The organism is Cedecea davisae (assembly GCF_044095835.1).
In the GTDB taxonomy this organism is placed as follows: Bacteria; Pseudomonadota; Gammaproteobacteria; order Enterobacterales; family Enterobacteriaceae; genus Cedecea; species Cedecea davisae.
On the sequence record NZ_CP172054.1, the window covers coordinates 4,571,296 to 4,628,966 of the forward strand.

The 57,671-nt window shown below is 55.1% G+C and carries 49 protein-coding genes, 7 tRNA genes, 3 rRNA genes and 3 other RNA genes (2 of these 62 only partly in view); 14 read left to right on the forward strand and 48 right to left on the reverse strand.

All coding sequences use genetic code 11. The annotated features are described in order from the left end of the window. The 10 genes from murB to pepQ all read right to left on the reverse strand — a co-directional run. Window positions 1-601, reverse strand: the 5' portion of a protein-coding gene (gene murB / locus ACG1VR_RS21845; RefSeq protein WP_395489784.1) for a UDP-N-acetylmuramate dehydrogenase. It extends 428 nt beyond the left edge of the window; only the first 601 of its 1,029 coding nucleotides appear in the window; it begins with the start codon at window positions 599-601; the stop codon falls past the left edge of the window. A gap of 369 nt (window positions 602-970) precedes the next feature. Further along, a 5S ribosomal RNA gene (gene rrf, locus ACG1VR_RS21850) occupies window positions 971-1,086 on the reverse strand. A gap of 95 nt (window positions 1,087-1,181) precedes the next feature. Beyond that, window positions 1,182-4,089 (reverse strand): 23S ribosomal RNA (locus ACG1VR_RS21855). Window positions 4,090-4,284: 195 nt separating this feature from the next. Further along, window positions 4,285-4,360: transfer RNA gene (locus ACG1VR_RS21860), tRNA-Ala, on the reverse strand. A 113-nt stretch (window positions 4,361-4,473) separates the two neighbouring features. Next, a tRNA-Ile gene (locus ACG1VR_RS21865) sits at window positions 4,474-4,550 on the reverse strand. A gap of 69 nt (window positions 4,551-4,619) precedes the next feature. Further along, window positions 4,620-6,161 (reverse strand): 16S ribosomal RNA (locus tag ACG1VR_RS21870). Together the 16S, 23S and 5S rRNA genes with 2 tRNA genes alongside form the textbook arrangement of a ribosomal RNA operon. A gap of 364 nt (window positions 6,162-6,525) precedes the next feature. Next, on the reverse strand, window positions 6,526-7,059 hold the full coding sequence (hemG, locus tag ACG1VR_RS21875) for a menaquinone-dependent protoporphyrinogen IX dehydrogenase (protein ID WP_395489785.1): 534 nt from the start codon (window positions 7,057-7,059) through the stop codon (window positions 6,526-6,528). A gap of 11 nt (window positions 7,060-7,070) precedes the next feature. Further along, entirely contained in the window at window positions 7,071-8,522 is a 1,452-nt protein-coding gene (gene trkH, locus ACG1VR_RS21880; RefSeq protein ID WP_016539030.1) for a Trk system potassium transporter TrkH, read from the reverse strand. Between the two features lie 41 nt (window positions 8,523-8,563). Then, window positions 8,564-9,178, reverse strand: a complete 615-nt coding sequence (locus ACG1VR_RS21885) for an IMPACT family protein (protein ID WP_395489786.1) — start codon at window positions 9,176-9,178, stop codon at window positions 8,564-8,566. After that, window positions 9,178-10,509, reverse strand: coding sequence for a Xaa-Pro dipeptidase (pepQ, locus tag ACG1VR_RS21890; protein WP_016539028.1), 1,332 nt, complete (start codon window positions 10,507-10,509; stop codon window positions 9,178-9,180). Before pepQ ends, ACG1VR_RS21885 begins: the two co-directional genes overlap by 1 nt. Window positions 10,510-10,700: 191 nt before the next feature. Here pepQ and fadB point away from each other — a divergent pair, with 191 nt between their 5' ends. Both fadB and fadA read left to right on the forward strand, forming a co-directional pair. After that, on the forward strand, window positions 10,701-12,890 hold the full coding sequence (gene fadB, locus ACG1VR_RS21895) for a fatty acid oxidation complex subunit alpha FadB (protein WP_395489787.1): 2,190 nt from the start codon (window positions 10,701-10,703) through the stop codon (window positions 12,888-12,890). A 9-nt stretch (window positions 12,891-12,899) separates the two neighbouring features. Next, a complete protein-coding gene (gene fadA, locus ACG1VR_RS21900; RefSeq protein ID WP_395489788.1) occupies window positions 12,900-14,063 on the forward strand; it encodes an acetyl-CoA C-acyltransferase FadA in 1,164 nt (387 codons plus the stop codon). Window positions 14,064-14,182: 119 nt separating this feature from the next. On the opposite strand, the gene fre is transcribed toward fadA, so the two are convergent. Next, the gene (gene fre, locus ACG1VR_RS21905) at window positions 14,183-14,884 is read right to left on the reverse strand and encodes an NAD(P)H-flavin reductase (RefSeq protein ID WP_172568607.1); all 702 of its coding nucleotides are present in this window, start codon (window positions 14,882-14,884) and stop codon (window positions 14,183-14,185) included. Window positions 14,885-14,931: 47 nt separating this feature from the next. Beyond that, window positions 14,932-16,425 carry a 4-hydroxy-3-polyprenylbenzoate decarboxylase gene (gene ubiD, locus ACG1VR_RS21910; protein WP_395491134.1) on the reverse strand — a complete coding sequence of 498 codons (1,494 nt, stop codon included), beginning with the start codon at window positions 16,423-16,425 and terminating at the stop codon, window positions 14,932-14,934. Between the two features lie 178 nt (window positions 16,426-16,603). On the opposite strand from ubiD, the gene rfaH reads away from it, so the two are divergent. Next, on the forward strand, window positions 16,604-17,092 hold the full coding sequence (rfaH, locus tag ACG1VR_RS21915; protein ID WP_395489789.1) for a transcription/translation regulatory transformer protein RfaH: 489 nt from the start codon (window positions 16,604-16,606) through the stop codon (window positions 17,090-17,092). 36 nt (window positions 17,093-17,128) lie between these two features. Here rfaH and hemB read toward each other — a convergent pair whose 3' ends face one another. From hemB to udp, 10 genes are all read right to left on the reverse strand, one after another. Next, window positions 17,129-18,151 (reverse strand): porphobilinogen synthase, encoded by a 1,023-nt coding sequence (gene hemB, locus ACG1VR_RS21920; RefSeq protein ID WP_039899057.1) that lies wholly within the window; start codon window positions 18,149-18,151, stop codon window positions 17,129-17,131. Beyond that, window positions 18,148-18,948 carry a 3'-5' ssDNA/RNA exonuclease TatD gene (tatD, locus tag ACG1VR_RS21925; protein WP_016539020.1) on the reverse strand — a complete coding sequence of 267 codons (801 nt, stop codon included), beginning with the start codon at window positions 18,946-18,948 and terminating at the stop codon, window positions 18,148-18,150. Before tatD ends, hemB begins: the two co-directional genes overlap by 4 nt. Before the next feature lie 45 nt (window positions 18,949-18,993). Further along, window positions 18,994-19,773, reverse strand: coding sequence for a Sec-independent protein translocase subunit TatC (gene tatC / locus ACG1VR_RS21930; protein WP_016539019.1), 780 nt, complete (start codon window positions 19,771-19,773; stop codon window positions 18,994-18,996). Window positions 19,774-19,775: 2 nt separating this feature from the next. Continuing rightward, the gene (gene tatB, locus ACG1VR_RS21935) at window positions 19,776-20,324 is read right to left on the reverse strand and encodes a Sec-independent protein translocase protein TatB (RefSeq protein WP_172568610.1); all 549 of its coding nucleotides are present in this window, start codon (window positions 20,322-20,324) and stop codon (window positions 19,776-19,778) included. 3 nt (window positions 20,325-20,327) lie between these two features. After that, the gene (gene tatA / locus ACG1VR_RS21940; protein WP_016539017.1) at window positions 20,328-20,582 is read right to left on the reverse strand and encodes a twin-arginine translocase TatA/TatE family subunit; all 255 of its coding nucleotides are present in this window, start codon (window positions 20,580-20,582) and stop codon (window positions 20,328-20,330) included. 77 nt (window positions 20,583-20,659) lie between these two features. Continuing rightward, a complete protein-coding gene (gene ubiB, locus ACG1VR_RS21945; protein ID WP_172568611.1) occupies window positions 20,660-22,300 on the reverse strand; it encodes a ubiquinone biosynthesis regulatory protein kinase UbiB in 1,641 nt (546 codons plus the stop codon). Further along, window positions 22,297-22,902 (reverse strand): SCP2 domain-containing protein, encoded by a 606-nt coding sequence (locus ACG1VR_RS21950; protein WP_395489790.1) that lies wholly within the window; start codon window positions 22,900-22,902, stop codon window positions 22,297-22,299. Before ACG1VR_RS21950 ends, ubiB begins: the two co-directional genes overlap by 4 nt. A gap of 14 nt (window positions 22,903-22,916) precedes the next feature. Next, on the reverse strand, window positions 22,917-23,687 hold the full coding sequence (ubiE, locus tag ACG1VR_RS21955) for a bifunctional demethylmenaquinone methyltransferase/2-methoxy-6-polyprenyl-1,4-benzoquinol methylase UbiE (protein WP_016539014.1): 771 nt from the start codon (window positions 23,685-23,687) through the stop codon (window positions 22,917-22,919). Window positions 23,688-23,778: 91 nt separating this feature from the next. After that, window positions 23,779-25,212: a DNA recombination protein RmuC gene (gene rmuC, locus ACG1VR_RS21960; protein WP_395489791.1), complete on the reverse strand. Its 1,434-nt coding sequence runs from the start codon at window positions 25,210-25,212 to the stop codon at window positions 23,779-23,781. 148 nt (window positions 25,213-25,360) lie between these two features. After that, complete coding sequence (gene udp / locus ACG1VR_RS21965) at window positions 25,361-26,122, reverse strand: uridine phosphorylase (protein WP_016539012.1); 762 nt, start codon at window positions 26,120-26,122, stop codon at window positions 25,361-25,363. Window positions 26,123-26,376: 254 nt separating this feature from the next. Here udp and ACG1VR_RS21970 point away from each other — a divergent pair, with 254 nt between their 5' ends. Further along, a complete protein-coding gene (locus tag ACG1VR_RS21970) occupies window positions 26,377-27,204 on the forward strand; it encodes a dienelactone hydrolase family protein (protein ID WP_395489792.1) in 828 nt (275 codons plus the stop codon). A 38-nt stretch (window positions 27,205-27,242) separates the two neighbouring features. Here the strand turns inward: ACG1VR_RS21970 and metE are convergent, their stop codons facing one another. Then, window positions 27,243-29,504, reverse strand: coding sequence for a 5-methyltetrahydropteroyltriglutamate--homocysteine S-methyltransferase (metE, locus tag ACG1VR_RS21975; RefSeq protein ID WP_395489793.1), 2,262 nt, complete (start codon window positions 29,502-29,504; stop codon window positions 27,243-27,245). A 117-nt stretch (window positions 29,505-29,621) separates the two neighbouring features. Here metE and metR point away from each other — a divergent pair, with 117 nt between their 5' ends. Next, window positions 29,622-30,575, forward strand: coding sequence for an HTH-type transcriptional regulator MetR (metR, locus tag ACG1VR_RS21980; RefSeq protein ID WP_395489794.1), 954 nt, complete (start codon window positions 29,622-29,624; stop codon window positions 30,573-30,575). Here metR and ACG1VR_RS21985 read toward each other — a convergent pair. The 3 genes from ACG1VR_RS21985 to pldB form a co-directional block, all read right to left on the reverse strand. Beyond that, complete coding sequence (locus ACG1VR_RS21985; RefSeq protein WP_172568617.1) at window positions 30,463-31,362, reverse strand: carboxylate/amino acid/amine transporter; 900 nt, start codon at window positions 31,360-31,362, stop codon at window positions 30,463-30,465. The two genes, metR and ACG1VR_RS21985, sit on opposite strands and share 113 nt — an antisense overlap. A 112-nt stretch (window positions 31,363-31,474) precedes the next feature. Next, window positions 31,475-32,281, reverse strand: coding sequence for a sugar/pyridoxal phosphate phosphatase YigL (yigL, locus tag ACG1VR_RS21990; protein ID WP_016539006.1), 807 nt, complete (start codon window positions 32,279-32,281; stop codon window positions 31,475-31,477). A gap of 33 nt (window positions 32,282-32,314) precedes the next feature. Continuing rightward, the gene (gene pldB, locus ACG1VR_RS21995) at window positions 32,315-33,307 is read right to left on the reverse strand and encodes a lysophospholipase L2 (protein WP_016539005.1); all 993 of its coding nucleotides are present in this window, start codon (window positions 33,305-33,307) and stop codon (window positions 32,315-32,317) included. Between the two features lie 100 nt (window positions 33,308-33,407). Here pldB and rhtB point away from each other — a divergent pair, with 100 nt between their 5' ends. Beyond that, window positions 33,408-34,028 (forward strand): homoserine/homoserine lactone efflux protein, encoded by a 621-nt coding sequence (gene rhtB, locus ACG1VR_RS22000; protein ID WP_395489795.1) that lies wholly within the window; start codon window positions 33,408-33,410, stop codon window positions 34,026-34,028. On the opposite strand, the gene rhtC is transcribed toward rhtB, so the two are convergent. The 3 genes from rhtC to pldA all read right to left on the reverse strand — a co-directional run bounded on the left by rhtC (window position 34,029) and on the right by pldA (window position 37,473). Continuing rightward, a complete protein-coding gene (gene rhtC / locus ACG1VR_RS22005) occupies window positions 34,029-34,649 on the reverse strand; it encodes a threonine export protein RhtC (RefSeq protein ID WP_016539003.1) in 621 nt (206 codons plus the stop codon). A 64-nt stretch (window positions 34,650-34,713) separates the two neighbouring features. Continuing rightward, window positions 34,714-36,543, reverse strand: coding sequence for an ATP-dependent DNA helicase RecQ (gene recQ / locus ACG1VR_RS22010; RefSeq protein ID WP_395489796.1), 1,830 nt, complete (start codon window positions 36,541-36,543; stop codon window positions 34,714-34,716). Window positions 36,544-36,606: 63 nt separating this feature from the next. After that, a complete protein-coding gene (gene pldA / locus ACG1VR_RS22015; RefSeq protein WP_016539001.1) occupies window positions 36,607-37,473 on the reverse strand; it encodes a phospholipase A in 867 nt (288 codons plus the stop codon). A 167-nt stretch (window positions 37,474-37,640) separates the two neighbouring features. Between pldA and yigI the strand changes: the two genes are divergently transcribed. Further along, window positions 37,641-38,111, forward strand: coding sequence for an acyl-CoA thioesterase YigI (gene yigI, locus ACG1VR_RS22020; protein WP_016539000.1), 471 nt, complete (start codon window positions 37,641-37,643; stop codon window positions 38,109-38,111). Between the two features lie 52 nt (window positions 38,112-38,163). Continuing rightward, window positions 38,164-39,060, forward strand: coding sequence for an EamA family transporter RarD (gene rarD, locus ACG1VR_RS22025; protein WP_395489797.1), 897 nt, complete (start codon window positions 38,164-38,166; stop codon window positions 39,058-39,060). Between the two features lie 38 nt (window positions 39,061-39,098). On the opposite strand, the gene corA is transcribed toward rarD, so the two are convergent. The 8 genes from corA to ACG1VR_RS22065 all read right to left on the reverse strand — a co-directional run bounded on the left by corA (window position 39,099) and on the right by ACG1VR_RS22065 (window position 46,053). Continuing rightward, window positions 39,099-40,049, reverse strand: coding sequence for a magnesium/cobalt transporter CorA (gene corA / locus ACG1VR_RS22030; RefSeq protein ID WP_016538998.1), 951 nt, complete (start codon window positions 40,047-40,049; stop codon window positions 39,099-39,101). Between the two features lie 166 nt (window positions 40,050-40,215). Continuing rightward, window positions 40,216-40,272 (reverse strand): YsgD/CorL family protein, encoded by a 57-nt coding sequence (ysgD, locus tag ACG1VR_RS22035; RefSeq protein WP_353591484.1) that lies wholly within the window; start codon window positions 40,270-40,272, stop codon window positions 40,216-40,218. A 149-nt stretch (window positions 40,273-40,421) separates the two neighbouring features. After that, a complete protein-coding gene (gene uvrD / locus ACG1VR_RS22040) occupies window positions 40,422-42,584 on the reverse strand; it encodes a DNA helicase II (protein ID WP_016538997.1) in 2,163 nt (720 codons plus the stop codon). An 80-nt stretch (window positions 42,585-42,664) separates the two neighbouring features. Then, on the reverse strand, window positions 42,665-43,381 hold the full coding sequence (yigB, locus tag ACG1VR_RS22045; RefSeq protein WP_395489798.1) for a 5-amino-6-(5-phospho-D-ribitylamino)uracil phosphatase YigB: 717 nt from the start codon (window positions 43,379-43,381) through the stop codon (window positions 42,665-42,667). Then, on the reverse strand, window positions 43,381-44,286 hold the full coding sequence (gene xerC / locus ACG1VR_RS22050) for a tyrosine recombinase XerC (RefSeq protein WP_172568620.1): 906 nt from the start codon (window positions 44,284-44,286) through the stop codon (window positions 43,381-43,383). Before xerC ends, yigB begins: the two co-directional genes overlap by 1 nt. Continuing rightward, window positions 44,283-44,987, reverse strand: a complete 705-nt coding sequence (locus tag ACG1VR_RS22055; protein WP_016538994.1) for a DUF484 domain-containing protein — start codon at window positions 44,985-44,987, stop codon at window positions 44,283-44,285. Before ACG1VR_RS22055 ends, xerC begins: the two co-directional genes overlap by 4 nt. Further along, complete coding sequence (dapF, locus tag ACG1VR_RS22060) at window positions 44,984-45,808, reverse strand: diaminopimelate epimerase (protein ID WP_039899050.1); 825 nt, start codon at window positions 45,806-45,808, stop codon at window positions 44,984-44,986. Before dapF ends, ACG1VR_RS22055 begins: the two co-directional genes overlap by 4 nt. Before the next feature lie 38 nt (window positions 45,809-45,846). Then, window positions 45,847-46,053 carry a lipoprotein gene (locus ACG1VR_RS22065; protein WP_016538992.1) on the reverse strand — a complete coding sequence of 69 codons (207 nt, stop codon included), beginning with the start codon at window positions 46,051-46,053 and terminating at the stop codon, window positions 45,847-45,849. Window positions 46,054-46,267: 214 nt separating this feature from the next. On the opposite strand from ACG1VR_RS22065, the gene ACG1VR_RS22070 reads away from it, so the two are divergent. Next, entirely contained in the window at window positions 46,268-46,627 is a 360-nt protein-coding gene (locus ACG1VR_RS22070) for a DUF2620 family protein (RefSeq protein WP_016538990.1), read from the forward strand. 63 nt (window positions 46,628-46,690) lie between these two features. Then, window positions 46,691-47,011 carry an iron donor protein CyaY gene (gene cyaY / locus ACG1VR_RS22075; protein ID WP_016538989.1) on the forward strand — a complete coding sequence of 107 codons (321 nt, stop codon included), beginning with the start codon at window positions 46,691-46,693 and terminating at the stop codon, window positions 47,009-47,011. Here the strand turns inward: cyaY and cyaA are convergent, their stop codons facing one another. Then, window positions 47,012-49,561, reverse strand: coding sequence for a class I adenylate cyclase (gene cyaA / locus ACG1VR_RS22080; protein ID WP_395489799.1), 2,550 nt, complete (start codon window positions 49,559-49,561; stop codon window positions 47,012-47,014). It abuts the gene before it with no gap. Window positions 49,562-49,849: 288 nt separating this feature from the next. On the opposite strand from cyaA, the gene hemC reads away from it, so the two are divergent. Genes hemC through hemY form a run of 4 tightly spaced genes read left to right on the forward strand, consistent with a single transcriptional unit; the run spans window position 49,850 to window position 53,927 of the window. Continuing rightward, window positions 49,850-50,791, forward strand: a complete 942-nt coding sequence (gene hemC, locus ACG1VR_RS22085; RefSeq protein WP_016538987.1) for a hydroxymethylbilane synthase — start codon at window positions 49,850-49,852, stop codon at window positions 50,789-50,791. Continuing rightward, window positions 50,788-51,534, forward strand: coding sequence for a uroporphyrinogen-III synthase (hemD, locus tag ACG1VR_RS22090; RefSeq protein ID WP_016538986.1), 747 nt, complete (start codon window positions 50,788-50,790; stop codon window positions 51,532-51,534). Before hemC ends, hemD begins: the two co-directional genes overlap by 4 nt. Window positions 51,535-51,552: 18 nt before the next feature. After that, on the forward strand, window positions 51,553-52,728 hold the full coding sequence (gene hemX / locus ACG1VR_RS22095) for a uroporphyrinogen-III C-methyltransferase (protein WP_016538985.1): 1,176 nt from the start codon (window positions 51,553-51,555) through the stop codon (window positions 52,726-52,728). A 2-nt stretch (window positions 52,729-52,730) separates the two neighbouring features. After that, entirely contained in the window at window positions 52,731-53,927 is a 1,197-nt protein-coding gene (gene hemY / locus ACG1VR_RS22100; protein ID WP_395489800.1) for a protoheme IX biogenesis protein HemY, read from the forward strand. Window positions 53,928-54,495: 568 nt separating this feature from the next. Here the strand turns inward: hemY and ACG1VR_RS22105 are convergent. The 10 genes from ACG1VR_RS22105 to wecG form a co-directional block, all read right to left on the reverse strand. Continuing rightward, window positions 54,496-54,609, reverse strand: a non-coding RNA gene (locus tag ACG1VR_RS22105) — RtT sRNA. A 33-nt stretch (window positions 54,610-54,642) separates the two neighbouring features. Further along, a non-coding RNA gene (locus ACG1VR_RS22110) (RtT sRNA) lies at window positions 54,643-54,756 on the reverse strand. Between the two features lie 32 nt (window positions 54,757-54,788). Then, window positions 54,789-54,902, reverse strand: a non-coding RNA gene (locus ACG1VR_RS22115) — RtT sRNA. A gap of 32 nt (window positions 54,903-54,934) precedes the next feature. Then, window positions 54,935-55,011, reverse strand: a tRNA-Pro gene (locus tag ACG1VR_RS22120). A 103-nt stretch (window positions 55,012-55,114) separates the two neighbouring features. Next, a tRNA-Pro gene (locus ACG1VR_RS22125) sits at window positions 55,115-55,191 on the reverse strand. A gap of 34 nt (window positions 55,192-55,225) precedes the next feature. Then, a tRNA-Leu gene (locus ACG1VR_RS22130) sits at window positions 55,226-55,312 on the reverse strand. A gap of 15 nt (window positions 55,313-55,327) precedes the next feature. After that, window positions 55,328-55,403 (reverse strand) — tRNA-His (locus ACG1VR_RS22135). Window positions 55,404-55,459: 56 nt separating this feature from the next. Next, window positions 55,460-55,536 (reverse strand) — tRNA-Arg (locus ACG1VR_RS22140). Between the two features lie 114 nt (window positions 55,537-55,650). After that, on the reverse strand, window positions 55,651-57,036 hold the full coding sequence (locus tag ACG1VR_RS22145) for an amino acid permease (RefSeq protein ID WP_395489801.1): 1,386 nt from the start codon (window positions 57,034-57,036) through the stop codon (window positions 55,651-55,653). Between the two features lie 251 nt (window positions 57,037-57,287). Continuing rightward, window positions 57,288-57,671: the 3' portion of a lipopolysaccharide N-acetylmannosaminouronosyltransferase gene (gene wecG, locus ACG1VR_RS22150; protein ID WP_395489802.1), read on the reverse strand. It continues 357 nt past the right edge of the window; the window shows 384 of its 741 coding nt (coding positions 358-741); its start codon lies off the right edge, out of view; its stop codon occupies window positions 57,288-57,290.

Sequence of the window (57,671 nt, forward strand, 5' to 3'; positions counted from 1 at the left end):
CGCTGGCAGGATCAAGCCTGGTCAGATCGCCGTAGCTAAGTATTGGCTGCCATACTTTAGGAAGACGGAAACCAACGGCCACAATGGCAAAACGGTCCTGATATTCATGTTTGAAGATACTGTCACGGTAAGCAAACCGACACTCTTCATTACTCAAACGCAGAGCCTGACCGGTACTCAACTCAATACAGTCCACATAATTGCAGACCTTTTTGATCTCCACGCCATAAGCGCCAATGTTTTGAATTGGCGAAGATCCTGCGCAGCCGGGTATAAGAGCAAGGTTTTCCAGGCCCGGCATCTCCTGCTGTAACGTATATTCAACCAGCTGATGCCAGTTTTCGCCTGCGCCGACATGAAGTAACCATGCATCGTCAGATTCAGTAACCTGAATACCTTTAATACGATTCACAATTACCGTTCCCTCAAAATCCTTCAGGAAAAGAACATTGCTTCCTTCACCCAGAATAAGTACCGGCTGCCCAGCACGAGCGGCTTTCGCCCATGATTCAGTAAGTTGTTGTGCAGATTCAGCAACGACTATATGCGCTGCATTTGCCTGAATACCGAAGGTATTGAAGGTTTTAAGAGAGGAGTTCATGTCAGCCATTTTCCGGAATATAAACCGAAGTAGTTTACCCGATCCTGCCGGGATTGGCTTGCCTGTCTCCGTATAACGCGCATAGCAAAAGGGCCCAGTCTTTTGACTGAGCCCTTTCACCTGATTTGAATATTTCTTAGAAAGCAAAAAACCCCGGCTTTTCGGTCGGGGTTATTGCTAATTTGATGCCTGGCAGTTCCCACACTACTCGTATCATCCTGATACTCGCCCCTCCGGGGCCGCCGCTCGCGGCGTTCAAACGTGTTCCCGACACGTTTGTCGCATGGCCATGCTCGTGTAGAAAATTTCCATGGTTCTGATAAAAACAAAAAGGCCACCCGTAAGGGTGGCCTTGATGTTTTATTTGATGCCTGGCAGTTCCCTACTCTCGCATGGGGAGACCCCACACTACCATCGGCGCTACGGCGTTTCACTTCTGAGTTCGGCATGGGGTCAGGTGGGACCACCGCGCTACGGCCGCCAGGCAAATTCTGTTTACTGACCGTCACTTCGTGACCATCAGTCTAATCCTGAACTTCGCTGAAAATCGATTTGTCTCGCAAAACACCTTTGGTGTTGTAAGGTTAAGCCTCACGGGTCATTAGTACTGGTTAGCTCAACGTATCGCTACGCTTACACACCCAGCCTATCAACGTCGTAGTCTTCAACGTCCCTTCAGGGGAATCAAGTTCCCAGGGAGAATTCATCTCGGGGCAAGTTTCGCGCTTAGATGCTTTCAGCGCTTATCTCTTCCGCATTTAGCTACCGGGCAATGCCATTGGCATGACAACCCGAACACCAGTGATGCGTCCACTCCGGTCCTCTCGTACTAGGAGCAGCCCCCCTCAATTCTCCAGCGCCCACGGCAGATAGGGACCGAACTGTCTCACGACGTTCTAAACCCAGCTCGCGTACCACTTTAAATGGCGAACAGCCATACCCTTGGGACCTACTTCAGCCCCAGGATGTGATGAGCCGACATCGAGGTGCCAAACACCGCCGTCGATATGAACTCTTGGGCGGTATCAGCCTGTTATCCCCGGAGTACCTTTTATCCGTTGAGCGATGGCCCTTCCATTCAGAACCACCGGATCACTAAGACCTGCTTTCGCACCTGCTCGAGCCGTCACTCTCGCAGTCAAGCTAGCTTATGCCTTTGCACTAACCTCACGATGTCCGACCGTGATTAGCTAACCTTCGTGCTCCTCCGTTACGCTTTAGGAGGAGACCGCCCCAGTCAAACTACCCACCAGACACTGTCCGCAACCCGGATCACGGGTCTACGTTAGAACATCAAACATTAAAGGGTGGTATTTCAAGGTTGGCTCCACGCAGACTGGCGTCCACGCTTCAAAGCCTCCCACCTATCCTACACATCAAGGCTCAATGTTCAGTGTCAAGCTATAGTAAAGGTTCACGGGGTCTTTCCGTCTTGCCGCGGGTACACTGCATCTTCACAGCGATTTCAATTTCACTGAGTCTCGGGTGGAGACAGCCTGGCCATCATTACGCCATTCGTGCAGGTCGGAACTTACCCGACAAGGAATTTCGCTACCTTAGGACCGTTATAGTTACGGCCGCCGTTTACCGGGGCTTCGATCAAGAGCTTCTCCTTGCGGATAACCCCATCAATTAACCTTCCGGCACCGGGCAGGCGTCACACCGTATACGTCCACTTTCGTGTTTGCACAGTGCTGTGTTTTTAATAAACAGTTGCAGCCAGCTGGTATCTTCGACTGCCTTCAGCTCCACCCGCAAGGGGTTTCACCTACCGACAGCGTGCCTTCTCCCGAAGTTACGGCACCATTTTGCCTAGTTCCTTCACCCGAGTTCTCTCAAGCGCCTTGGTATTCTCTACCTGACCACCTGTGTCGGTTTGGGGTACGATTTAATGTTACCTGATGCTTAGAGGCTTTTCCTGGAAGCAGGGCATTTGTTACTTCAGCACCGTAGTGCCTCGTCATCACACCTCAGCGTTAACAAGAGTCCGGATTTACCTAAACTCTCCGCCTACATGCTTAAACCGGGACAACCGTCGCCCGGCTAACATAGCCTTCTCCGTCCCCCCTTCGCAGTAACACCAAGTACAGGAATATTAACCTGTTTCCCATCGACTACGCCTTTCGGCCTCGCCTTAGGGGTCGACTCACCCTGCCCCGATTAACGTTGGACAGGAACCCTTGGTCTTCCGGCGAGCGGGCTTTTCACCCGCTTTATCGTTACTTATGTCAGCATTCGCACTTCTGATACCTCCAGCAGACCTCACAGTCCACCTTCGACGGCTTACAGAACGCTCCCCTACCCAACAACACCTAAGTGTCGCTGCCGCAGCTTCGGTGCATGGTTTAGCCCCGTTACATCTTCCGCGCAGGCCGACTCGACCAGTGAGCTATTACGCTTTCTTTAAATGATGGCTGCTTCTAAGCCAACATCCTGGCTGTCTGTGCCTTCCCACATCGTTTCCCACTTAACCATGACTTTGGGACCTTAGCTGGCGGTCTGGGTTGTTTCCCTCTTCACGACGGACGTTAGCACCCGCCGTGTGTCTCCCGTGATAACATTCTTCGGTATTCGTAGTTTGCATCGGGTTGGTAAGCCGGGATGGCCCCCTAGCCGAAACAGTGCTCTACCCCCGAAGATGAGTTCACGAGGCGCTACCTAAATAGCTTTCGGGGAGAACCAGCTATCTCCCGGTTTGATTGGCCTTTCACCCCCAGCCACAAGTCATCCGCTAATTTTTCAACATTAGTCGGTTCGGTCCTCCAGTTAGTGTTACCCAACCTTCAACCTGCCCATGGCTAGATCACCGGGTTTCGGGTCTATACCCTGCAACTTAACGCCCAGTTAAGACTCGGTTTCCCTGCGGCTCCCCTATACGGTTAACCTTGCTACAGAATATAAGTCGCTGACCCATTATACAAAAGGTACGCAGTCACCCCATAAATGAGGCTCCCACTGCTTGTACGTACACGGTTTCAGGTTCTGTTTCACTCCCCTCGCCGGGGTTCTTTTCGCCTTTCCCTCACGGTACTGGTTCACTATCGGTCAGTCAGGAGTATTTAGCCTTGGAGGATGGTCCCCCCATATTCAGACAGGATACCACGTGTCCCGCCCTACTCTTCGAACTCACAGTATGTGCATTTTAGTGTACGGGAGTATCACCCTGTACCCTGCGACTTTCCAGACGCTTCCACTAACACACAAACTGATTCAGGTTCTGGGCTGCTCCCCGTTCGCTCGCCGCTACTGGGGGAATCTCGGTTGATTTCTTTTCCTCGGGGTACTTAGATGTTTCAGTTCCCCCGGTTCGCTTCGTTAAGCTATGTATTCACTTAACGATAGTGTGACGAATCACACTGGGTTTCCCCATTCGGAAATCGCCGGCTATAACGGTTCATATCACCTTACCGACGCTTATCGCAGATTAGCACGTCCTTCATCGCCTCTGACTGCCAGGGCATCCACCGTGTACGCTTAGTCGCTTAACCTCACAACCCGAAGATGTTTCGCTTCAGATTATGAAAATTTGAGAGACTCGAACACACCTCTATTCTGTTCTTATTACGGAGAACAGAAACAGTGTGTCGTTTCAATTTTCAGCTTGTTCCGGATTGTTAAAGAGCAAATACTTCGCAGTACACCGTTGCCGGTACACTCTGAAGTAGGTTTGGTGCATGAAATGATGGTGGAGCTAAGCGGGATCGAACCGCTGACCTCCTGCGTGCAAGGCAGGCGCTCTCCCAGCTGAGCTATAGCCCCATCGATTTCGTAAAACCTTTGATTACCGTTAATTTTCATCTGGTCAAGGCGCAACTTCGCGACGCATAGTGAACTATGCGAGCCGGAGGTGCAACGCAGAACAGGGGAAAATTTGGTAGGCCTGAGTGGACTTGAACCACCGACCTCACCCTTATCAGGGGTGCGCTCTAACCACCTGAGCTACAAGCCTATAAGGTTTTACTGCTCGTTTTCTATCAGACAATCTGTGTGAGCACTACGCGGGTTTGTATCTTTTAGGTAAGGAGGTGATCCAACCGCAGGTTCCCCTACGGTTACCTTGTTACGACTTCACCCCAGTCATGAATCACAAAGTGGTAAGCGCCCTCCCGAAGGTTAAGCTACCTACTTCTTTTGCAACCCACTCCCATGGTGTGACGGGCGGTGTGTACAAGGCCCGGGAACGTATTCACCGTAGCATTCTGATCTACGATTACTAGCGATTCCGACTTCATGGAGTCGAGTTGCAGACTCCAATCCGGACTACGACGCACTTTATGAGGTCCGCTTGCTCTCGCGAGGTCGCTTCTCTTTGTATGCGCCATTGTAGCACGTGTGTAGCCCTACTCGTAAGGGCCATGATGACTTGACGTCATCCCCACCTTCCTCCAGTTTATCACTGGCAGTCTCCTTTGAGTTCCCGGCCGAACCGCTGGCAACAAAGGATAAGGGTTGCGCTCGTTGCGGGACTTAACCCAACATTTCACAACACGAGCTGACGACAGCCATGCAGCACCTGTCTCAGAGTTCCCGAAGGCACCAATCCATCTCTGGAAAGTTCTCTGGATGTCAAGAGTAGGTAAGGTTCTTCGCGTTGCATCGAATTAAACCACATGCTCCACCGCTTGTGCGGGCCCCCGTCAATTCATTTGAGTTTTAACCTTGCGGCCGTACTCCCCAGGCGGTCGACTTAACGCGTTAGCTCCGGAAGCCACGCCTCAAGGGCACAACCTCCAAGTCGACATCGTTTACGGCGTGGACTACCAGGGTATCTAATCCTGTTTGCTCCCCACGCTTTCGCACCTGAGCGTCAGTCTTTGTCCAGGGGGCCGCCTTCGCCACCGGTATTCCTCCAGATCTCTACGCATTTCACCGCTACACCTGGAATTCTACCCCCCTCTACAAGACTCAAGCTTGCCAGTTTCGAATGCAGTTCCCAGGTTGAGCCCGGGGATTTCACATCCGACTTAACAAACCGCCTGCGTGCGCTTTACGCCCAGTAATTCCGATTAACGCTTGCACCCTCCGTATTACCGCGGCTGCTGGCACGGAGTTAGCCGGTGCTTCTTCTGCGAGTAACGTCAATCACTAAGGTTATTAACCTTAATGCCTTCCTCCTCGCTGAAAGTGCTTTACAACCCGAAGGCCTTCTTCACACACGCGGCATGGCTGCATCAGGCTTGCGCCCATTGTGCAATATTCCCCACTGCTGCCTCCCGTAGGAGTCTGGACCGTGTCTCAGTTCCAGTGTGGCTGGTCATCCTCTCAGACCAGCTAGGGATCGTCGCCTAGGTGAGCCATTACCCCACCTACTAGCTAATCCCATCTGGGTTCATCCGATGGCAAGAGGCCCGAAGGTCCCCCTCTTTGGTCTTGCGACGTTATGCGGTATTAGCTACCGTTTCCAGTAGTTATCCCCCTCCATCAGGCAGATCCCCAGACATTACTCACCCGTCCGCCGCTCGTCAGCGGAGTAGCAAGCTACTCCCTGTTACCGCTCGACTTGCATGTGTTAGGCCTGCCGCCAGCGTTCAATCTGAGCCATGATCAAACTCTTCAATTTAAAAGTGTTTGATGCTCAAAGAATTAAAACTGTTTATAAAATCAGTAGTCACTCTTCAAGACTTGATATTTTTTTGCATCCGAAGATGCTGAGATATCAATCCTGCGAGTGCCCACACAGATTGTCTGATAAATTGTTAAAGAGCAGTGCTACTTTCTCAGTAGCGCGGGGTGTGCATATTACGCTTTCCCGCTGCGTAGTCAAGCATTTATTTCTCGCTTCACTCCGCCTGACACGCCGCTTTGCAAGCCGTTGTTCCGTGTCAGTGGAGGCGCATTATAGGGAGTTCTTCGGCGGTGACAAGGGTTTATTTAAAAAAACTTTCTGACCGCATTCTTTTTCGCCAACTCGCTTATTTACAACGCTATTTGGTGTTTAACTGTTCAATTTCATGGGCAAAACGGGCGACTTGCTGCCAATCCGTATAAACCACTTCTTTACTGGTATCCGTTTCACCGTCGGTCATTTTCATAATTAAGCGAATCATGAAGCGGTCCAGCCAGCCGTAACGTGGATAACGCAGCGCACCGGCAAACACAGCACAATGATCGGGACGCCAGACCGAGTTGAGCAAGAACTTACGCGTATAAGAGTTGGTTTGCGGGGAACGCTTCTCCGGCTTACGCGCAACCAGGTTTACAGAGAAGAACGCGCTGGCACGTTGATTAAGCTGCTGCTGGTATTTCTTAACGAAAGAATCAACCGAGGCGTGGAAATGCCCGTAGCGAATGGAAGCCCCAATCACCACTCGATCGTAATTAGCCCAGGCGATATCGTCGCAGCGATGTAGATTCACCACATCACTGTCTACCCCCAGCTCTTTCAGCTCGGATGCTATATAAGAAGCAATCTCACGAGTTTGACCATCTCGGGTCGAAAACAGAATTAAGGTTTTCACACAGGCTCCGGTTACTCTCGCCAGAATGTAGGCGTGAACAGAACTAACAAGGTAAAGACTTCAAGACGACCAAACAGCATATTCACGATCAGTATCCATTTGGCAACGGGATTCATGCTGGCGAAGTTATCGGCCACCACCCCAAGGCCAGGCCCCAGGTTGTTGAGGGTTGCCGCGACAGAAGCAAACGCGGAGAAGTCATCGACCCCGGTGGCAATAATCGCCAGCATGCTGACGATGAAGACCAGCGCATAAGCGGAGAAGAAGCCCCACACCGCTTCAAGAATACGCTCCGGCAACGCACGGTTACCCAGCTTAATACTGTAAACCGCATTCGGGTGCACCAGCCTTTTCAACTCGCGGTTACCCTGTTTGAACAGCAGAAGAATACGGATAACTTTCAGGCCGCCGCCGGTAGAGCCTGCGCAGCCGCCGATAAACGCGGAACAAAGCAGCAACACCGGCAAGAATAGAGGCCAGCGGGCAATACTGTCTGTGGTAAAGCCCGCCGTTGTCGCCATTGAGACAACCTGGAAGAAGGCCTGATTTAGCGTTTGCAGCGCTGACTGGTAAGTATTGTGGAACCACAGCACCAGAGTACAAACTAATACCAGCGTTAACTGCACGCCGATGAACATGCGGAATTCGGGATCACGCCAGTACACTTTCAGGCTGCGTCCGCTGAGTAAAGAGAAGTGCAGGCCGTAGTTACAGCCGGATATCAGCAGGAAGATAGCGATGATGGTATTAATCGTCGGGCTATTAAAGTAGCCGACGCTGGCATCATGAGTAGAGAAGCCGCCGATAGCGATAGTGGAAAAGCTGTGGCCGATGGCATCAAATGCGGGCATTCCCGCGAACCAAAGCGCCAGCGCACAGGCAACCGTCAGCAGAACATAAATCAGCCACAGCGTTTTCGCCGTCTCGGCAATACGCGGGCGCATCTTATTATCTTTCAGCGGCCCCGGCATTTCCGCCCGGTAAAGCTGCATCCCCCCGACGCCAAGGATAGGCAGGATTGCCACAGCCAGGACGATGATCCCCATCCCGCCGAACCACTGCAACATCTGACGGTAAAAAAGAATCGCGTGAGGTAAGGAGTCCAGGCCCACCAGCGTCGTCGCACCGGTCGTCGTCAACCCGGAAAAGGACTCGAAGAATGCATCGGTCACCGTCAGGTTTGGCCGCTCGGAAAAGATAAACGGCAGCGACCCCACGCTTCCCAGCACGGTCCAGAACAGGACGACTATAAGGAAGCCCTCCCGCGGTTTGAGCTCCCCCTTCTCCCGCCGGTTAGGCCACCACAGCAGGGAGCCGATAACGAGGGCGACAAAAAACGTCTGAGTAAAGGCGCGGCCGGCACCATCGCGATAGATCAGAGCCACTAAGCCGGGAAGTATCATGGTTCCGGAAAAGAGGATAACCAACAGGCCAACGATTCGGGTTATGGCGCGAAAATGCATTTCAGCCGTTTCCTTAAATATCTATAAATAACGAGGGGGGATTATTGTTCAAACGGCAATAAATGCAATGCACCACGGCTAAAATCAGTCAGCCGTGCGCCGAAGGTCGCCACCTGGTTTTGCGGCAGAGCAACGCGCAACGCAATGGAAGCCTGGAAGTCACTTTCGACAATGATTCCTTCGAACTGCTTGAGCAAAGCTTCAACGCCCGCCAGATGCGAATAGTCGCACTGCAAAGTATATTCGGTCAGCGGTACTTTGAGCACCACCGGCAGCTGATTTAGCGCCAACTGCACGCCGCCTCCATAGGCCCTGACCAGGCCGCCAGTGCCTAGCTTGACCCCGCCATAATAGCGCACGACTACCGCTGTTATTTCACCAATACCTTTGCCCATCAGCTGCGCCAGGATAGGTTTCCCCGCCGTTCCGGCAGGCTCGCCGTCATCGGAAAACCCCAGCTGTTGCGAATCATCCGGCGCCCCTGCCACCCAGGCCCAACAGTGATGCCGGGCATCCGGGTGTTCGGCGCGTACTTTCTCTACGAATGCTTTAGCCGCTATAACCCCGTCGGTATGCGCGACACGGGTAATAAAACGGCTTTTTTTGATTTCCTCGCTGACCGTTACTGGCTCAGCGGGGATTGGCCAGCTTTCCATTACGCGAGCTTCAGATTACGCGTCATGTTTTCGGTGCTGTTTTCATAGATAACAACGTTATCTTCGATGCGGATGCCGCCAAACGGCTTCAGCGCTTCGATGCGCTTCCAGTCGAAGTGCTTGCTGTACTTCCCTTCGCGCCATGGAGCCAGCAGGGACTCAATGAAATAGAGACCAGGCTCAATGGTCAACACCATGCGCGGTTCCAGCACGCGGGTACAACGCAGGTAAGGGTGTTGGGTTGGCGCAGCAAGATGTGTCCCGGTGTCGTCCTGCATAAACCCGGCGACATCATGCACCTGCAGACCCAGCGGATGGCCAATACCGTGCGGCATAAACGGACTGGTAATACCGGCTTCCAGCATGGCTTCTTCGCTAATATCGTTCACCAGCTTATGGCGACGCAGGATCTTAGCAAGGCGTTGATGGAACTGGATGTGGTAGTCGGTATAGCGCACGCCGGACTTCATGGTGTCAATAAGCGCCAGTTGCTCGGTATTAACGTCTTTGATCAGCTGTGCAAAGTCGCTGTCGGCGTGAGTGGTCCAGGTGCGCGTCAGATCGGCGGCATACCCGTTGTACTCTGCTCCAGCATCCAGCAGGAAGCTGCGTGACTCAGCGGGAGCACGGTGATCCAGTTTTGTGTAGTGCAGTACCGCCGCGTGCTCATTTAGCGCAACGATGTTGCCGTAAGGCACATCGATATCGCGGTGGCCGGTCGCCGTCAGGTAAGCACTATTGATATCAAACTCGCTCATCCCGGACAGGAATGCCTCATGGGCTGCCCGGTGGCCGACAACCGCCGTTTTCTGAGCTTCCCGCATACACGCCAGTTCGTAGTCAGTTTTATAGGCGCGGTAATAATGCAGGTAGTCGATCGCCCCTTTCGGGTTGATGTTGGCAGCGGCAATATCGAGCTGCAAAGCGCGCTCAGGCACCGGGCCAATATAACCGATGTTGCCACGAGCGGCCGGCAGCTGGCTGCCAATACCGTCGGCTTTCGGCAACGCAATGACGTCGATATCGTCGGTCCAGAAGGATTCCGGCAGCGGCTCTACGTTATGCCAGTAGTCCACCGGCAGATAGAACCACAGCTTCGGCTTATTCACGCCATCCACCAGCAGCCAGCAGTTAGGAACCTGCGTTACCGGAACCCAGGCTTTAAACTGCGGGTTAACTTTAAACGGATAAGCATGGTCATCGAGGAAGACGTTGAACAGCTCCCCGGAATGAATAAGTAATGCATCAAGGTTAAAACGCGCCAGAACGTTACGGGTACGCTCCTGCAGAGTTGCCACATGATCTTTATACAGCGCGGCCAGTGATTCCATAATTTACCCTTCTGTTTTTTTTACCTGTTCGCCACGCATCTTAGCACACCGGTAAAACAGCCGAGTTATTTCCGCCACCTGTGATCCTGTTTGCAAATATTTAAACAGAAATTTGCATTTCATTAACATCAATTCCACACTCCGCTTCATCTGGTACGACCAGATCCCATTGCTGGATTCAGGAGACTGACATGCTCTACCAAGGTGAAACCCTACATCTCGACTGGCTGGAAGACGGCATCGCCGAACTGGTGTTCGATGCTCCCGGCTCCGTCAACAAGCTGGACACGGCAACCGTCGCCAGCCTCGGCGAAGCGCTGGCCGTGCTTGAAAAGCAGCCAAACCTCAAAGGTCTGCTGCTAAGCTCAAGCAAATCCGCCTTTATCGTCGGCGCTGATATTACCGAATTTTTATCGCTGTTCCTGGTTCCTGCCGAACAGCTGACCCACTGGCTGCAATTCGCTAATAGCGTGTTTAACCGACTGGAAGATTTGCCGGTTCCGACCATCGCCGCCGTCAATGGCTACGCGCTGGGCGGCGGATGCGAATGTGTGCTGGCGACCGACTTCCGCCTGGCGACGCCGGATACCCGTATCGGCCTGCCGGAAACTAAACTCGGGATCATGCCGGGCTTTGGCGGCTCCGTTCGCCTGCCGCGCCTTCTGGGTGCAGACAGCGCGCTCGAGATAATCACCGTCGGTAAAGATGTCGGTGCAGTAGAAGCGCAAAAAATCGGCCTGGTCGACGGTATCGTTAAAAACGAAAAACTGCGTGATGGCGCGCTCGCCATTCTGCGCCAGGCTATTAAAGGCGAGCTGGACTGGAAGGCTCGCCGTGCGCCAAAACTTGAGCCGCTGCACTTAAGCAAAATCGAAGCCGGTATGAGCTTCACCATCGCCAAAGGCATGGTTGCACGGATTGCCGGGAAGCATTATCCGGCCCCGATGACCGCGGTAAAAACTATCGAAGCAGCCGCTGGTTTGGGCCGCGACGAAGCGCTAAAACTTGAAACCCAAAGCTTCGTCCCGCTGGCTCGTTCTAACGAAGCCCGCGCGCTGGTCGGTATTTTCCTTAATGACCAGTTCGTCAAAGGCCAGGCGAAAAAGCTGACCAAAGATATCGAAACACCTAAGCACGCTGCGGTACTCGGCGCCGGAATTATGGGCGGCGGCATTGCTTATCAGTCTGCCTGGAAAGGCGTGCCGGTGTTAATGAAAGATATTAATGAGAAATCTCTGGCTCTGGGCATCAACGAAGCGGGCAAGCTGCTGAACAAACAGCTGGAACGCGGCAAAATTGACGGCCTTAAACTGGCTCAAATCATCGCGACTATTCAGCCAACGCTGGAGTACGCAGGGTTCGACCGCGTGGATGTTGTGGTAGAAGCGGTTGTAGAAAACCCGAAAGTGAAAAAAGCGGTGCTGGCCGAGACCGAAGATAAAGTTCGTGCCGATACCGTCCTGGCTTCAAACACCTCGACCATTCCAATCAGCGAACTGGCAAGCGCCCTGAAACGCCCGGAAAACTTCTGCGGCATGCATTTCTTTAACCCGGTTCACCGTATGCCGCTGGTTGAAGTCATTCGCGGAGAGAAGACCTCAGAAGCGACCGTCGCTAAAGTCGTGGCATGGGCAAGTAAAATGGGCAAAACCCCGATTGTGGTTAACGACTGCCCGGGCTTCTTTGTTAACCGCGTTCTGTTCCCTTACTTTGCAGGCTTTAGCCAGCTGCTGCGCGACGGCGCTGACTTCCGCCAAATTGATAAGGTAATGGAGAAACAGTTTGGCTGGCCTATGGGCCCGGCTTATCTGCTGGACGTTGTCGGGATTGATACCGCTCACCACGCACAGGCAGTCATGGCCGCCGGTTTCCCGCAGCGCATGAGCAAAGATTACCGTGACGCCATTGACGTCCTGTTCGACGCCGGGCGCTACGGGCAGAAAACCCAGCATGGCTTCTACCGCTTTAAAGAAGACAGCAAAGGTAAACCACGTAAAGAGCAGGACGAAACCGTTGATAGCCTGCTGGCAGAAGTCAGCCAGCCGAAGCGCAGCTTTACCGACGAAGAGATTGTCGCCCGCATGATGATCCCAATGGTTAACGAAGTTGTGCGCTGCCTCGAGGAAGGCGTTATCGCCAGCCCGGCAGAAGCCGATATGGCTCTGGTTTACGGCCTTGGCTTCCCTCCGTTCCACGGCGGCGCATTCCGCTGGCTGGATACGCTGGGCAGTGCGAAATATTTCGATATGGCGCAGCAATATGAAAACCTCGGCCCGCTGTATGCCGTGCCTGAGGGCCTGAAAGCGAAAGCTTCACGCAATGAGCCGTACTATCCCCCGGTCGAGCCAGCCCGCCCGGCCAGTGACCTGAAAAGCGCCTGAGGAGTGATTATGGAAAAGGTTGTTATTGTTGATGCCATCCGTACGCCGATGGGCCGCTCCAAAGGAGGCGCGTTCCGCAACGTGCGTGCCGAGGATCTGTCGGCGCATCTGATGCGCAGTATTCTTTCCCGCAACCCAGCTCTGGAAGCTGCGGCGCTGGATGACATCTATTGGGGCTGCGTGCAACAGACCCTTGAGCAGGGCTTTAATATTGCCCGTAATGCTTCACTGCTGGCTGAAATCCCGCATTCGGTTCCAGCTGTGACGGTAAACCGCCTTTGCGGCTCCTCAATGCAGGCGCTGCACGACGCGGCACGCATGATCCAAACCGGCGATGCACATGCCTGCCTGATTGGCGGCGTGGAGCATATGGGCCATGTGCCGATGAGCCACGGCGTTGACTTCCACCCGGGCATGAGCCGCAACGTTGCTAAGGCCGCCGGAATGATGGGCCTGACGGCGGAAATGCTCTCCCGCCTGCACGGTATCAGCCGTGAAATGCAGGATCAGTTTGCCGCTCGCTCTCACCAGCGCGCCTGGGCCGCCACCGAAGCAGGCCATTTCAAAAACGAAATCATGCCTACCACTGGCCACGATGCCGACGGCGTGCTGAAGCGCTATGACTTCGACGAGGTTATCCGCCCGGAAACCACCGTCGAAGGTCTTGCCGCGCTGAAGCCAGCGTTTGATCCGGTCAACGGCACCGTCACCGCGGGGACTTCGTCAGCATTATCCGACGGGGCCTCGGCCATGCTGCTGATGAGCGAATCGCGCGCTAAAGAACTGGGGCTGAAAATCCGCGCTCGCGTCCGTTCCATGGCGGTGGTCGGCTGTGACCCATCCATTATGGGCTATGGTCCGGTCCCGGCATCAAGACTGGCGCTGAAAAAAGCCGGGCTAACCGCCCAGGACATCGACCTGTTTGAGATGAACGAAGCCTTTGCCGCGCAGATCCTTCCGTGCATTAAAGATCTGGGGCTGATGGATAAGATCGACGAGAAGATTAACCTGAACGGCGGGGCTATTGCTCTGGGTCACCCGCTGGGCTGCTCCGGTTCACGTATCAGCACGACGCTGATAAACCTGATGGAGCGCCGCGATACGCAGTTTGGCCTTGCGACCATGTGTATTGGTCTGGGCCAGGGTATCGCAACCGTGTTTGAACGCGTTTAATAAAAAACTTAGCCGAGTTTAGTTGCCGTGTTTCCCGCCTGTCAGGGGCGGGTTTTTTTATGGTGCAGAAATAAAAAAACCACCGACGAAGCGGTGGCTTAGCTTACCTGCGGCCTATCTCAGATAAACGAGAAAGCATCACCAAACATGTGTTCAGCCAGCGCACCGCGCTCATTGCAGAACAGGTCACGGGCGATTTTTGCCATCTCAAAACGGCCAGCAATATAAATATCGTGCCCGCTTAGTGAATCGTAGTCCTGCATCACCGCGGTCAGAACCGTGCCGCTGCGGCCACGCCAGCCTTCTTCAGGCTGCTCAACCACCGCCTCAACGCGCAGGTTCTCATGCTTGAGCGTCAGCCCCTCAAGCTCGGACAAGTCATAAAGATGCTTCTCTTCACGCCCGCCCCAGTAGATAGCAATTTCACGCTGCGGATTACGGGCCAGCGCCGTCAGCAGAATAGAGCGAACGTAGGAGAAACCGGTGCCACCGGCAATCAGGATCAGCGGCCGGCTTTCATCTTCCCGCAGCCAGGCATCACCGTGGGGCATATCTACCAGGATTTCCTGCTGCTTCAGAATACGTTCCATCACCGCCATGGCGTAGAGGTTGAGTTCAGATGCACCGATATGCAGCTCGATAAACTCATGTTCGCTCGGCGTGGATGCCATAGAGAACGGGCGCTTGTCCCGCTCGTCCATCACCACCATCAAATACTGCCCGGCCTGGAATGAGAATTCTGCTTCCGGCAGCAATCGAACGCGATATACCGTATCGGTTATCGCTTCTACCGAGGTCACTTTACAGCTTAAGGTTGTCATGCGTCCCCTCTGTCGGGTCAATAAAGCTATACCGTATAGACTGCCGCTCAGGCGTCTTTGTGTTTATCAAAAATAGCCAGTTCATCCCAGATGGCGTCGATGCGAGCGCAAACTTCGGCATCTTTTTTAATTGGACGTCCCCATTCACGCTGGGTTTCCCCTGGCCATTTATTGGTGGCATCCAGTCCCATTTTTGAGCCAAGCCCGGAAACCGGCGAGGCAAAATCCAGATAATCTATTGGTGTGTTATCAATCAGTACCGTATCACGGGAGGGGTCCATACGCGTAGTGATAGCCCAGATAACATCATTCCAGTCGCGGGCGTTAACATCGTCATCGCAAACGATAACGAATTTGGTGTACATAAACTGGCGCAGGAATGACCAGACGCCCATCATGACTCGCTTGGCGTGCCCGGCATACTGTTTCTTAATCGTCACCACGGCCAGGCGATAAGAACAGCCTTCAGGGGGCAGATAGAAGTCGATAATTTCCGGGAACTGCTTTTGCAAAATAGGAACCAGCACTTCATTCAGCGCCACGCCTAAGACCGCAGGTTCATCCGGCGGACGCCCGGTATAGGTCGAATGATAAATCGCATCCTGACGCTGCGTAATATGCGTCACGGTAAACACCGGGAAGCTATCCACTTCATTGTAGTAGCCCGTGTGGTCCCCGTAAGGGCCTTCAGGCGCCATTTCAGCCCGCTCAATATAGCCCTCGAGCACGATTTCCGCACCTGCAGGCACCTCAAGATCGTTAGAAATACATTTAACGACCTCGGTTTTAGTCCCACGCAGCAAACCGGCAAAGGCATATTCAGAAAGCGTATCAGGCACCGGCGTAACCGCACCAAGAATCGTTGCGGGGTCTGCCCCGAGAGCGACAGATACCGGGAAACGCTCGCCTGGATGTGCTTCGCACCACTCCTGGAAGTCCAGCGCGCCGCCGCGATGAGATAACCAGCGCATGATCAGCTTATTTTTACCAATCAGCTGCTGGCGATAAATGCCCAGATTTTGCCGCTCTTTATGCGGGCCGCGGGTAACCGTCAGGCCCCAGGTAATCAGCGGGGCAACATCATCCGGCCAGCAGCGCATAATAGGAATGCGGTTCAGGTCAACTTCATCGCCCTCCCAAACCTGCTCCTGGCAAGGCGCGTTGCGCAGCCGTTTGGTCGGCATATTTAAAACTTGCTTAAACTGAGGGAGTTTATCGAACAGATCGCGGAAGCCTTTCGGCGGCTCCGGCTCTTTGAGAAACGCCAGAAGTTTTCCCACTTCACGTAACGCAGAAACATCATCCTGCCCCATGCCCATCGCCACCCGTTTTGGCGTGCCAAACAGGTTGCAGAGCACCGGCATGTCGTAGCCCTTCGGGTTTTCAAACAGCAGCGCCGGGCCGCCCGCCCGCAAAGTGCGATCGGCAATCTCGGTCATTTCCAGGTTCGGATCGACAGGCAATGCGATACGTTTGAGTTCGCCCTGCTGCTCGAGCAGCGCAAGAAATTCGCGTAGGTCGTGGTATTTCATGCAATTTATCATGACGTCGGATTTTGCCGCCATTATACGGACTTCACTGCCGCCATGCTGTATTTTTGTTAAATTAGCGTGAAACAGCCGCAGGTCGCCGCCGACAGCCAGGTTATACTAATGTCGTCTATCTCTGCGCGGGACGTTTTGTTATTCTGGCGCGCTTGAGCGGGTGGAAAGAGAAATTATGGAATCCTGGTATCTTCTGTACTGTAAACGAGGCCAATTGCTGCGTGCGAAAGAACATCTTGAGCGCCAGGAGGTGAATTGCCTTACTCCAATGATCACGCTGGAAAAAATGGTGCGTGGTAAAAGAACTGCGGTCAGTGAGCCTTTGTTCCCCAACTATCTTTTTGTCGAATTCGACCCCGAATCTATTCATACCACCACGGTCCATTCGACCCGTGGCGTCAGCCATTTTGTTCGCTTTGGCGCACAGCCGGCAACGGTGCCTGAAACGGTTATCTGTGAGCTGATGCATTACCAGGCGGACAATATCACCGACCCGGAAACGCCGTATCCCGGCGACAGCGTGGTGATTACCGAGGGGGCTTTCGAAGGGTTGCAGGCGATTTTTGCCGAGCCGGACGGGGAAGCTCGCTCCATGCTGCTGCTTAACCTGCTGAATAAACAGGTACGGCAAAGCGTACGTAATACCGACTTCCGCAAGGTTTAACAGTAAAAAGGCCAGCATATGCTGGCCTTGTTGTTTCTAGCGCTGCATCTGCTCGTCGTGCAGCCACTGGGCGACACGCTTTGAGAAGTAGGTCAGCACACCATCGGCTCCGGCACGCTTAAAGCACATCAGGGATTCCAGAATAGCGGGCTTCTCTGCCAGCCAGCCGTTCTGAATTGCCGCCATATGCATCGCGTATTCACCGGAAACCTGGTAGGCAAAAGTCGGTACGCCGAAGGTATCTTTTACGCGGCGCACCACGTCCAGATAAGGCATCCCCGGCTTAACCATCACCATATCGGCCCCTTCCTGAAGATCCTGCGCCACTTCCTGCAGAGCTTCATCTCCGTTGGCCGGATCCATCTGGTAAGTCTTTTTATTGCCGCCCTTCAGGTTACCCGAAGAACCAATAGCATCGCGGAACGGACCGTAATAGCAGGAGGCGTATTTCGCGGCATAAGACATAATCTGGGTGTTAACGAAGCCGTCGGCTTCCAACCGATCGCGAATGGCGCCGATACGCCCGTCCATCATGTCGCTTGGCGCAACAATCTCCGCTCCGGCTTCCGCGTGGGAAAGCGCCTGGCGCACCAGAATTTCACGGGTCACGTCGTTAATGACATAACCGTCGGCATCAATTACGCCGTCCTGGCCATGAGTAGTGTACGGGTCGAGCGCTACGTCGGTCAGCAGTCCCAGTTCCGGCACCGCGTCTTTCAGCGCACGAACGGCACGCTGTACCAGCCCGTTCGGGTTGTACGCTTCCTCGGCATGCAGTGATTTACCGTCGCTTTCAATAACCGGGAACAGGGAGAGCACAGGCACCCCCAGCTTCGCTACCGCTTCAGCTTCTTTCAACAGCTGGTCGATGGTCATGCGATACACGCCCGGCATCGACGGCACTTCCTGCTGCTGATTGTGGCCTTCCATGACAAACACAGGGTAGATCAGGTCGTTTACCGTTAGCTGATTTTCGGCCACCAGGCGGCGGCTGAAGTCATGGCGGCGTACGCGGCGCATACGGCGGCCGGGAAACGTACCTGGAAATGCATAGCTCATTTAACTTTCTCCTGGTTAAAACCCAGTCGGAATAACCGACGAGCATTGTCATCTGTTACCTGCGCGAGCCAGGCCGGATCTTCACCGCGCCACTCGGCTACCTTATTCAGGATATGGGGCAGATAACAGGGTTCGTTGCGGCGGGACGCAGGTTTTGGTTGTAGATCCCGGGGCAACAAATAGGGAGCATCGGTCTCCAGCAGCAGTTGCTGGGCCGGAATAATCGGCAGCAGTTCGCGCAGCGCCAGGCCACGCCGTTCATCACAGACCCAGCCGGTGATACCGATAAAGAGCCCGCGCAGCAGGCAATCACGCGCCTCTGCTTCGGTGCCTGTAAAACAGTGCAGCACGACGCCGGGCAGCTGTTCGAGCCACGGATCAAGCAGGGCAAGAAAGCGCTCGTGGGCATCGCGACAGTGCAAAAATACCGGCATCATCAATTCTGCGGCCAGCGCAAGCTGAGCGGTAAAAGCGCGCTCTTGCTCGGCAGGCGTAGAAAAGTTGCGGTTAAAGTCCAGGCCGCATTCACCTATCGCGACTACCTGAGGCGCCGCGGCCAGCCTGCGAAGAGACTCTGCGGTGCTGTCCTGCCACTGGCTGGCATCATGCGGATGCACGCCCGCAGTGGACCAGCAGTTGTCGTACTGCTGCGCCATAAGCAACGCCTGTTCGCTTTCGTGGAGGTTCGTGCCGGTCAGCATCATGCCGCTCAGGCCAGCCTGCTTCGCGCGGGCAACCACTTCAGCATGGTCTTTTGCAAACTGCGAGCTGGTAAGGTTTACGCCGATATCAAACATTTGTCCCTCCAAACGACAACCGCCCCTGAGGGCGGCTTTTAATCATTACTCTTTTTCAGAGCGCTCGTCTTCAACTTCAGGCTCGTCTTCTTCGCCTTGCCCCCGGCCTTTGCCGACGTAGAAGCGAGAGAAGAACACGCCTACTTCAAACAGGCAGTACATCGGGATAGCCAGCAGCGTTTGCGAGAACACGTCCGGAGGCGTTAACAGCATCCCGACAACAAAAGCGCCAACCAGAATATAAGGACGCTTCTGCTTGAGAGATTCCGGCGTAGTAATGCCCATCCAGCACAGCAGGATTATTGCTACCGGGACTTCAAACGCGACGCCAAACGCCATAAACAGCGCCATGACAAAATCGAGGTATTTAGTGATGTCCGTTGACACCACCACCCCTATCGGCGCGGTTTTGGTCAGGAAGCCGAAGGCCAGCGGGAAGACCACGAAATAGGCAAAAGCGATGCCGATATAAAACAGCAGCGTGCTGGAGAACAGCAGCGGCATCACCATCTTACGTTCGTGTTTATACAGCGCAGGAGCAATAAAGGCCCAGATCTGATACAGGATGACCGGCGCGGCCAAACACACCGAGACGTAGATAGTCAGCTTAATTGGGGTAAAGAACGGCGACGCTACGTCCGTCGCGATCATCGTTGACCCCAGCGGCATATGCTTGATCAGCGGAGCTGAAACCAGCTGGTAGATATCGTTGGCAAAATAAACCAGCGCCAGGAAAATCACCAGCACGGCAATCATGCTGTTCAGCAGGCGCTTGCGCAGCTCTATCAGATGACTGATGAGCGGTTGGGTATCTTCAACAGCCATGATTACGATTTTTCACTCGGGGGTTGCATTGAGGGCGCGACGGGCGCGGCTTCCGGGGCGGGTTTAACCGGGTGTTCAACCACAGCCGGCTCTACTGCCGCCGCAGGCTCAGGAGCAGGCTCCTGCGGAACAACGTCAGGCGCGCTGGCCTGGTGCGCCGCTGCGGCTGGCGTCACGCCTTCGTGACTTAGCTCCTCATCCTTCACCAGCGGGTTATGGATAGTATGGGCTTCGTCACTTTTCTTTTCAGGATCGTGTTGGGTATAGGAACGTTTCATCGACTCGGCGGCCTGGCGCAGCTCGTCCATCGACGCCTTCAGCTCGGGCGTCAGATTGTCCATGCTGGCTTTCTCGACCTTTTTCAGGCTGTCCTGCAGTTCCTGCAGCTTCAGTTCCTGAGCGAGTTCGTTCTGCACCGTAGTGGCGAGTGAACGCAGCGCGCGCACCCAACCCACCACCGTTTTTACCGCCACCGGCAGCCGCTGGGGCCCCAGCACAATGAGGCCAATCACGAATACCAGCAGCAGTTCGCCAAAACCAATGTCGAACACGATTTATACCTGCTCTTTATCGTTGCTCTTCGCTTCGTCTTTTTTCACGTCGCTCGGTTTCTCAGAGAGGGATTTCGCTGCAAAATCAGCATCCTTCTCGCCATTTTCTTTCTCTTTGCTGTCATCATCGCCCATGGCTTTTTTAAAGCCTTTGATTGATGCGCCGAGATCCGAGCCTAAAGAGCCCAGTTTCTTGGTGCCAAACAATAAAACAACGATAACAACAATGATTAACAATTGTGGCCAACTGATGCCCATACCGACTCCCGTATAAAGATATTCAGGCAATGAGAGCCGCTATTATACGGCAATCATCCGTTAATTCCGATTAAAGTTCAGGCAGAGCGCCGCCAGCCAATCAGCCAGACGACGATACCGCCCGCCATCAACCAGGCGGGCATCAACGCCCACTCCGGCTTATTGATGAGCAGCAGCGTGCCGCTCAAAATCAGCGTAGCGCCTATGCCGAACAGATAACGCGACTGTCCCTGCCGCACGTGATGAAGTTGCAGGTCGCGCTGAATTTTATCAACGCTATGCTGTAATTGCTTGCCCTGGCGCAAACTGTTGTACACCAGTTCCGGCAACTCCGGCATTTTTTCCACCCAGAAGGGCGCTTTTTCTTTAAAAGCTCTCACCAGGGCAGGAATACCCACCTGATCTTTGATCCAACTTTCCAGGAAAGGTTTCGCCGTTTTCCACAAATCAAGCTGTGGATAGAGCTGCCGACCGACCCCTTCAACGTATAAAAGCGTCTTTTGCAGTAAAACCAGCTGTGGCTGAACTTCCATATTGAAGCGACGCGCGGTGTTGAACAGGTTCAGCAGCACGTGACCAAACGAAATCTCCGCCAGCGGTTTCTCAAAAATCGGCTCGCAAACTGTGCGAATGGCAAACTCGAACTCTTCAACATTGGTGTCCGGCGGAACCCAGCCTGAGTCCACATGCAGCTCGGCCACTTTACGATAATCGCGGTTAAAGAAGGCGATAAAGTTTTCCGCCAGATAGCGCTTATCTTCCTTATTGAGTGAGCCGACAATGCCGCAGTCGATGCCGATATACTTCGGATCTTCCGGGTGCTCATAGCTGACAAAGATATTCCCCGGATGCATATCCGCATGGAAAAAGCTGTCGCGGAATACCTGGGTAAAGAACACCTGCACGCCTCGCTCGGCGAGCAGTTTCATGTTGGTGCCCTGGGCTTCAAGCGCGGCGGTATCGGAAACCGGAATACCGTAAATCCGCTCCATTACCATCATGTTTTCGCTACAGTAGTCCGAGTAAACCTCAGGCACATACAACATCGGGCTATTTTCGAAGTTCCGCCGCAGCTGAATGGCGTTCGCGGCTTCACGCAGCAGGTTTAGCTCGTCGATCAGCGTCTTTTCATACTCGCGAACCACTTCGAGCGGGCGCAAACGGCGGCCATCAGGCAGCAGGCGCGGAACCCAGCGGGCGAGGCGGTAGATAAGCTTCATATCCGCCTTAATCACCGGCAGGATATCGGGGCGGATAACCTTAATAACCACTTCTTTGCCGCTCTCTTTAAGGCGCGCGGTATGCACCTGAGCAATAGAGGCGGAAGCCAGCGGCTTAATGTCAAAATCGTCGAACCAGCTTTCCACCGGGATCCCGCCCATCGCCAGCTCTATCTGCTGCTGCGCGAGCTTGCCGTCAAACGGGGCAACCCTGTCCTGCAACATCGCAAGCTGGTCGGCAATCACCGGCGGGAAGAGATCGCGGCGCGTGGAGAGCATTTGACCAAACTTTATCCACACCGGCCCAAGCTCCTGCAGCGCAAGGCGCAGGCGCTCGCCAAGCGGCTTGTCGCGGTGGCGATTTGGCATCCAGAACAGGCAGCGCCGCCAGATTCGAAGCGGCAGCGTAAGGCGAATTTTGGGGATTAGCTCATCGAGACCATAGCTCAGGAAGATACGGACAATGAAGTAAAGACGACGAAGTTCTCCTGGCGTCATTTGCCCTCCAGCTTGTCCAGCCGCTCGCTAAAGGCTTCGACCGAGCGTGCCAGCGCCGCGGTTTCCTCTGCGAACCATGCCACCTCCAGCTGCCCCGGCGCCACGCGCCACTCTTCGGTAAGCGTTTCAGCCAGGTATTGCCGATTACGGCTAAAACCCTTTTTGAGCAGCTTACCGCCGTTACGGGCCACTTTGCTGATACCTTCAGCCGCGATGTCACCGATATACGGCGCCAGCAGCTCCGCAGGATCGAATTCCGCGAGATCCATCAACGAAGCCAGGTTTTGTACCACCTGAATATCGCCCTCCACTTCCAGCTCGCCGCTGCGGATAAGCGCGGTGAGCTGTTGGCGGTCGCGCAGCTTAGGCAGCACGCCGATGCGGGTCGTGACGTTACAGTCCGCCTCACCTTCCCACTGGCTTAAGACGTCCAGCTGCTGTTCACTGAACACCAGCACCAGCGGCGAAGAAATCTCTTTCAACGTTACGCGAAGCGTCTTGCCCTGAAGACGCTGGCGCGCTGATTTGAGGCTGCGATCGCGCCAGAGGAAGGTGTTAAGCACACCCTCAATTCCGGCGGTGATAAGCGGAGTGAATGGCATCGATGCTCCCCTGGTTAAAATTTATAACCGCGGTGCAGGGCAACAATCCCGCCGGTCAAATTGAAATAGGTGGTGTTTTCAAACCCGGCTTCTTCCATCATCGCCTTCAGCGTTTCCTGGTCAGGGTGCATGCGGATGGACTCCGCAAGATAACGGTAGCTTTCGCCGTCCTGAGCCACCATTTCGCCAATACGCGGCAGAATGTGGAACGAATAAGCATCATAAGCTTTATTCAGCGGCTCAAAGGCAGGTTTGGAGAACTCCAGCACCAGCAGGCGGCCACCCGGCTTCAGCACGCGGAACATCGAGCGCAGCGCGGCGTCTTTATCCGTAACGTTACGCAAACCGAAGGAGATGGTGATGCAGTCAAAAGTATTGTCCGGGAACGGAAGCGCTTCGGCGTTGGCCTGAACGTAGCTTACATTGCCGACAATCCCGATGTTGCGCAGCTTTTCGCGCCCCATTTTCAGCATTGAGTCGTTGATATCCGCCAGTACGACTTCGCCGGTTTCACCCACCAGACGCGAGAACTTCGCCGTCAGGTCACCGGTGCCACCCGCCAGGTCGAGCACGCGCTGGCCGCGGCGTACGCCGCTGCAGTCAATCGTGTAGCGCTTCCACAGGCGATGAATACCGAACGACATTAAATCGTTCATCACATCGTATTTTGCCGCAACAGAGTGGAACACATTCGCCACCATATCGACCTTTTGCTCTTTAGCTACGGTACGGAAGCCAAAGTGCGTTGTTTCCTGGGACTTAGATTCCTGGGATTCGTCAACCATCTCAATGCCTGCTTAATCAAGAAAATGTTCGTGAAGTGTAACAGAATGGGCGCTAAAGCCCTATGATTCAACCGCGCGACTAAACCTTAGCTCAACGCTCTCCAACCGACCGTCGCGGCGTTAAATCATTGACCTCGCTTGCAGACTCTTCGTCTTCGTGGCCCAGACGCGCCGCGTTATCTTCGTCATCCTGACGGGCCTTATCTACCCATTCGGGATTAATCTCACGTTTAACCTCAACGCCAAGCCCGCGGAAGGCATCCGCCTGCACCAGAATGTTGCCACGCCCGGAGGAAAGTTTTTTCATCGCCTGGCGATAATTGTCCTGCGCTTTATCGAGGCTCTGGCCGATGGCGGACATATCGTCAACAAACAGGCGCATCTTGTCGTACAGCCTTCCAGCCCGCTCGGCAATCTGCTGGGCATTACGGCTCTGATGCTCATAGCGCCATAAATTGGCGATAGTGCGCAGCGCCACCAGCAGCGTCGTTGGGCTGACCAGCATAATATTGTTTTTCAACGCTTCGCTAATCAATTCGGGCTGACGGTCGATAGCCAGCAGGAAAGCGGGCTCGACGGGAATAAACATCAACACGTAGTCGAGGGAGCGCAGCCCCGGAAGCTGCTGATAATCTTTGCGGCCCAGCAGGCGAATATGGTTGCGAACGGCGGCGATGTGCTCGCTCAGCGCGCTTTCACGCGTTAACTCATCTTCACCGTTAAAATAGCGCTCGTAGGCGACCAGCGTCATTTTAGCGTCAATAACTACGTCTTTGCCCTGCGGCAGGCGAACTATCACGTCCGGCTGCATACGGCTGTTGTTTTCCAGCTGGATATTTACCTGGGTCTGGTATTCATGCCCTTCACGCAGGCCGGAAGCTTCAAGTACGCGAGTTAGCACCACTTCTCCCCAGTTGCCCTGGGTTTTATTATCGCCCTTCAGCGCTTTTGTCAGGTTCAGAGCTTCCTGCGCCATTTGTGCATTAAGCTGCTGTAGGTTCCTGATTTCGTGAGTTAGCGTATGGCGCTCACGCGCTTCCTGGCCAAAGCTTTCCTGCACCTGGCGGCGGAAACCGTCCAGCTGTTCACGCAGCGGCGACAGCAGTACGTTCAGGCTCTGGCGATTTTGCTCTTCCACCTTGCGCCCGCTCTGCTCGAAGATGCGGTTAGCCAGATTTTCGAACTGTTCATTCAGGCGCTGCTCGCTATTGAGCATCTGGCGATGTTTGTCTTCGGCATTCAGCCGGGTTTGCTCCAGCAGCGTGGTCAGCTCGCGGATATCCGCCTCCTGCCCGCTGTTGATCTCCATTTGGGCACGGACTTCACTGTTGAGCTGCTCGCACTCTTCCCGCCAGTGCTGGCTCTGTTGTAGCTCTTGCCGTGCCGCAGCCAGCTCGCCATAGATTTCACGCTGTTCTTCATGCAATAGCGCCTGGCGCTGAGCCGCACGCAAGCTCGCGAGCAGCCAGCCGGTTAATAACCCGACCAGCCCAATACCCAGCCCAAACCACAGTGAAATATCCATGCTTCTCCCTCAAACCATCGCTAACAGCTGCACGGTAAAATTCTGCTGTATAAATGTCCAGATGAAAAGGGATTTTCCGGAAGGCGGTGCGCAAAGCATAAAAAAAAGCCGGCAAGCGCCGGCTCTTTTACATCATGATGAAGGAAAACTACAGCAGGCGGCGTGCCGCTTCCACCACGATTTTTACCGCGTGGCTTTCGGTTTTCTTCATGGTTTCAGCGTTCGGGATCTCTTGCTGGGTACGGTTCACGATTACCCCGGCAACCATCCCCGCACGCAGGCCCTGGCTGGAACACATGGTCAGCAGAGTTGCGGATTCCATTTCGTAGTTCATCACGCCCATCTCCTGCCACTCCTTCATGGAGCCTTTAAAGCGGCTCACTACGCGGCCGGAAAGCGTGTCATAGCGCTCCTGGCCCGGATAGAAGGTGTCTGAAGAAGCGGTCACGCCGATGTGGGTGGTTGCGCCCACGGCCTTAGCGGCCTCCACCAGCGCGGTAGTACAAGCGAAGTCTGCCACTGCCGGGTATTCCATCGGCGCAAAGTGCAGGCTGGCACCGTCGAGGCGAACGGAGGCGGTTGTCACCAGCACGTCACCCACGTTGATATTTGGCTGAATAGCGCCGGTCGTGCCCACGCGCAGGAAGGTACGAATACCCAGCTGCGCCAGTTCTTCAACAGCGATAGAGGTAGAAGGGCCGCCGATACCGGTAGAACAGATGATAACCGGCTTGCCGTCCAGTTCAGCACGCCAGGAAGTGAATTCACGGTGGGAAGCCAGCTTAACCGGCTTGTCCATCAGCGCGGCGATTTTTTCCACACGCTCAGGATCGCCCGGGACAATCGCAAGCGTAGCCCCTTCGAGGTCATTTTTGGTGAGGCCGAGATGGAAAACATCAGACTTGGACATAACAGACTCCTCTGTAGAGTAGGTTTCAGGAGAAGCAAAGCGGTACTTTACAGAACCCCTGAGCATAATTTCGTGATGAGGTTCACTTTGAATGAAACAAATTACATTATTTGTATTCACATTAGTGATTCACATCACACATAAAGGACGATCGGCCTGGTTTTTGTCCATTGCTCGCGTTTTTTGCCGACCAGATTTGTTACTAATCCTGGCTATAGTTATCACACTGCGCTAATGCTGGTTCGGAGAAAACCATGAAACAAAAGCAAACAACACATAACACACCGGGCGAAGGCTTCGCACCGGCGGCCTCCCCCGTTGCCTCTACCGTCGTTTCCACTCCGGAGGAAGCAATCCAGTGCGGGGAAACATCTATTCCAAGCCAGGGCGACAACATGCCTGCTTACCATGCCAGGCCTAAAAACGCCGACGGCCCGCTGCCGGTAGTTATCGTTATTCAGGAAATCTTTGGCGTACATGAACATATCCGTGATGTCTGCCGCCGTCTGGCCCTCGAAGGCTATCTGGCCATCGCCCCCGAACTTTATTTTCGCCAGGGCGAGCCGGGAGATTTCGCCGATATCCCCACGTTGCTAAGCGGCCTGGTCTTTAAAGTACCGGACAGCCAGGTGTTGGGCGATCTCGACCACGTAGCCAGCTGGGCTTCACGCAACGGCGGCGACGCCCACCGCCTGATGGTCACCGGCTTTTGCTGGGGCGGGCGCATAGCATGGCTGTACGCGGCGCATAACCCGCAGCTTAAAGCCGCAGTGGCCTGGTACGGCAAGCTGACTGGCGAGAAAACGATGAACTCTCCGCATCACCCGGTCGATATCGCCATCAATCTTAATGCGCCAGTTCTCGGACTTTATGGCGGCCAGGATACCGGCATTTCACAGGAGAGCGTTGAAAGCATGCGCCAGGCTTTACGCGCGGCCAATGCCAATGCTGAAATCATAGTTTACCCGGAAGCGGGTCATGCTTTTAATGCGGACTATCGCCCGAGCTATCATGAGGAGTCGGCGAAGGATGGCTGGGAGCGAATGCTGGCGTGGTTTAAGCGCTATGGGGTAAGGAAGTAAGAAACGGGGGCTAAATGCCCCCGCTTTGTTTTTTTGGATTATTCGTTACGCAGGTTCTGCGCCGCTTTCACCATATTAGCCAGCGCCGCGCGGGTTTCCGGCCAGCCGCGTGTTTTCAGGCCGCAGTCCGGGTTAACCCACAGGCGTTCGGAAGGAACAGACTCAGCCGCTTTCTTTAACAGGGCCTCGATCCATTCCACATCTGGCACGTTCGGGGAGTGGATGTCGTAAACGCCCGGCCCAATTTCGTTCGGGTATTCGAACTCTTTGAACGACTCCAGCAGATCCATATCTGAGCGCGAGGTTTCGATGGTGATAACGTCCGCATCCAGCGCCGCAATGGAGTCCATGATGTCGTTGAACTCGCAGTAGCACATGTGGGTGTGGATCTGGGTGTCATCGCGCACCACGGCGGCGTTCAGGCGGAAGGCCTCAACGCCCCACTCCAGATAAGCCTGCCAGTCCGACTGGCGCAGCGGTAAGCCTTCACGCAGGGCCGGTTCATCAATCTGAATGATGCCGATACCCGCTTCTTCGAGGTCAGCCACTTCGTCACGCAGCGCCAGCGCAATCTGCTTAGCGATAGTCTCGCGAGACACATCTTCACGCGGGAAAGACCAGCAGAGGATGGTTACAGGCCCGGTCAGCATGCCTTTAACCGGTTTGTCGGTCAGGGACTGCGCGTACTTAGCCCACTCAACGGTAATTGGCTCAGGGCGGCTGATATCGCCGATAACAACCGGCGGCTTAACGCAGCGGGAACCGTAGCTCTGTACCCAGCCGTTTTGGGTGAATACGAAACCATCCAGGTGCTCACCAAAGTATTCAACCATGTCGTTACGCTCGGCTTCGCCGTGTACCAGCACGTCCAGCCCCAGGCGTTCCTGCTCAATAATCGCCTGCTTAATGTGTTCGGCTATGCCGGTGCGATAGTTATTAGCGTCCAGATTCCCCTTCTTGAAGTCCAGGCGCAGGCCGCGAATTTCAGTGGTTTGCGGGAAGGAACCGATGGTCGTCGTTGGCCATGCCGGCAGGTTGAAGCGCGCGCGCTGGGCAGCGGCACGGGCGTTATAGCTGCTCTGACGCTGGCTATCCTGAGACGTTACCTGCGCCAGACGCTCGCCAACGGCGGCATTATGTACGCGTTTAGAATTACGGCGAGCCTGAATCGGCGCGCTCCACTCGGCAATTTTAGCTGTGTCGCCGCTGTTCAGAGCTTCGGTCAGAAGAGACAGTTCGGCACACTTTTGCAGGGCGAAGGCAAACCAGCTCTTCACTTCCGCGTCCAGGCGAGTCTCCACGCTCAGGTCGATTGGGCTGTGCAGCAGGGAGCAAGAAGAGGCCACCCACAGGTCACGCTTGCCCACCAGCGCTTTAAGCTGCGCATATTTCTCGGTCAGATCAGCTCGCCATACGTTACGACCGTTGATTACCCCGGCGGACAGCAGCCAGTCAGCAGGCAGCTTCTTGTGGATTTCGTTCACGTCGTCTTTACCGTGCACGAAGTCTACGTGCAGGCCCTGCACCGGCAGCGTGGTGATGGTGTTCAGGTTCGGGCCAACGCCTTCGAAGTAAGTAGTCAGCAGCAACTTAACTTGGCCGTTCAGCGCGTCATAGGCCGGTTTAAAGGCATCTAACCATGCCTGCGGCAGTTCAAGAACCAGCGCAGGTTCGTCAATTTGTACCCATTCAACGCCGCGTTTTGCCAGCTCGGCCAGCACCTTCTGGTACACCGGCAGGATATCTTTCAGCAGGCTGAGGCGATCAAACTGCTCGCCTTTCACTTTGCCAAGCCAGAGGTAAGTTACCGGCCCCAGCAGTACAGGCTTCACTTTATGGCCAAGCGCCAGCGCTTCATCCACTTCTTCCAGCAGTTGAGTCCAGGTCAGTCTGAACTGCTGGCCTTTGGTGAATTCCGGCACCATGTAGTGGTAGTTAGTGTTGAACCACTTGGTCATTTCAGCGGCGGCAGCCGGTTCACCGGTCGGTGCGCGGCCGCGGCCAATACGGAACAGGGTGTCGATATCTACGCTGCCATCTTTGCTCTGATGACGAGCCGGCACGTTACCGAGCAGCAGGCTGGTGGTCAGAACATGGTCGTACCAGGCGAAATCGCCCACCGGCAGCAGCTCAACGCCAGCCTGTTTTTGTTGGTCCCAGTGGCGGGCACGCAGTTCGCGGCCAACCGCCAGCAATTCTTCGCGGGAGGTATTGCCTGCCCAGTAGCTTTCTTGTGCTTTTTTCAGCTCGCGCTTGAGGCCGACGCGAGGGAACCCGAGGGTGTGGTTATGGATTGTCATGGTGTTTCCTCTATTCGGTTCGATGTATTTAGCCATCCAGATGTTTACACCGCTATAATCAGCAGGTACTGTATATTCCTCAAGCGCAATTTGTTCATGACGAAGTGAAGGACTTTCATGATCGAGATTAAACACCTGCGGACGCTGCAAGCGTTGCAAAACTGCGGCTCCCTCGCCGCCGCGGCTGCGGCCCTGCATCAGACTCAGTCTGCTCTATCTCACCAGTTCAGCGATCTGGAGCAGCGTCTCGGCTTCCGCCTGTTCGTTCGTAAAAGTCAGCCACTTCGTTTTACGCCTCAGGGCGAAATTCTGTTGCAACTTGCGGAGCAGGTGCTTCCGCAAATTGGCCGCGCCCTGCAGGCATGTAACGAGCCTCATCAAACGCGGCTGCGCATTGCGATTGAGTGCCACAGCTGTATTCAATGGCTGACTCCGGCGTTGGAAAATTTCCGTCTGCACTGGCCGCAGGTGGAAATGGACTTTAAATCAGGCGTCACTTTTGACCCGCAGCCAGCCCTGCAGCAAGGCGAGCTGGATATCGTATTAACCTCCGATATCCTGCCGCGCAGCGGGCTGCATTATTCGCCGATGTTTGATTTTGAAGTGCGCCTGGTTGTCGCCACTGACCATCCGCTGGCGCACAAAGCGAGTATTGAACCTGAAGATTTAACCAGCGAAACGCTGTTGATTTACCCGGTACAGCGTAGCCGCATGGACATCTGGCGTAACTTCCTCCAGCCGGCGGGCGTTAGCCCTTCGCTGAAAAGCGTAGATAACACGCTGCTGCTGATCCAGATGGTGTCGGCGCGGATGGGCATTGCCGCCCTACCGCACTGGGTGGTGGAGAGTTTTGAGCACCAGGGTTTGATAGTCACCAAAACCCTGGGCGAGGGATTATGGAGCCGACTGTATGCGGCAGTGCGCGACGGAGAGCAGCGCCAGCCGGTAACCGAGGCGTTTATTCGCTCGACGCGCCAGCATGCCTGCGACCACCTTCCGTTTGTGAAGAACGCGGAGCGACCCACCGGCGATGTACCCACAGCGAGGCCATTATCACCGTTCCCCCAATGATAAAGCTCGGCCAGTGCGGCTGCTCCTGCCAGATAGCAAGGTTGACCAGCAGCCCGGCCGGAACGTGCACGTTATTCATGATGCCGAGCGTACCGGCATCAACCTGAGTCGCGCCGTAGTTCCACATAAAGTAGCCCAGCCCGGAAGCCACCACGCCCAGCCAAACCAGAATCCCCCACTGTAGCGAAGTGGCAGGAAGCTTCTGCGGATTACCGAGGGTGAACCAGGCCACGACGGCGACAATAAATGCTCCGAGATAAAACCAGGAAAACGCGCAATGCTGCGGCATCGGGTGGGTTTCCATCAGGCGCTTATAGCCCACCATCCCGATAGCGAAGCAAATATTAGCCCCCTGCACCAGCAGCAGGCCAATCCAGAAGTGCTCGCTCACTTTGTCATAGCGAATAATCGCCGCACCAATCACCGCCAGCCCCGCGCTCAGAGCGTAGCCCCAGCGCAGCTTATTGCCGCTCAACAGATCGTAGATAAGCGTCACGTACAGCGGCGTCATCACCGTAAACAGCAGGAATTCGGAAACCGTCAGGTACATGTAGGCGCGGAAGCTGAAGAGGTACATTACGCCCAGTTGAAGCGCCCCCACCAGCATGTACAGCAGCAGCGTTTTTGGCCGGTAGCCCTTAAAGCGCAGGAACGGCAGGAACACCAGTGCCGCCAACCCAACGCGCATCAGCACGGAAAAGTAGCTATCTACATGCCCGGCAAGGTATTCGCCTATCAGGCTAAAAGAGAAGGCCCACAGAATTGTGGTGATGATAAGTAATGGCACGATGAGCAATCCGAAGCGAACGATATTGCGCCATTGTAACCAGTGGACAGCAGGCTGGCTTAACTATTTAGTTGACGAGTGGTCATTATTAAACCACCCGTCATTTTGCCCATTACTCGGCTTTCAGGAACAGTTTACGCAGATAGTGCGGCACCGCGTTATCCCCGTTGGTGCCGATAACCTCAAGCTCCGGCAGCAGGTCTTTGAGGCGCTGGTGGGCGTTGCCCATGATGCAGCCCTTTCCGGCCATGCTCAACATCTCGGCATCGTTCATCCCATCGCCGAAGGCAATACAGTCTTTCAGCCCAAAGCCCATCGCTTTAGACACCGCTTCCAGCGCATGGCCTTTGGAAACGCCGCCCGCCATCACTTCAAGGCAGGTGAGCGTAGAGAAGCTCACGTTTACACGGTCACCCCAGCGGGCGTTAATGGCTTGCTCAAGCGGCAGCAGCGCGTCGTGGTCGTCACAGGTGAAGAACACTTTGCTGACCCCGTCGGCTTCCAGCAGGCCAGGTTCAAACAGCGTGTAGCTAAATTTAGCTTCCTGGAAATATTTCATCTCTTCCGGACGATGGCGGTTCATAAACCACTCGTCGCCGCGGTAGACGTTGGTCACGATGTCAGGGCTGTTGTGCATCACGCCAAACAAGTCCTGAGCGATATCGTGGTCAAGGTCGTGAGAGAACACCAGATTGCCGTCGGTGTCGTGCACGCGAGCACCGTTGGAGGTGATCATGTAGGCCGAGATCTCAAGATTATCGCGGATTTGTGCCACATCAATGTGGTGGCGGCCGGTGGCAAAAACAAAGTTAACGCCTTCGGCTGTGAGCAGTTTTAATGTTTCTTTCGCATAAGCGGAGAGGAAATGGTCGGGAGACAGCAACGTGCCATCTAAATCGGATGCAACGACGTGGTACATAGGATTATTCAGCCTCTGGTGAGATATTTTCAATTAGTTATGCCGGTCGAAAAACTCGAGCACGGCAGACAGCGCTCTGGCGCGCATAGCGTCCTTTTCAAACAGGATCTCGTGATACGCACCTTCAATAACGTAAGGTGATTCCCCCTCACAGGGATGACCCGCCGCGGCCTTAATTTCGCAGAAACGCTGGTGCGCACGGTTGTCCACCACACGCTCCTCTTCTGCCTGGAGTAAAAAAATCGGCGTGGTGATGGCAGCGGCTCCTGCTAACACCTTTTCTCCGGCGAGTATTCCTTCTCGTACCCAGTGGAACGTTGGCCCCCCCACCCGCAATGCTGGCTCATCAGCATAAAAACGCAGGCTACGGCGGTAGCGCTCCTCACTGTGGGTCAGGACGTTAACGCTAAACGGCAGCGCACGCCAGCGACCTGTTCCTATTGCGTAGCCTTCCCGAATACGCGGGTGCCCTTCAGCCCAGTCAAGAATATGGCGAACCATCCACTCTGGCCAACGCAGCGTAATACCAAACATAGGCGCACAAAGCGCAACTGCGCTGAAGGCATCGGGGTTCTGCTGTAGCCAGAGGGCGGCAATCGCGCCGCCCATTGAGTGGGCCAGCATATAGCGTTTACGCCAGCTGCCCGGCGCAACTTCCTGCTGGTAAAAACGGTCAAAATCCTCAACGTAGTCGCTGAAGTTCACAACATGCCCGCGGTGGCTATCCGAAAGCAGTCGTCCGGATCGCCCCTGCCCGCGGTGGTCGATGATGAGAACATCGAAACCGCTGTGGAATAAGTCCCAGGCAAGCTCGGCGTATTTCACATAGCTTTCGATTCTGCCAGGGCAGACCACGATAACGCGATCGTGCTGTGGCGAAGTGAAACGGACGTAGCGCACAGGAATGTCATCAACGCCGGTGAATTCACGCTCTTCACGCCTGCGCCAGAATTCCGTAAGCGGGCCTGTCGCGAAAGCAGCAAATGCGTCTTCGCGTTCTAACCATCCATTTTTATGCTGAGACATAGGGGTCGGCATCAGGTATCTGTGGTTTTTTTGTGGCTCGTGGCACGCTTATCAACAATAGCGTATTGTGGCATAAAAGTGCGCATCCAGGGAGCTTAGCATGACCTTCGAGTGGTGGTTTACCTACCTGCTAACCACATTAATTCTTAGCCTTTCCCCCGGTTCCGGGGCCATTAACACCATGACGACCGCCATCAGCCACGGCTACCGCGGCACGGTGGCGTCTATTGCCGGGCTACAAGCCGGGCTGGCAACCCATATTGTGCTGGTTGGCATCGGCCTTGGTGCGCTCTTCTCCCGCTCTTTGCTGGCTTTTGAAGTCCTGAAATGGGCCGGTGCCGCCTATCTTATCTGGCTGGGCATTCAGCAATGGCGTGCCGCCGGGGCGCTAGACCTGAACACGCTGGCCACCAGCCAGCCGCGCAGCAGGCTGTTCAAACGAGCGGTGTTCGTCAACCTGACCAACCCCAAAAGCATCGTGTTTCTTGCCGCATTATTCCCACAGTTTATCGTACTGCATCAGCCACAGATGATGCAGTACGTGGTGCTGGGGGTAACAACGGTGGTTGTGGATGTGTTCGTGATGATTGGCTATGCGACCCTGGCAAAACGCATTGCCGGCTGGATAAAAGGGCCGCGCCAGATGAAAGCCCTGAACCGGGTATTTGGTTCGTTGTTTATGTTGATTGGCGCGCTGCTTGCCGGAGCGCGCCAGGCCTGATTATCGGGAGATTATCAGGTGGATACCAAACCCTGTGAACAACGCGCCCGCCATACCGTCGATCCATTTGGCGAGGCGCTGATAGCCGCGACGCATTTTCGGTAACGCGAACAGGCTCGCCACCAGGCTGAACCAGGCAAAGGTTTCAATCGCGATCAGCACAAACAGGCCCCAGCGTTCCGCGCTGCCCACATTGTCGCCCACGAACAGCGAGAACACGCTGCCGAAGTAAATAATCGCTTTCGGGTTAGCCAGGTTGGTCAGCAGCCCTTTAACAAAGCTCTTCCCGCCGCTCGCCAGCTCCACCGTCGGCGCTTCCTCGCTTTTGACCTCTTTCTTCAGCGCACCGCGCAGCATTTGATAGCCCATCCAGCACAGATACAGGCCGCCGCCGACCATAATGACGTTATGAAGCCACGCCATTTTTTCGAGGATCAGGTGCAGGCCAAGCAGCGCAACACCCGCCCAAACCATCACGCCAGCGGTAATGCCCATTACGCCCATCATCGCTTCTTTGCGGGAGCGGCTTACGGCAGTCTGGGAAACAAAGAAAAAGTCAGGGCCCGGGCTCATCAGGGCAACAATGTGCACCAGCGCCACGGTCAGGAATAGCATTAACATAGGAGATAGCTCGCGTGCAGATAATTCATAGAGTCAGTATCCTGCCACTTTTCCTGCGGGCAGGCTACTCTTCATCAACCCCGTCAACATGGTCGCGGATCATCGTCATAAACGGGCGACCAAAGCGCTCAAGTTTGCGGGTGCCCACGCCGTTAATCCCCAGCATTTCACCCGGAGAGAGCGGCATTTGCTCCGCCATTTCGATAAGCGTTGCATCGTTGAACACCACGTATGGCGGGATATTTTCTTCGTCGGCAATAGATTTTCGCAGTTTGCGCAGCTTGGCAAACAGTTTGCGGTCGTAGTTGCCGCCAAACACTTTCTGGCTGGCGCGCGGCTTGAGCACCACAACGCGCGGCACCGCCAGCATCAGCGGCTCTTCGCCACGCAGATAAGGGCGGGCGGCCTCCGTCAGCTGTAATGCCGAGTGCGCGGCGATGTTCTGCGTGACAACGCCAAGGTGGATCAGCTGGCGAATAACGCTCACCCAGTGCTCCGTCGTGTGGTCGCGGCCTTCGCCATAAACTTTCAGCTTGTCGTGGCCGAGGTCGCGAATACGCTGGTTATTGGAGCCGCGAAGCACTTCAACCACATAGCCCATACCAAACCGCTGGCCGACCCGGTAAATGCAGGACAGCGCTTTCTGGGCATCCATCAGCCCGTCGTAGCGACGCGGCGGGTCAAGGCAGATATCGCAGTTGCCGCAGGCCTGCTGGCGGCCTTCGCCGAAATAGTTGAGCAGCACCAGACGGCGGCAGGTTTGCGCTTCGGCAAAAGCGCCCATCGCGTTGAGCTTGTGGCGCTCAATGTCCTGGAGCGCCCCGGGGGCTTTCTCCTCCAGGCACTTACGCAGCCAGGCCATATCGGCAGGATCGTAAAACAGCATCGCTTCCGCAGGAAGACCATCTCGCCCGGCGCGCCCTGTTTCCTGGTAATAGGATTCGATGTTGCGCGGAATATCAAAGTGGGCAACAAAGCGCACGTTCGGCTTGTTGATGCCCATACCAAACGCGACGGTAGCCACCACGATTTGCAGATCGTCACGCTGAAACTTTTCCTGCACTTCGCCGCGGACCTGGTGCTCCAGCCCGGCATGGTAGGCTCCGGCGCTCACGCCCTTGCTTTGCAGACGGGCGGCAATGTCTTCCACTTTGGCACGGCTGTTGCAGTAAATAATGCCGGATTTGCCGCGCTGCTCCTGAATATAGCGAGTCAGCTGATCGAGAGGTTTGAATTTCTCCATCAGCATGTAGCGGATATTGGGCCGGTCAAAGCTGCTGATTTGGATGAGCGGATCGTTAAGGCCGAGCAGGCGCACAATATCCAGCCGGGTAGTATCGTCCGCCGTCGCGGTTAATGCGACAAAGGGCACGGCCGGGAGGCGCTCGCGAAGCTGACCAAGCGCGGCATACTCAGGGCGGAAGTCGTGCCCCCACTGGGAAATACAGTGCGCTTCGTCCACCGCCACCATCGAAAGCTGCCAGTTGCTGAGATGGTCAATAAAGTTGTCCATCATCAGGCGTTCGGGCGCGATATACAGCAGGCGAATTTGCCCGGTACGGCAGCCAGCCATCACTTCCTGCTGCTGCTCACGGCTTTGGGTCGAGTTGAGGCAGGCCGCCGCTACGCCGTTAGCCAGCAGCTGATCGACCTGGTCTTTCATCAGGGAAATAAGCGGAGAGACCACTACGGTAAGGGCGCCAAATACCAGAGCAGGTATTTGATAGCACAGCGATTTACCGCCGCCGGTCGGCATTACCACCAGGCAGTCACGCCCCTCCAGCACCGTATCGATGATGGTTTCCTGGCCCGGACGGAATTGCTGATACCCGAAGGTTTCCTGCAAAACCTGCCTTGCCAGCGACGCCTGATTGATTACTTCCGCCTGTGTCACGCTATCCCCACTACCTAAAATTCAGGCGCCATTTTCAGCGCCCGGAAAAGAAACTGCAATGCTTTAGAAAAGATCGTTAAGCATAACGCCTACGCCAACCCGTGTCTGGTTAAAGTTGTAGTCGATGAGCGATTCACCATAGCCGCTGTACACCTGAGTGTAGAAGCGAACGTGCTTCGTTATCGGGTAGCTAACGCCGAGTTCCGCGCCGCCGTAGCCGCTATTCCAGTTGTACTGCCCTTTCACGCTGAATACCGCATCGCCGAGCGCATAGCCAACTTTGAGCTGGTAATAACCCATGTATTTGGTGATATCCGGGTTGTCGTCAACGCTGCCCACAACGTACCAGGGCTTAACTTCTACCTGCCAGTCGCCGTTTTGCGCCATCAGGCGCGTATACAGGCGGTTCCAGCCGCGTGAAGTCGGGTCAGAGCGGCCATTTGAATCGTGGTTATAGCCAAATTCAACGTCGCGCAGCGTCCAGCCGGCGAAGCTCGCATCGGTAGCAAAGCCCAGGAACAGCTGCGGCTCATAGTTGGTTTCTCGAAACGGCGAGGACTCATTGCGGTTGGAAAGCTGCCACCAGGACTTCTGGGTATAAGAGGCTCCCAGCACCGAGTTATCTCCAAGAATGCCGCGCCACAGCGGGAATGCCAGGCTGAGCTGAAATTTCACCTCATCCTTACGGGCGTTGCTGGCCCAGTCATAGGAGCTAATGGCTTCTTTATTCAGGTCGCTGGTCCAGGTGTAGAGCAGGTAGTTCGTGTCGTACGGGTAAAGCGTAAAGGGGTTGTCATGCTCTTGCAGCAGGTTGGCAATAACGCTGCCGCGTACCGCTGGCTTGTCGTGAACTTTATCAATAGTGGCTTCTTGAGCAAAGGCGGAGAGCGGCAGCAGCGCGGCCATTCCCCATCCCAGAGATTTCAGCATTAGTCTCGTTCTCCATAACACAAGGTTTCAAAATATTAAGCGGCATTCATTCTACAGACTCAGGGTTTCCGCCCGATAGCTATCACTCTTAAAGTGGAAAGCAACAAATGAGAAGCATAAAATAAACACCCTGTTAACTTATTCATTATTTGTTCGAGGAATGAACCATGTCTTCCCCTCTGCTGACCACCGAAGAAGCGCTAAAGCTGGTGGGCGAAATTTTCGTTTACCACATGCCTTTTAATCGCGCCCTCGGCCTTGAACTGGAGCGCTACGAAAAGGCATTCGCCCAGCTTAGCTTTAATAACCAGCCGATGATGGTCGGGAACTGGGCGCAAAGCATTTTACACGGAGGCGTTATTGCTTCCGTGCTGGACGTGGCGGCCGGGCTGGTCTGCGTCGGCAGCACGCTCACCCGCCACGATACGATAACCGAAGACGAACTGCGCCAGCGCCTGTCCAAAATGGGCACCATCGATTTACGCGTCGATTATCTGCGCCCCGGCCGCGGAGAGCGTTTTACCGCCAGCAGCAGCTTGCTTCGCGCCGGTAATAAGGTCGCGGTCGCCAGGGTCGAGCTGCATAACCAGGACCAGGTCTACATTGCCAGCGCAACCGCAACCTACATGGTAGGGTGAGAAGATAAATCCTGTTACTATTTGCGCACTATTTTTTTGCTGAGCGTTTTTCATGGATCCGAAACAGACTCGTCAGGGAGTGATGCTTGCTCTGACTGCCTATTTTATCTGGGGCATCGCGCCGGTTTACTTCAAATTTATACACTACGTACCGGCCACCGAAATTCTTACCCACCGCGTTATCTGGTCATTCTTCTTTATGCTGGCCCTGATAAGCGTCTGCCGCCAGTGGCCGCAGGTGAAAAGAGCCTGCCAGAACCGCAAAAAAATATTCGCGCTGGCGCTGACTGCCGTGCTTATCGGCGGCAACTGGCTGCTGTATATCTGGGCGGTTAATAACCACCATATGCTGGAAGCCAGCCTCGGGTATTTTATTAACCCGCTGGTTAACGTTGTGCTGGGAATGTTGTTTTTAGCCGAGCGTTTTCGCCGTATGCAGTGGGTCGCCGTGCTGCTGGCGGTCTGCGGCGTGCTGGTACAGCTGTGGACCTTCGGCTCGCTGCCGGTAATCGGCCTTGGCTTAGCCTTTAGCTTTGCTTTCTACGGCCTTATCCGCAAAAAAATTGCCGTCGACGCGCAGACCGGGATGTTGTTCGAAACGCTCTGGCTGCTGCCGATTGCGGCGATTTATCTGTTTGGCATTGCCGATAGCGCCACCAGCCATATGGGGCTGAACCCGTGGTCTCTGAACATGATGCTTATCGCCGCAGGCGTTATCACAACCGTGCCGCTGCTGTGCTTCACCGCCGCCGCAACCCGCCTGCGCCTCTCAACGCTCGGTTTCTTCCAGTACCTGGGGCCAACGCTGATGTTCCTGCTGGCCGTGAGCTTCTACGATGAAGTTATCACCCAGGACAAAATGATAACCTTCGGCTTTATCTGGGCGGCGCTGGCGCTATTTATTGCCGATGCTATTTATACCCAACGGCGAACGAAATCCGGCCGTTAAGCCAGATACGAAAAAGGAGCCCTGCGGCTCCTTTTTTCTTACAACCAGTTCTTACGCTTAAAGTAGAGATACGGCGCTAAGCCCGCGAGCATCATAAAAATAATCGCGCCAGGGTAACCAAAGCTCCATTTCAGCTCGGGCATAAACTCGAAGTTCATCCCATAGCTGGAGGCCACAAGCGTTGGCGGCAGGAAGACGACGGAAACCACCGAGAAGATTTTGATAATGCGGTTCTGCTCGATGTTGATAAAGCCCATTGCCGCCTGCATCAGGAAGTTAACCTTCTGGAACAGCGATTCGTTATGCGGCAGCAGGGATTCGATATCTCGCAGGATCTCGCGAGCCTGTTCCAGTTGCCCCCCCGGCAGGCGGGCTTTACGCACCAGGAAGTTCAGCGCACGCTGGGTATCCATCAGGCACAGGCGCACCTTCCAGCCGATATCTTCCAGCTCGGCCAGGGTGGAAAGCGCGGCGTCGTATTCATCGCCCTGATGCCCTTCCATAATCACGCGGCTCAGCTGTTCGAGGTCGCTGTAGATGTTTTCTATTTCATCCGCCAACTGTTCGATTTTGGTTTCAAACAGGTCAAGCAGCAGCTCCCAGGCGTTGCCGTCCACCATCGACTGGTTGCGGGCGCGCATGCGGTAAAGGCGAAATGCGGGCAGTTCGCGCTCGCGCAGCGTATACAGGCGGCCTTCACGAATAGTAAAGGCTACCGTGCTGTTGCCCGCGTGGTCGTCCGCATCTTCAAAGAAGAAAAAGGAGTGGATGTGAAGCCCGTCTTCGTCTTCAAAGAAACGCGCGGAGGCTTCGATGTCTTCCAGCTCTGGTCGGGTTGCCAGGCTTTGGCCAAGTTCCGTTTGCACACGCTCTCGCTCGCTCTCTTCCGGCTCGACCAAGTCAACCCAGACCGAATTGGTCAGGTTATCGGTCTCGTCCAGCTCGAGGCGGGCAAGGCGATTATTTTCCAGTTGAAATGCGCTCAGCATGACCGGGACTCCCAATGCAAAAAAATATCAGGGACAATTCGGTTGGCACACAGACAGAAACGATAGAGGTTTCAGACCATTAAACAGTCTGACTCAAGGGGCGACGGGATATAAAATATATGAGGTCGCTGACAACCACGAAGGCTATCAGCACCGGAGGATAGCCTTAGAAGTTGTACCTGGATGACAGGTTATTGAGCCAGCATCTACTGGGTGTGTCCAAGGCGAGTGTCCTCTTAGCGTAATCGTGCGCGCATGTTACGCCACCGCTAATATGGCGTCAACACGCAACGGGACACGGCTGAATAAGTTCATACCAGTGACACATAAAGGGTAGCGCAAACTCAGATAATTGCGATTATTTTCTGTAACTTACACGGTTTCCAACCGGGCATAGGCGGCAACCAGCCACTTAATTCCCTGCCCCTGAAACGCCACCTGAAGGCGGCTGTGCTCGCCGCTACCTTCAAGGTTAACCACGGTGCCTTCGCCGAATTTAGGATGGCGCACGCGCTGCCCAAGACTAAAGCCTGAATCATTCTGCGCAACCGGCGTGCCCATACGCTGATGGCTTACCGGTCGGCTGATGCTGGCGCGCAGGCGAACTTCTTCAATGCAGTTTTCCGGCAGTTCCCCGATAAAACGTGAAGGCCGGTGATAGACCTCTTTACCGTACAGACGGCGGGTTTCGGCGTAGGTCAGGGTCAGTTTCTGCATCGCGCGGGTGACGCCCACGTAGGCCAGGCGACGCTCTTCTTCCAGGCGCCCGCCTTCGTCGAGCGACATCTGGCTCGGGAACATCCCTTCTTCCATCCCGACGATAAACACCTGCGGGAATTCGAGGCCTTTTGCCGAGTGAAGCGTCATCAGCTGCACCGCATCCTGCCAGGTGTCCGCCTGCCCTTCACCCGCTTCCAGCGCGGCGTGGGAGAGAAACGCCTGCAGCGGCATCAGATCTTCGTCTTCATCCTGATAGCTAAACTGGCGCGTAGCGGTGACCAGCTCCTCTAAGTTCTCAATACGGGTCTGGCCTTTCTCGCCTTTCTCCTGTTCGTACATCATGAACAGGCCGGAATCCTTAATCACGCGATCGGTCTGAACGTGCAGCGGCATGTCGGCAGTTTCATGCGCCAGAGCATCGATAAGCTCCATAAAGCGCTGGAGCGCCGAGGCCGCGCGCCCGGCTAGCGCTTTTTCCTGCAACAGCAGGCGACAGGCCTGCCACAGCGTTAGCTGCTGGTCGCGGGACGCCTGGCGCACGACGTCCAGGGTGCGGTCGCCGATGCCGCGGGTTGGCGTATTGACCACGCGCTCGAAGGCGGCATCGTCATTGCGGTTTGCCATCAGGCGCAGATAAGAAAGCGCGTCTTTGATTTCCTGGCGTTCGAAGAATCGCATGCCGCCGTAGATACGGTAAGGCATGCTGGCCTGAAGCAGCGCCTCTTCCAGCACACGCGACTGGGCGTTGCTGCGGTAAAGAATGGCGCATTTTTCCAGCACGCCGCCGTTTTCCTGCCAGGTCTTGATGCGGTTTACCACAAAACGCGCTTCATCCAGCTCGTTGAAGGCGCAATAGATAGAGATAGGTTCGCCGTCGCTACCGTCGGTCCACAACTCTTTCCCAAGGCGACCCGAGTTGTTGGCAATCAGGGCGTTGGCGGCGTTCAGAATGTTGTTCGTCGAGCGGTAGTTTTGCTCCAGACGAATAGTTTGTGCGCCGGGGAAGTCGTTAAGGAAGCGCTGAATATTTTCAACCTGAGCGCCGCGCCAGCCGTAGATAGACTGGTCATCATCGCCGACGATCATTACCTTGCCGGAATCCCCGGCCAGCAGGCGGATCCACGCGTACTGAATGTTGTTAGTATCCTGGAATTCGTCCACCAGGATATTGGTGAAGCGTTCGCGGTAGTGGTTCAAGATATGCGGTTTGTTCAGCCAAAGCTCGTGGGCACGCAGCAGCAGCTCGGCAAAATCCACCAGCCCGGCGCGATCGCACGCTTCCTGATAAGCCTGGTAAACCTTCTGCCAGGTTTGCTCCACCGGATTGCCGTAGCTTTCGACGTGGTGCGGGCGCAGGCCTTCGTCTTTTTTGCCGTTGATGTACCACATAGCCTGACGCGGTGGCCACTGCTTCTCGTCAAGGTTCATCGCCTTAATCAGGCGCTTGAGCAGGCGCAGCTGGTCTTCGCTATCGAGAATCTGGAAATCCTGCGGCAGGTTGGCATCCATATGGTGGGCGCGCAGCAGGCGGTGAGCCAGCCCGTGGAAGGTGCCAACCCACATGCCGCCCTGGCTGGTGCCCATCAATTGGCTAATACGATGGCGCATTTCCGCCGCCGCTTTGTTGGTAAAGGTCACCGCCATAATGGAATACGGTGAACAGTTTTCGACCGTCATCAACCACGCGATGCGGTGAACCAACACGCGAGTCTTACCACTGCCCGCCCCGGCCAGCACCAGCATATTGCTGCGCTTGGCGGCAACCGCTTCACGCTGTTTATCATTGAGGCTATCAAGCAGGTAAGAAACGTCCATTGGCACCGCCGTGTAAAGTGGTTAAAACTCGAATGATGACGAGTATTAACCACTGGTGATTTATACAGAATTATTGACGATTATATCAGCGCGCTCAGGGATGCCAACCGCGAAATCTCCAGATGGGGCAACAAACGGCTGTCATCTATCCGCATCAGGTCGCCTTCGCGCAGATTTATCCAGCATGCCTGCATGCCGCAGCGAACCGCGCCCGCCACGTCGGTCGTCAGGTCATCGCCAACGTGCAGAATTTGCTCCAGCGGCACGCCCAGCCTGCTCGCGGCCAGGTGATACATATCGCTGAACGGCTTGGCACGGCCATCCGGCCCGGCACGCAGAATGAATTTGAAGTATTTATCCAGCCCAAACAGGTGAGGCTCAGCATTGCCGTTGGTGATAGCCACCAGCGGCCATTTCGCGGCGAGCGCGGCCAGCGTGTCGTGGGTTTCCTGTGGGATATCAATCCGGCTGCGCCATTTGGCAAAGTTTTCCATCGCGGCGGCGGCACCGGCAAAAGCGTCTTCCGCACTTAGCCCGGCATCCAGCATGAGTTGTTCAACGGAACGGCGACGCCATTCCGTAACGTCATGATAAATTTCAGGCTCTTTCTTTAGCAATGCTTCACGCCTGCGGTAGAAGTCCGACGTGGTCAAAGCGCTAAGGTTTGGATGGTAATTCTGCACGAAAGTCAGCGATTCCTGCACGGTACGCAGGATAACCGGGCGGTTATCGTACAGCGTGTCGTCAAGATCGAAGGTCAGAGCGGCAATTTGCCCGAGCGGGCGGTAAAAATGCATTACGATTTCCCCCGTTTGGCGCGTGGATGCGCTGCATCATACACCGAGGCTAAATGTTGAAAGTCGAGATGGGTATAGATTTGCGTGGTAGAGAGGTTAGCGTGGCCCAGCAGCTCCTGAACCGCTCGCAAGTCACCGCTGGACTCCAGCATGTGCGTGGCGAACGAATGGCGCAGCTTATGAGGGTGTACATGGCTGCTTAGCCCCTGCTTGATGCCCCATTCGGCAAAACGCTTTTGCACATTACGGGCCGAGATCCTTTTCCCTGTTTTGGCGAGGAACAAAGCGTCATCGTCCGGGCCAAACAGCTCACGCAGATCGAGCCAGTGCTCAACCCAGGTTACGGCGCTGCGGCCAACGGGTACGCGGCGTTCTTTGCTGCCCTTGCCCATGACCCACACTTCACCGGTAGACAAGTCAATATGGCCGCAGTCCATGTTCACCAGCTCGGAAAGGCGCAGACCCGCACCGTACATCACTTCCAGCATCGCCCGGTCGCGTACCGCCAGGGGATCGTTGAGATCGATATCCAGCAGATGATTAACGTCATCCACTTCAATGTTTTTTGGCAGGTGTCGCCCGGCCTTCGGGGTGGTAATGCCTTTCGCCGGGTTGGCTTTTAGCTCGCCCTGGCTGACCATCCAGTCGAAAAAGCTGCGTAATGCAGAGAGCCTGAGCGCCAGGCTGGAAGCCTGAAGACCGGCTCTGCGGCTGCGTACCGCCAGCGAGCGAACCGTGGCGGCATCGCACTGCTGCCAGCTTTTCAGCTTCATCTCTTCGCCAAGGTGGACAATCGCCCCCAGCTGGCGCCGGTAGTTAAGCAGGGTGAGCGGGCTGAGCTGGCGCTCAACCTTCAAATAACGCAGGAAGCCATCAACATGGAGCTGTAGCGAGGAGTCCGTCATGCGCGTTCAATCCAGCGCTCCAGCAGGTCGGGCAGCATCAGCGCCAGTTCGTGCAACAGCTGTGTACCCTGACCCTGCTGATAATGCTGGGGATCACGACTGCTGAACAGCAGTACGCCAAGGTCACCTTCGTTGCCCATCAGCGACAGCGCTACCGAGCCAATAGCTTTCGCCTGCGGCAGCACCAGCAGCAGCTCCGGGCCGTTCAGCGGGCCAAGATAGTGCTGGCTTTCGCCGAGGCGCTGAATACGCAGCGGCTCAAACGCCTGCCGGTTTAGCGCCAGATGAGTAAAGTCGGACGGCGCACCGATACGCCAGCGGTCAGCAAAAAGCCGGATGTTCGCACCCGCCAGCCCCATTTCCCGCGCCCAGCGGTGCAGGCGATTAAGCATCTCCTGCAGGCTGGAGGCCGAAGCCAGACGCCCCTGAAGCTTCAACAGACGGTAGAACAAGCCTTCGTTAGCGCTTGCCTGCTCCATGAGCAGCGTCATGTTCTCTTCAAGGTGGTTAATGTGGTTACGGCTCCGGGCCATATGCCACTCCACCAGCGAAACGGTGCCGCGCACCGGGTGCGGCACCTGCATGCTCTCCACCTGGTGGGCGTTACGAATAAAGAAATCGGGGTTGCGCTGAAGGTACTCGGCAACCGCGAGATCGTTAAGTTCCAGAAGGGCTTCTTGCTGTTCCTCGGCGTTCTTCATAGATGTATAAATCCATCGTAGACATGGGCCGCCGGGCCGGTCATATACAGCGGTGAACCCGGCCCTTTCCAGGCGATATCAAGGCGGCCGCCGGGCAGCTCAACGCGCACCTGCTCCGCCAGTAAACCTTGCTGAATGCCAACCGCTACCGCACCGCAGGCTCCGCTGCCGCAGGCCTGAGTCTCACCGGCTCCGCGCTCATAAACGCGCAGCTTTACGTGCTCGCGGCTAACAACCTGCATAAAACCGATGTTGGCTCGTTCAGGAAAACGCTCATGGCTTTCCATCACAGGCCCCAGAGTTTCCACCGCTGCGGTTTCTATATCGTCGACCTGAATCACACAGTGGGGATTACCCATCGAGACCACGCCGCACATAATGGTTTGCTCGGCGGCACGCATAATATAGGTCTTTTCCGCTTTGTTTGCCCGGAACGGAACCTGAGAAGGCTCGAAGTTTGGTTCGCCCATATTGACGCGCACCATCTCATCTTCCGTCACGGTGAGCACCATGCGGCCATTCGCGGTGCTGACGCGAATTTCTCGCTTATTGGTCAGCCCCTTGAGACGCACAAAACGGGCAAAGCAGCGCGCGCCGTTGCCGCACTGGGAGACTTCGCTGCCGTCTGCGTTGAAGATCCGGTAATGAAAGTCGAGATCGGGATCGTACGGCGGTTCGACGATCAATAGCTGATCGAAGCCTACGCCGAGATGACGATCCGCCAGACGCCGGATCAGTTCCGGAGAGAAATAGATATTCTGCGTTACCGCGTCCACGACCATAAAGTCATTACCAAGGCCATGCATTTTAGAGAACTGCATCTTCTGCTCCATTAGCGCGGTGACAAAGCACGGTTTAGCTAGTAAATAACCTGAGTCGGCCCATTATCCGTACCACGGCTGTTACGGGATGGCGTCGTCTGGATTGTCTGTTCAGGGGTTGCGCTATGGGTCGTCGGCTTGGCTTTGGTATCCGCCGGCGGGAAGTAAAGAGGCCCCTTCAGGCCGCAGCCGGTAAGGCTTGCAAGCATCAGCGCCAGAGCAAGAGGGCAGAAAATCTTCTTCATTATGGGGTTGCCTGTGATTCACTATTCTGCCGTCTATCATCGCAGGTGAACCCTGAAAAGCAATACTCTCGTTGCCCATTACCGCTGAAAATCGTCACCTGCCAAACCAGGCAAGAAAATAATCTCTGGTTTACCCTGATTAAGGGGCATCTTCGATTGCCGCCCCGCAGCTGCTCGGAACGAACGCTTGTTGTCTTTTAATGAGGTGACATAGATGAAACGGATCGGCATAACGGGTTTGGAACGTGAAGCAGTGCAGATTTTAATTGAACAGGCGGCCCCCGGCAGGTTTACCACACAGCTGGTCAGCGATATGGAAGCGGCAAATTCGGTCAAGCGTGGCGATCTCCATTATACCATCGGCGCTTTTCACTCCGGGATTGGCCCGGCTCTGGCCGTTGCAGTCGCCGTTTTGGGTTCAGAGAAATGCTGCACAATCTCCAGCCCGGACTCACCGGCCAGAGAGCAGCAAATTGCGCGCTGGGTGCGGGATGGAAAGGTCGCATTTGGCATTTCCATCGAGAATGCTTCCCGCGCCATCCCCCTGCTGGTTCACTATCTCGATGATGCCTGAAGCAGAGTTTCTTAATATCCCCGATGCTTTTATACTGCCCTGAAATACCAACAGGAAGCAGACATGAACGACAGCGAATTTCATCTATTAGCCGATGACCTGTGGCGCACCATTGAAGAACGTCTCGATGACTGGGACGGCGACAGCGACATTGATTGCGAAATCAACGGCGGGGTGCTGACCATCAGCTTCGAAAACGGCAGCAAAATTATCATCAACCGTCAGGAGCCGCTGCATCAGGTGTGGCTGGCAACCAAAAGCGGCGGCTACCATTTCAACCTCAAAGGTGATGAGTGGATTTGCGACCGCAGCGGCGCTGAATTCTGGCAGTTAATGGAAGAAGCAAGTTCCCAACAGGCGGGTGAAGCCGTTAGCTTCCGCTAATTACTGCTGATACTGCTGCAGCAGCGGCGCTGAGTTGTCGTCCTGATTAACCGGCGCGGCTGTTGCTATCGACTGGGTGCGGAACGGAATGACCTGCATCCGGCCATCGACCTTCACGATTTGATAGAACTGCGGCAGGTTGAAGTTGATAAAGCTTGAGCCGTAGGTAAAGCGGTCGTGGGATGACGAATAGAAGCGGCTAACGTCGCGCACCAGCTCCTCTTTGCTCCCCTCGCAGTGGTGGTAAACCTCCGCCCGGTTGCTTTCGTCCAGAATATAGATATTGAAGCCCTGATCTTCACCAGCCTCTTCGAAGAAGAACTGAATAATCCCTTCGCTGGCAAAACCGTCTACCACGGCGGGTAGCTGAACCTGATTAGTGCCAACCTGAACGGACAGGCCGTGCAACTTGTTGTGCGAGATAGCGCCATAAAATTCGACGGCGTTTTCCAGTTTCTGAACCGAAACATTCAGGCGTTCGAAGAACAGGCCCCATGTCTGGCCGGAAACGCGTAGCGCCTTAAAGCGGCCGGGTTCCTGGCGGGTGCTGGAAAGGCGGAATTCAATACACTCGGAGACCAGTTGCTGAACGCGAGTGCGGATAAGTCCGCGCAGATGCTGGCTATAGCAGAACACTTCAACGCTATCCGGCGGCGCGGCGTCCTGGTGCATTTTGCCCAGAATAGTCTTCAGCGCCTCGATCATCGCCTGCTCGCCGTTAAAGTGCAGGGTACGCACTTCATTCCAGGAGTTGCGGTACAGCAGGTCCACGCTGCCTATCAGGCATTGCTGCTGCTCACCGAAGCTGAACACATCCAGCTTGCGGAAATCAAAATGAACCACCTGATTGCGGAAGGCAGCCGTCGGGTCATATTCAAGGTTGACGATTATCGCCAGATGGCGAATTTCGCACGGGCTGTAGAGCGCTTTTGGCGTTGGGGCCGGAAGACGCAGCGGGAAGTGATGTGAAACATCCGCCACCATCTCCTGCAGCTTCGGTAAATCACAAATGCCGTTGCCCTTAATAAACAGGCGAGTGCGTGAGGTCAGCAGGCCGTTAAAGTAGGCCCATGCCACCAGCTTATTAAGATAACGGTTATATTCCAGCGGTTGATGGCTGACGATGGAATCCATGTTCGGCGCGCGGTTGTACAGATACCAGCCGGAGCGGTTTGCGCGGCCCAGCGGCACATGGATAAAGGTCAGATTTGGCTCGGAGAGATCGGGCGAGATCTGCGGGTTAACCAGCGTGACTTTCCCCGGAAGCGCTTCAAAAGCCGCATACAGCTTACGCGTAAGCACGCCGATATCCTGCGGGCTGGCGGAAACGCTCAGATTATTACGGCGCGCAAAGCGAATCAGGTTGCGATAGCTTTGCATCATCGCGTCGAGCAGCTCGTTATGCGCTTCGCGCACCTGGTCGATTTTCCAGTTGGCGCGGTTATCCAGCATGGCGAGGCGAGCCTCGTCCCAGCCCCAGCCTTTCACCAGTTGGGTCAGCACTTCTCTGCGCCAGCCGACGCAGGCGCGTTCCCGCGACAGTTTTTCGCAGACTTTCAGATAGAAGCAGCGGCGTACGAGATCAAGGCGCGCGTTGTCCTCAATTTGCGTGAGGTAGTCGGTCACGCGTTCCAGCATCATGCAGTATGGATCGAGGCCAAACGAGACAATTTCGCCATCGTGCAGGCGCTGCTTGATATCTTTTGCCAGCAGGCGCGTATTCGGATATTCCCAGGAGTAGGCTTCCAGCAGCAGCGTTTTAAGCACCGCTTTGTAAGGCGAGTCGATACTTTTATAGAGCTGCCACAGGCTGGCACCAAAGTATTCCTCGGCGGAGAGCGAGCTCAACCCTCCGAGATCCAGCCATTCGTTCGGCGTCAGTACGCCCTGGGCATAAAGCGTCATGACGTAATCGTCGTAATGCTCTTCTTCATCGCCCGGGACCATGTTCCAGAGAATACGTTTCCCGGCGAGGCGAACCGCGGTGCGGTAAAACTCATCCAGCAGCAGGATGTGCTGAGTGGAGCCGCAGTCTTCGCCGCCCAGGCTGCCGCTTTCATTGTGGCGGAAGCGGTTTTCGTCAATCAGGAAGAAGCTAACCTCGACGCCAAGCGATGCGGCCCAGCTTTCAAGCAGGCTGCATTTGCGCTGCAACAGCTGACGTTCGTCGTTATCGAGCCAGGACTGGTGGCATACCCAGATATCGAGGTCGGATGAACAGCTCTGCCCCACGGAGGAGGTGCTGCCCATAGAATAGAGGCCGGTAATCGGCAGTTCGCCCGTGGCCGACTCCTGCCGCGGCATTCCGCGCTGCAGTTCGAGTTCGTCCAGGTAGTGGCGCTGGGTTTCATCAGGCGTGTAAATGCAGATGCCCCGGGGAACGTTACCGTCAAGGTAACCCGGCATCAGCGGGTGATGATAATGTAATAACGTTGGCAGTAGACTGTAGACCTGTTGGAAAGCAGGCCCCATGGCAGCAAGCGCGCGATCTACGCGCAGTTGGTTGATGGCATCCAGTCTCTGTTTAAGTGTCTCAATATAGAGGTACAAGACATATCGCCTGATGGTTTCAGTATTACGAAAAAACCCGTTTCGTGGTTTGTTGTCCCCGTGATTATAAACGATCGGGACAGCAATTGCTGGAAACGTGATCAATTTAACACCTTGCCTGTTGACCGTAAAGAAAGATGCGCTACCAAAAAGGGTAAACGCCCGGCCAAAGGCGATTTCTTCCATAATACGAATCTCGTCCCTCTGTTGCCGCAAAAGCCGCCGTACCTGACAGCCTTCCGCTAACAGTGGTAGGATGGTCGGTGGACGATAATTACGGTAACAAGCATGTTAGACAATATACTCAGAATTGCCACTCGCCAAAGTCCTCTTGCACTCTGGCAAGCACATTATGTTAAGCAACATCTTGAAGCTTTCCACCCGCAGCTGACCGTTGAGCTGGTGCCTATGGTGACGCGCGGTGATGTCCTGCTGGACACGCCATTAGCCAAAGTAGGCGGGAAAGGATTGTTCGTTAAAGAGCTGGAGCTGGCAATGCTGGACGGGCGAGCGGATATCGCCGTTCACTCGCTGAAAGATGTGCCGGTGGAGTTCCCCGAGGGTCTTGGGCTGGTCACCATCTGCGAGCGCGACGATCCGCGTGATGCCTTTGTCTCGAATCACTATCCAACGCTGGACAGCCTTCCACCGGGCAGCATCGTCGGCACCTCGAGCCTGCGCCGCCAGTGCCAGATTGCCGAGCAGCGCCCAGATTTAGTCATTCGCTCCCTGCGCGGCAACCTGGGTACCCGTCTGGGCAAGCTGGATAAAGGCGAATATGATGCCATTATTCTTGCCGTGGCCGGGCTGAAACGCCTTGAGATGCAGGACCGTATCCGCTACGCGTTACCGCCGGAAGTCTCCTTACCTGCCGTCGGCCAGGGTGCCGTGGGCATTGAGTGCCGCCTGGATGATGAGCGCACGCGAGCGTTGCTTGCCCCCCTCAATCATCATGAAACCGCGGTTCGTGTGAGCGCCGAACGGGCGATGAACATGCGCCTTGAAGGCGGCTGCCAGGTGCCAATCGGCAGCTATGCAGAATTGAAAGATAATGAGCTTTGGCTGCGTGCGCTGGTGGGCGCGCCGGACGGTTCGGTGATGGTTCGCGGCGAACGCCGGGGCAAACCGGAAGATGCCGTTGCCATGGGCGTTTCGCTGGCAGAAGAGTTGCTAAATAAAGGCGCACGCGAGATCCTGGCCGAAGTCTATAACGGAGACGCTCCCGCATGACTATTCTTGTCACCCGCCCCTCCCCAGCCGGGGAAGAGTTAGTGAGCCGTTTGCGCGCACTCGGGCAGGTGGCGTATAGCTTCCCGCTTATTGAATTCTCTCCAGGCCGACAGCTCGCTCAGCTACCGGCCCTGCTGGCGGCGCTTGCGCCTGGCGATCTGGTGTTTGTGCTTTCGCAGCATGTTATCGAATATGCCAGCCCTCTTTTACGCCGCCAGGGTATAACCTGGCCTGAGCATCTCTCCTGGTTTGCCATTGGCCGTACCACGGCGCTGGCTCTGCATACCGTCAGCCATCTGCCGATTCGCTACCCGCAAGATCGGGAAACCAGCGAAGTCTTGCTACAATTACCTGAATTACAGAATGTTGCCGGAAAACGTGCGCTGATTCTGCGGGGTAACGGCGGCCGTGAACTGCTGGGCGAAACGCTTGAAGCGCGCGGCGCGCAGGTAAGCTTCTGTGAGTGTTATCAGCGAAGCGCTATCATTTATGATGGAACAGAAGAGGCGCACCGCTGGCGGGAACGAGGTGTCTCGACGCTGGTTGTGACCAGCGGTGAAATGCTGCAACAGCTCTACACGCTAACGCCAGCCTGGTACCGCGAAAACTGGCTGCTTCGCTGCCGGCTGCTGGTTGTCAGCGAGCGCCTGGCGAGCCTTGCCCGGGAGATGGGCTGGCAGAATATTCAGGTCGCCGCGAATGCGGACAATGACGCGCTGTTGCGCGCGTTACAACAAACCTAACAATAACAGGACGCCACAATGACGGAACAAAATAATTCCTCCGCCATGGTTGAGGAAACCACATCGACGGTGGAAACGCCATCGCAGCCCGAATCAACGCCGAAGAAGAGTCGTTCCGGCGTGGCGGGCATCGCGCTGGGGGCGATAGCAATAGCCATCGCTCTGGCGTTAGGCGGCGGGCTTTATAGCTATGGCAAGCATCAGGTCTCCACGCAAACCGCAACCAGCGATGCGCTGGCAAACCAGCTGATCGCCCTGCAAAAACAGCAGGATGCGCAAAAAAGCGAATTTGAAACCACGCTGAAGAAGCAGGCCGATGCCCTGGGTGAAGCCGGGAAACAGCAGGCTGCATTAACGCGCCAGCTGGACGAAGTGCAGCAAAAAGTAGCCACTATTTCCGACAGTGATTCCAAAACATGGCTGCTGGCTCAGGCCGACTTCCTCGTTAAGCTGGCCGGCCGCAAGCTGTGGAGCGACCAGGACGTGACCACCGCCGCCGCGCTGCTGAAAAGCGCCGATGCCAGCCTGGCGGACATGAATGATCCAAGTCTGATAACCGCCCGCCGCGCGTTGACGGACGATATCTCAACGCTTTCCACGGTTACTCAGGTTGATTACGACGGCATTATTCTCAAGCTAAACCAGCTGTCTAACGGCCTGGACAACCTGCGCCTCGCCGATAACGACAGCGATGATTCACCGATGGACTCGGACAGCAGCGAGCTTTCGGGCAGCATCACCGAGTGGCGTCAAAATCTGGTGAAGAGCTGGCACAACTTTATGGACAGCTTTATTACCATTCGCCGCCGCGATGAAACCGCCGTACCGCTGCTGGCGCCAAATCAGGATATCTACCTGCGCGAGAACATCCGCTCTCGCCTGCTGGTTGCCGCCCAGGCGGTGCCTCGCCATCAGGAAGAAACCTATAAACAGGCGCTGGATAACGTCTCTACCTGGGTTCGCGCTTATTACGATACCAACGACTCGGCCACTAAAGCGTTTCTGGATGAGCTTGATGGCCTGAGCCAGCAGAGCATACACATGGATATTCCGCAGACCCTGCAAAGCCAGGCCCTGCTGGAAAAGCTGATGCAGACCAGAGTGCGTAATTTGCTGTCCCAGCCGACAGCAAACGCAGCGCCGCTTAACTCCGCGCCTGAGCAACCTGCTCCTGCCGTAAGCCAGGGGGAATAAGCATGATTAAAGTCTTATTGCTCTTCCTGCTGCTGATTGCGGGTATCGTGCTCGGCCCCATGCTGGCGGGACATCAGGGATATGTGCTGATCCAAACCGATAACTACAACATCGAAACCAGCGTGACCGGCTTAGTCATTATTCTGGTTCTGACCATGCTCGTGCTGTTTGCTATCGAGTGGGTGCTGCGCCGTATTTTCCGCACCGGAGCGCGCACTCGCGGCTGGTTCCTTGGCCGTAAACGCAGCCGCGCTCGTAAGCAAACCAAAGCCGCGCTGCTAAAACTGGCCGAGGGCGATTATCAGCAAGTTGAAAAGCTGATGAGTAAAAATGCCGACCATGCGGAGCAGCCGGTGGTGAATTACCTTCTCGCCGCCGAAGCTGCCCAGCAGCGTGGCGATGAGATCCGTGCCAATCAGCATCTGGAACGCGCTGCCGAACTGGCGGATAACGATCAGCTGCCTGTTGAGATAACCCGCGTTCGCCTGCAGCTGGCCCGCAATGAAAACCACGCGGCACGACACGGCGTTGATAAGCTTCTGGAAGTTGCCCCTCGCCACCCTGAGGTGCTGCGTCTGGCAGAGCAGGCCTATTTACGAACCGGAGCCTGGGGCTCGCTGCTGGATATTCTGCCCGCAATGGAAAAGGTTCAAATAGGCGACGAGGCACAGCGCACGGCTCTGCAACAGCAAGCGTGGATCGGGCTGATGGATCAGGCTATGGCCGATCAAGGTAACGACGGGCTGAAAAGCTGGTGGCGCAATCAGAACCGCAAAACGCGTCATCAAACCACGTTGCAGGTGGCAATGGCCGAGCATTTGATCGAATGTGACGATAGCGATGCCGCCCAGGAGATAGTTCTCGACGGATTGAAACGCCAGTACGACGATCGTCTGGTGCTGCTGATGCCGCGCCTGAAGTCAGGCAACCCGGAACAGCTCGAGAAAGCGCTGCGCCAGCAGATCAAGACCCAGGGCGCGCTTCCTCTACTGCAAAGTACGCTGGGCCAGTTGCTGATGAAGCATGGTGAATGGCAGCAGGCGGCGGATGCGTTCCGCGAAGCGATTAAACAGCGCCCGGATGCCTTCGATTATGCCTGGCTTGCGGACTCTCTCGACAAGCTTCACAAACCGGAAGAAGCCGCAATGATGCGCCGCGATGGCCTGTTGTTGACGCTGCAAAACAATCCCAATTCATAGCATTCAGGGGCGGCGTTCAGTCGCCCTTTTCTTTCCCGCATACAAAAAAAAACACCAGCCAATTGGCTGGTGTTAAAACAGGTCTGTTTGACAACTAAGTGGTGCTTCACTCAACGTTATGTCCATGGTGTTGGATGAGACCCCTTTGGGGCGACATCTGTGGGTGGACGATAAGCACCGTAATTGGCTCTGCGTCATTCCTTGGTTTATGAAGCCTAAGCGAACATAAGAAGTGGAATGAGCATCTACCCGGTTATTATTGCACAATGCATGCCATGTTTGCATTTGAAAAGTAAACCAACCGCTAATATTAGTAGTTTCATAGTATTAGTTCGGAGGGAATTTTGCTGCCTGAGAGATAAAGTGCGCCAGCCCCGCTTAACCAGAGTGTCTCCCATAAGAGACGGTTAACCGATTCAATTTAAAATCACCTACTAATCAATGAATTAAATGTCTCCATTTAGAGACGAGAAATGGGCGATTTGTCGCGGTTCAACGACAATGCCGGAGAGCAAATGGTGGATTCAGAAAAGCAAAAAGGCCAGCTCGAAAGCTGGCCTTTTTAATGTGGTCGGCGAGAGAGGATTATTCCCCTGCGGGCCGTTGCTGAAGCAACGTTGTCTCGCTACGCTCGGCTCAAACCTCCTTCGGAGGTTCTCATCCTCTTTAATTACGGATGCAAAAAGGCCAGCTCGAAAGCTGGCCTTTTTTAAGGTGGTCGGCGAGAGAGGATTATTCCCCTACGGGCCGTTGCTAAAGCAACGTTGTCTCGCTGCGCTCGGCTCAAACCTCCTTCGGAGGTTCTCATCCTCTTTAATTACGGATGCAAAAAGGCCAGCTCGGAAGCTGGCCTTTTTAATATGGTCGGCGAGAGAGGATTATTCCCCTGCGGGCCGTTGCTAAAGCAACGTTGTCTCGCTGCGCTCGGCTCAAACCTCCTTCGGAGGTTCTCATCCTCTTTAATTACGGATGCAAAAAGGCCAGCTCGGAAGCTGGCCTTTTTAATATGGTCGGCGAGAGAGGATTCGAACCTCCGACCCACTGGTCCCAAACCAGTTGCGCTACCAAGCTGCGCTACTCGCCGAAATACTGCTTTTACTGCCGCTTTCTACACTCGGCTAAACTCTGTGAGCTTAAACATTCGGTGTCGAAAGCAAAAACCCTGCTTTAGCAGGGCTTTCTAAATGTGGTCGGCGAGAGAGGATTCGAACCTCCGACCCACTGGTCCCAAACCAGTTGCGCTACCAAGCTGCGCTACTCGCCGAAATACTGCCCTTACTGCTTTATTAATTTAGGTGTGGTGCGAAGAGAGGGACTTGAACCCTCACGTCCGTAAGAACACTAACACCTGAAGCTAGCGCGTCTACCAATTCCGCCACCTTCGCATACATCTAAATTAATGGGGTGGCTAATGGGACTCGAACCCACGACAACTGGAATCACAATCCAGGGCTCTACCAACTGAGCTATAGCCACCACTGTCAATCTTTCACGCGGTATAAATACCACCGCAGCTCTAGCGCCATATAAAATGGTGCGCCCGACAGGATTCGAACCTGAGACCTCTGCCTCCGGAGGGCAGCGCTCTATCCAGCTGAGCTACGGGCGCGTAGCGCCGTTGCGGGGTCGGATAATACGGGCTTCGTGCTCAGCTGTCTAGTGGTTATTTCAATAAAATACTCGCAAAACTGCGCGTTTGGTTATGCTTTGCGCATCCTGATGCTTATCCATCCAGTTTTTCGCTAACAACATGCTTATTCAGGCCAAAGACCTTGTATATCAGCGTTACGGCGGCCAAAAAGAGAACCCCTACCGTCAGCGACATTCTCGTGTCTTCATTCAGCCCCATGCCGACCAGCACGCATACCAGGAATGCCATCGTCAGGTAATTTGCCCACGGGAACATAATGGAACGGAAAGGATGGCTGGCAATCGCCTGGCGATGTGCTTTACGGAAGCGAATCTGGCTTATCAGGATAACAAACCATGGCACCATTCCCGGCAATACGCTGGCGCTGTAGACATAAACGAATACGCGCTGCGGGTTAGGGATAACGTAGTTCAGGCATGAACCAAGCAGCAAAATCACAATGGAAACGGCAACCCCTGCCACCGGCACGCCGCTGCGCGAGACTTTAGCCATTTTAGCCGGTAGCTGGCGATTTTTAGCCAACGCATACAGCATACGCCCACAGCTATACATCCCGCTATTACAGCCGGAGAGCGCGGCGGTCAGCACCACAAAGTTGATAATACCTGCCGCCGCGGTAATGCCGATTTTGGCGAAGGTCAGCACAAACGGGCTGCCGGTGGTGCCAATCTGGTTCCACGGGAAGATAGTCACGATAACGAAAATGGCGCCCACATAGAAAATCAGAATACGCCATAAAACTTTACCCACGGCGCTGCGCAAAGTGACCTGCGGGTTCTTCGCTTCACCGGCGGTAATGCCGATAAGCTCAACGCCCTGATAGGAAGCCACAACAATACATAACGCCGTCAGGAAGCCCTTCCAGCCTCCGGCAAAGAAGCCGCCGTGCTCGGTCAGGTTGCTAAAGCCGATGGCCTGGCCGTGATTCCCAAATCCGAAAAAGATAACCCCAAGACCCACGACAATCATCACAATAATGGTTGTGACCTTAATCATTGCGAACCAGAACTCTATTTCACCGTACAGGCGCACCGCGGCAAGGTTTGCCAGCGCGACCAGGCCAACGGCAAAGATAGCCGGGAGCCACTGGGGTAACTCAGGGAACCAGTACTGGACATAAACGCCTATCGCCGTTATCTCGGAGATCCCCACCGCCATCCACATAAACCAGTAGGACCAGGCGGTAAGATAGCCAAAGAAAGGGCTCATATAACGGTGGGCATAAACCGCGAAGGAACCGGCTACCGGTTCAAGGAACAGCATCTCCCCCATCGAACGCATAATGAAGAAGACGAACAGGCCCGCAACAATGTACGCCAGCAATACCGAGGGGCCCGCCCACTTCAGGGTACTGGCGGCGCCCATAAACAGGCCAACGCCAATTGTCCCCCCAAGGGCAATAAGTTCAATATGTCGAGCTTCCAGCCCGCGCTGCAGCTCTGCTTGTTTCTCTGCCATAAATCCTCTGTTTTGTGTTTGCTTTTACTCCGGTTTTTACCGGTTATTGTGATGGTCAAAGCCATAGCTCAATAACAGGCCATGCAGCACCGGCAATAGATTTGCTGGCGCAACATCACTACGGCACTGCATTGAGTGGGCGCAATGGTTTCGCATTTTTTAAAAAATTACAAATAAACGCGTAACAAATCGCAAGGAGAGTGGTGGAAAATCGCGGAAGTAAAAACGCGCCCGGATGGGCGCGTTATGAGTCAGAGCTTGCCGCTAAAGTGCCAGCCCTGGTAACGCAGCAGTCTCAACTGGCGTTTAATCCGGCTCGGCTGTGAAAGCAGGCGGTACAACCATTCAAGACCGAGATTTTGCCAGATCTTTGGCGCACGCTTTACGCGCCCGGTAAAGACATCATAAGTCCCGCCCACGCCCATATACAGCGCATGAGGATGAACCTTGCGGCATTCCTGCATCAGGAGCTCCTGGCGTGGAGAGCCCATGGCTACCGTCACAATGGCGGCTCCGCTGTCGCGCACTCGCTCAAACAGCGCCTGCCGCTGCAATGCCGTGAAATAACCGTCCTGGCTGCCAACGATGTTAACCTGCCAAAGCTGGCGCAATTTTGCCTCGGTTTGTGCCAGCAC

Coding starts and splice junctions, on each gene's coding strand:
- trkH (WP_016539030.1), bottom strand. CDS start 8,522: ATGCATTTTCGCGCCATAACCCGAATCGTTGGCCTGTTGGTTATCCTC.
- ACG1VR_RS21885 (WP_395489786.1), bottom strand. CDS start 9,178: ATGGAAAGCTGGCCAATCCCCGCTGAGCCAGTAACGGTCAGCGAGGAA.
- pepQ (WP_016539028.1), bottom strand. CDS start 10,509: ATGGAATCACTGGCCGCGCTGTATAAAGATCATGTGGCAACTCTGCAG.
- fadB (WP_395489787.1), top strand. CDS start 10,701: ATGCTCTACCAAGGTGAAACCCTACATCTCGACTGGCTGGAAGACGGC.
- fadA (WP_395489788.1), top strand. CDS start 12,900: ATGGAAAAGGTTGTTATTGTTGATGCCATCCGTACGCCGATGGGCCGC.
- fre (WP_172568607.1), bottom strand. CDS start 14,884: ATGACAACCTTAAGCTGTAAAGTGACCTCGGTAGAAGCGATAACCGAT.
- rfaH (WP_395489789.1), top strand. CDS start 16,604: ATGGAATCCTGGTATCTTCTGTACTGTAAACGAGGCCAATTGCTGCGT.
- hemB (WP_039899057.1), bottom strand. CDS start 18,151: ATGAGCTATGCATTTCCAGGTACGTTTCCCGGCCGCCGTATGCGCCGC.
- tatD (WP_016539020.1), bottom strand. CDS start 18,948: ATGTTTGATATCGGCGTAAACCTTACCAGCTCGCAGTTTGCAAAAGAC.
- tatC (WP_016539019.1), bottom strand. CDS start 19,773: ATGGCTGTTGAAGATACCCAACCGCTCATCAGTCATCTGATAGAGCTG.
- tatA (WP_016539017.1), bottom strand. CDS start 20,582: ATGGGCATCAGTTGGCCACAATTGTTAATCATTGTTGTTATCGTTGTT.
- ubiB (WP_172568611.1), bottom strand. CDS start 22,300: ATGACGCCAGGAGAACTTCGTCGTCTTTACTTCATTGTCCGTATCTTC.
- ACG1VR_RS21950 (WP_395489790.1), bottom strand. CDS start 22,902: ATGCCATTCACTCCGCTTATCACCGCCGGAATTGAGGGTGTGCTTAAC.
- ubiE (WP_016539014.1), bottom strand. CDS start 23,687: ATGGTTGACGAATCCCAGGAATCTAAGTCCCAGGAAACAACGCACTTT.
- rmuC (WP_395489791.1), bottom strand. CDS start 25,212: ATGGATATTTCACTGTGGTTTGGGCTGGGTATTGGGCTGGTCGGGTTA.
- udp (WP_016539012.1), bottom strand. CDS start 26,122: ATGTCCAAGTCTGATGTTTTCCATCTCGGCCTCACCAAAAATGACCTC.
- ACG1VR_RS21970 (WP_395489792.1), top strand. CDS start 26,377: ATGAAACAAAAGCAAACAACACATAACACACCGGGCGAAGGCTTCGCA.
- metE (WP_395489793.1), bottom strand. CDS start 29,504: ATGACAATCCATAACCACACCCTCGGGTTCCCTCGCGTCGGCCTCAAG.
- metR (WP_395489794.1), top strand. CDS start 29,622: ATGATCGAGATTAAACACCTGCGGACGCTGCAAGCGTTGCAAAACTGC.
- yigL (WP_016539006.1), bottom strand. CDS start 32,281: ATGTACCACGTCGTTGCATCCGATTTAGATGGCACGTTGCTGTCTCCC.
- pldB (WP_016539005.1), bottom strand. CDS start 33,307: ATGTCTCAGCATAAAAATGGATGGTTAGAACGCGAAGACGCATTTGCT.
- rhtB (WP_395489795.1), top strand. CDS start 33,408: ATGACCTTCGAGTGGTGGTTTACCTACCTGCTAACCACATTAATTCTT.
- rhtC (WP_016539003.1), bottom strand. CDS start 34,649: ATGTTAATGCTATTCCTGACCGTGGCGCTGGTGCACATTGTTGCCCTG.
- pldA (WP_016539001.1), bottom strand. CDS start 37,473: ATGCTGAAATCTCTGGGATGGGGAATGGCCGCGCTGCTGCCGCTCTCC.
- yigI (WP_016539000.1), top strand. CDS start 37,641: ATGTCTTCCCCTCTGCTGACCACCGAAGAAGCGCTAAAGCTGGTGGGC.
- rarD (WP_395489797.1), top strand. CDS start 38,164: ATGGATCCGAAACAGACTCGTCAGGGAGTGATGCTTGCTCTGACTGCC.
- corA (WP_016538998.1), bottom strand. CDS start 40,049: ATGCTGAGCGCATTTCAACTGGAAAATAATCGCCTTGCCCGCCTCGAG.
- uvrD (WP_016538997.1), bottom strand. CDS start 42,584: ATGGACGTTTCTTACCTGCTTGATAGCCTCAATGATAAACAGCGTGAA.
- yigB (WP_395489798.1), bottom strand. CDS start 43,381: ATGCATTTTTACCGCCCGCTCGGGCAAATTGCCGCTCTGACCTTCGAT.
- xerC (WP_172568620.1), bottom strand. CDS start 44,286: ATGACGGACTCCTCGCTACAGCTCCATGTTGATGGCTTCCTGCGTTAT.
- ACG1VR_RS22055 (WP_016538994.1), bottom strand. CDS start 44,987: ATGAAGAACGCCGAGGAACAGCAAGAAGCCCTTCTGGAACTTAACGAT.
- dapF (WP_039899050.1), bottom strand. CDS start 45,808: ATGCAGTTCTCTAAAATGCATGGCCTTGGTAATGACTTTATGGTCGTG.
- ACG1VR_RS22065 (WP_016538992.1), bottom strand. CDS start 46,053: ATGAAGAAGATTTTCTGCCCTCTTGCTCTGGCGCTGATGCTTGCAAGC.
- ACG1VR_RS22070 (WP_016538990.1), top strand. CDS start 46,268: ATGAAACGGATCGGCATAACGGGTTTGGAACGTGAAGCAGTGCAGATT.
- cyaY (WP_016538989.1), top strand. CDS start 46,691: ATGAACGACAGCGAATTTCATCTATTAGCCGATGACCTGTGGCGCACC.
- hemC (WP_016538987.1), top strand. CDS start 49,850: ATGTTAGACAATATACTCAGAATTGCCACTCGCCAAAGTCCTCTTGCA.
- hemD (WP_016538986.1), top strand. CDS start 50,788: ATGACTATTCTTGTCACCCGCCCCTCCCCAGCCGGGGAAGAGTTAGTG.
- hemX (WP_016538985.1), top strand. CDS start 51,553: ATGACGGAACAAAATAATTCCTCCGCCATGGTTGAGGAAACCACATCG.
- hemY (WP_395489800.1), top strand. CDS start 52,731: ATGATTAAAGTCTTATTGCTCTTCCTGCTGCTGATTGCGGGTATCGTG.
- ACG1VR_RS22145 (WP_395489801.1), bottom strand. CDS start 57,036: ATGGCAGAGAAACAAGCAGAGCTGCAGCGCGGGCTGGAAGCTCGACAT.